The 57,671-nt window shown below is 44.5% G+C and carries 54 protein-coding genes, 1 tRNA gene and 1 riboswitch (1 of these 56 running past the window's edge); of the genes, 15 read left to right on the top strand and 40 right to left on the bottom strand.

Annotated elements, in window-relative coordinates:
* Positions 1–1,959, bottom strand: partial view of a methyl-accepting chemotaxis protein gene (locus ACE1OE_RS14775; RefSeq protein ID WP_449211511.1) — the 5' portion only. 84 nt of this gene lie to the left of the window's left edge; 1,959 of the gene's 2,043 nt are visible here — the first part of the coding sequence; the start codon lies at positions 1,957–1,959; its stop codon lies off the left edge, out of view.
* A 148-nt stretch (positions 1,960–2,107) separates the two neighbouring features.
* On the opposite strand from ACE1OE_RS14775, the gene ACE1OE_RS14770 reads away from it, so the two are divergent.
* Entirely contained in the window at positions 2,108–2,578 is a 471-nt protein-coding gene (locus ACE1OE_RS14770) for an NlpC/P60 family protein (RefSeq protein ID WP_372060276.1), read from the top strand.
* Between the two features lie 91 nt (positions 2,579–2,669).
* On the opposite strand, the gene ACE1OE_RS14765 is transcribed toward ACE1OE_RS14770, so the two are convergent.
* Positions 2,670–3,014 carry a DUF3802 family protein gene (locus ACE1OE_RS14765; RefSeq protein ID WP_102467870.1) on the bottom strand — a complete coding sequence of 115 codons (345 nt, stop codon included), beginning with the start codon at positions 3,012–3,014 and terminating at the stop codon, positions 2,670–2,672.
* 160 nt (positions 3,015–3,174) lie between these two features.
* Positions 3,175–3,726 carry a DUF1439 domain-containing protein gene (locus ACE1OE_RS14760; RefSeq protein WP_449211510.1) on the bottom strand — a complete coding sequence of 184 codons (552 nt, stop codon included), beginning with the start codon at positions 3,724–3,726 and terminating at the stop codon, positions 3,175–3,177.
* Positions 3,727–4,087: 361 nt separating this feature from the next.
* On the opposite strand from ACE1OE_RS14760, the gene ACE1OE_RS14755 reads away from it, so the two are divergent.
* Complete coding sequence (locus tag ACE1OE_RS14755) at positions 4,088–5,692, top strand: ABC-F family ATPase (protein ID WP_102467872.1); 1,605 nt, start codon at positions 4,088–4,090, stop codon at positions 5,690–5,692.
* Positions 5,693–5,782: 90 nt separating this feature from the next.
* On the opposite strand, the gene ACE1OE_RS14750 is transcribed toward ACE1OE_RS14755, so the two are convergent.
* Positions 5,783–6,703, bottom strand: a complete 921-nt coding sequence (locus ACE1OE_RS14750) for a homocysteine S-methyltransferase family protein (RefSeq protein ID WP_449211567.1) — start codon at positions 6,701–6,703, stop codon at positions 5,783–5,785.
* Positions 6,704–6,980: 277 nt separating this feature from the next.
* Between ACE1OE_RS14750 and ACE1OE_RS14745 the strand changes: the two genes are divergently transcribed.
* Positions 6,981–8,249 (top strand): O-acetylhomoserine aminocarboxypropyltransferase/cysteine synthase family protein, encoded by a 1,269-nt coding sequence (locus ACE1OE_RS14745; RefSeq protein ID WP_449211509.1) that lies wholly within the window; start codon positions 6,981–6,983, stop codon positions 8,247–8,249.
* A gap of 139 nt (positions 8,250–8,388) precedes the next feature.
* On the opposite strand, the gene ACE1OE_RS14740 is transcribed toward ACE1OE_RS14745, so the two are convergent.
* From ACE1OE_RS14740 to ACE1OE_RS14725, 4 genes are all read right to left on the bottom strand, one after another.
* Entirely contained in the window at positions 8,389–9,420 is a 1,032-nt protein-coding gene (locus ACE1OE_RS14740) for an ABC transporter ATP-binding protein (RefSeq protein WP_449211508.1), read from the bottom strand.
* A 17-nt stretch (positions 9,421–9,437) separates the two neighbouring features.
* A complete protein-coding gene (locus ACE1OE_RS14735) occupies positions 9,438–11,570 on the bottom strand; it encodes an ABC transporter permease (protein ID WP_449211507.1) in 2,133 nt (710 codons plus the stop codon).
* Between the two features lie 50 nt (positions 11,571–11,620).
* A complete protein-coding gene (locus ACE1OE_RS14730; protein ID WP_449211506.1) occupies positions 11,621–12,640 on the bottom strand; it encodes an ABC transporter substrate-binding protein in 1,020 nt (339 codons plus the stop codon).
* 211 nt (positions 12,641–12,851) lie between these two features.
* Positions 12,852–13,763: a phosphatidylinositol-specific phospholipase C/glycerophosphodiester phosphodiesterase family protein gene (locus ACE1OE_RS14725; protein ID WP_449211505.1), complete on the bottom strand. Its 912-nt coding sequence runs from the start codon at positions 13,761–13,763 to the stop codon at positions 12,852–12,854.
* A 449-nt stretch (positions 13,764–14,212) separates the two neighbouring features.
* Between ACE1OE_RS14725 and ACE1OE_RS14720 the strand changes: the two genes are divergently transcribed.
* Positions 14,213–15,079, top strand: a complete 867-nt coding sequence (locus ACE1OE_RS14720; RefSeq protein WP_102532406.1) for a fructosamine kinase family protein — start codon at positions 14,213–14,215, stop codon at positions 15,077–15,079.
* Between the two features lie 97 nt (positions 15,080–15,176).
* Here ACE1OE_RS14720 and ACE1OE_RS14715 read toward each other — a convergent pair whose 3' ends face one another.
* The 7 genes from ACE1OE_RS14715 to ACE1OE_RS14685 all read right to left on the bottom strand — a co-directional run bounded on the left by ACE1OE_RS14715 (position 15,177) and on the right by ACE1OE_RS14685 (position 20,001).
* Entirely contained in the window at positions 15,177–15,788 is a 612-nt protein-coding gene (locus tag ACE1OE_RS14715) for a LysE/ArgO family amino acid transporter (RefSeq protein ID WP_372060281.1), read from the bottom strand.
* A gap of 122 nt (positions 15,789–15,910) precedes the next feature.
* The gene (locus ACE1OE_RS14710; protein ID WP_102467876.1) at positions 15,911–16,102 is read right to left on the bottom strand and encodes a CPXCG motif-containing cysteine-rich protein; all 192 of its coding nucleotides are present in this window, start codon (positions 16,100–16,102) and stop codon (positions 15,911–15,913) included.
* A 135-nt stretch (positions 16,103–16,237) separates the two neighbouring features.
* The gene (locus ACE1OE_RS14705; RefSeq protein WP_449211504.1) at positions 16,238–16,693 is read right to left on the bottom strand and encodes a GNAT family N-acetyltransferase; all 456 of its coding nucleotides are present in this window, start codon (positions 16,691–16,693) and stop codon (positions 16,238–16,240) included.
* Between the two features lie 53 nt (positions 16,694–16,746).
* Positions 16,747–17,160: an alternative ribosome rescue aminoacyl-tRNA hydrolase ArfB gene (gene arfB / locus ACE1OE_RS14700; protein ID WP_102467878.1), complete on the bottom strand. Its 414-nt coding sequence runs from the start codon at positions 17,158–17,160 to the stop codon at positions 16,747–16,749.
* A gap of 102 nt (positions 17,161–17,262) precedes the next feature.
* A complete protein-coding gene (locus tag ACE1OE_RS14695; RefSeq protein ID WP_102467879.1) occupies positions 17,263–17,481 on the bottom strand; it encodes a VF530 family protein in 219 nt (72 codons plus the stop codon).
* Between the two features lie 456 nt (positions 17,482–17,937).
* A complete protein-coding gene (locus ACE1OE_RS14690) occupies positions 17,938–18,078 on the bottom strand; it encodes a hypothetical protein (protein ID WP_198593075.1) in 141 nt (46 codons plus the stop codon).
* Between the two features lie 258 nt (positions 18,079–18,336).
* Positions 18,337–20,001: a mechanosensitive ion channel domain-containing protein gene (locus ACE1OE_RS14685; protein WP_449211503.1), complete on the bottom strand. Its 1,665-nt coding sequence runs from the start codon at positions 19,999–20,001 to the stop codon at positions 18,337–18,339.
* 307 nt (positions 20,002–20,308) lie between these two features.
* Between ACE1OE_RS14685 and ACE1OE_RS14680 the strand changes: the two genes are divergently transcribed.
* Positions 20,309–20,560 carry a GlsB/YeaQ/YmgE family stress response membrane protein gene (locus ACE1OE_RS14680; RefSeq protein WP_449211502.1) on the top strand — a complete coding sequence of 84 codons (252 nt, stop codon included), beginning with the start codon at positions 20,309–20,311 and terminating at the stop codon, positions 20,558–20,560.
* Positions 20,561–20,756: 196 nt separating this feature from the next.
* Here ACE1OE_RS14680 and ACE1OE_RS14675 read toward each other — a convergent pair whose 3' ends face one another.
* The 9 genes from ACE1OE_RS14675 to nrfB form a co-directional block, all read right to left on the bottom strand.
* On the bottom strand, positions 20,757–21,173 hold the full coding sequence (locus ACE1OE_RS14675; RefSeq protein WP_102467882.1) for a GNAT family N-acetyltransferase: 417 nt from the start codon (positions 21,171–21,173) through the stop codon (positions 20,757–20,759).
* A gap of 4 nt (positions 21,174–21,177) precedes the next feature.
* On the bottom strand, positions 21,178–21,477 hold the full coding sequence (locus ACE1OE_RS14670) for an antibiotic biosynthesis monooxygenase family protein (protein ID WP_449211501.1): 300 nt from the start codon (positions 21,475–21,477) through the stop codon (positions 21,178–21,180).
* A gap of 56 nt (positions 21,478–21,533) precedes the next feature.
* Positions 21,534–22,058, bottom strand: a complete 525-nt coding sequence (locus tag ACE1OE_RS14665; RefSeq protein ID WP_449211500.1) for a GNAT family N-acetyltransferase — start codon at positions 22,056–22,058, stop codon at positions 21,534–21,536.
* A gap of 131 nt (positions 22,059–22,189) precedes the next feature.
* On the bottom strand, positions 22,190–22,657 hold the full coding sequence (locus ACE1OE_RS14660) for an ASCH domain-containing protein (protein ID WP_449211499.1): 468 nt from the start codon (positions 22,655–22,657) through the stop codon (positions 22,190–22,192).
* A 109-nt stretch (positions 22,658–22,766) separates the two neighbouring features.
* Complete coding sequence (locus ACE1OE_RS14655) at positions 22,767–23,228, bottom strand: cytochrome c-type biogenesis protein (protein ID WP_449211498.1); 462 nt, start codon at positions 23,226–23,228, stop codon at positions 22,767–22,769.
* A gap of 19 nt (positions 23,229–23,247) precedes the next feature.
* The gene (locus tag ACE1OE_RS14650) at positions 23,248–25,299 is read right to left on the bottom strand and encodes a heme lyase CcmF/NrfE family subunit (protein WP_449211497.1); all 2,052 of its coding nucleotides are present in this window, start codon (positions 25,297–25,299) and stop codon (positions 23,248–23,250) included.
* 245 nt (positions 25,300–25,544) lie between these two features.
* Entirely contained in the window at positions 25,545–26,501 is a 957-nt protein-coding gene (gene nrfD, locus ACE1OE_RS14645; RefSeq protein ID WP_449211496.1) for a cytochrome c nitrite reductase subunit NrfD, read from the bottom strand.
* Position 26,502: 1 nt separating this feature from the next.
* Positions 26,503–27,192 carry a cytochrome c nitrite reductase Fe-S protein gene (gene nrfC, locus ACE1OE_RS14640; RefSeq protein WP_102467888.1) on the bottom strand — a complete coding sequence of 230 codons (690 nt, stop codon included), beginning with the start codon at positions 27,190–27,192 and terminating at the stop codon, positions 26,503–26,505.
* Position 27,193: 1 nt separating this feature from the next.
* A complete protein-coding gene (gene nrfB / locus ACE1OE_RS14635) occupies positions 27,194–27,790 on the bottom strand; it encodes a cytochrome c nitrite reductase pentaheme subunit (RefSeq protein WP_102467889.1) in 597 nt (198 codons plus the stop codon).
* Between the two features lie 505 nt (positions 27,791–28,295).
* On the opposite strand from nrfB, the gene nrfA reads away from it, so the two are divergent.
* Both nrfA and ACE1OE_RS14625 read left to right on the top strand, forming a co-directional pair.
* Positions 28,296–29,711, top strand: a complete 1,416-nt coding sequence (gene nrfA / locus ACE1OE_RS14630; protein WP_102467890.1) for an ammonia-forming nitrite reductase cytochrome c552 subunit — start codon at positions 28,296–28,298, stop codon at positions 29,709–29,711.
* A gap of 253 nt (positions 29,712–29,964) precedes the next feature.
* Positions 29,965–30,396, top strand: a complete 432-nt coding sequence (locus ACE1OE_RS14625) for a hypothetical protein (protein WP_372060291.1) — start codon at positions 29,965–29,967, stop codon at positions 30,394–30,396.
* A 114-nt stretch (positions 30,397–30,510) separates the two neighbouring features.
* On the opposite strand, the gene ACE1OE_RS14620 is transcribed toward ACE1OE_RS14625, so the two are convergent.
* Positions 30,511–31,284, bottom strand: a complete 774-nt coding sequence (locus tag ACE1OE_RS14620) for a ferredoxin--NADP reductase (RefSeq protein WP_449211495.1) — start codon at positions 31,282–31,284, stop codon at positions 30,511–30,513.
* Positions 31,285–31,460: 176 nt separating this feature from the next.
* On the opposite strand from ACE1OE_RS14620, the gene ACE1OE_RS14615 reads away from it, so the two are divergent.
* Together ACE1OE_RS14615 and ACE1OE_RS14610 are read left to right on the top strand one after the other, a co-directional pair.
* On the top strand, positions 31,461–32,147 hold the full coding sequence (locus tag ACE1OE_RS14615) for a hypothetical protein (protein ID WP_102467893.1): 687 nt from the start codon (positions 31,461–31,463) through the stop codon (positions 32,145–32,147).
* The gene (locus ACE1OE_RS14610; RefSeq protein WP_449211494.1) at positions 32,147–33,202 is read left to right on the top strand and encodes a 3-oxoacyl-ACP synthase III family protein; all 1,056 of its coding nucleotides are present in this window, start codon (positions 32,147–32,149) and stop codon (positions 33,200–33,202) included. Before ACE1OE_RS14615 ends, ACE1OE_RS14610 begins: the two co-directional genes overlap by 1 nt.
* Before the next feature lie 140 nt (positions 33,203–33,342).
* On the opposite strand, the gene ACE1OE_RS14605 is transcribed toward ACE1OE_RS14610, so the two are convergent.
* The gene (locus ACE1OE_RS14605) at positions 33,343–34,032 is read right to left on the bottom strand and encodes a TPR domain-containing protein (RefSeq protein WP_449211493.1); all 690 of its coding nucleotides are present in this window, start codon (positions 34,030–34,032) and stop codon (positions 33,343–33,345) included.
* A 97-nt stretch (positions 34,033–34,129) separates the two neighbouring features.
* Positions 34,130–34,963 carry a posphoenolpyruvate synthetase regulatory kinase/phosphorylase PpsR gene (gene ppsR / locus ACE1OE_RS14600; RefSeq protein WP_372060296.1) on the bottom strand — a complete coding sequence of 278 codons (834 nt, stop codon included), beginning with the start codon at positions 34,961–34,963 and terminating at the stop codon, positions 34,130–34,132.
* A 157-nt stretch (positions 34,964–35,120) separates the two neighbouring features.
* On the opposite strand from ppsR, the gene ppsA reads away from it, so the two are divergent.
* On the top strand, positions 35,121–37,511 hold the full coding sequence (ppsA, locus tag ACE1OE_RS14595; protein ID WP_449211566.1) for a phosphoenolpyruvate synthase: 2,391 nt from the start codon (positions 35,121–35,123) through the stop codon (positions 37,509–37,511).
* 63 nt (positions 37,512–37,574) lie between these two features.
* Here ppsA and ACE1OE_RS14590 read toward each other — a convergent pair whose 3' ends face one another.
* From ACE1OE_RS14590 to ACE1OE_RS14575, 4 genes are all read right to left on the bottom strand, one after another.
* On the bottom strand, positions 37,575–37,931 hold the full coding sequence (locus ACE1OE_RS14590; protein ID WP_449211492.1) for a VOC family protein: 357 nt from the start codon (positions 37,929–37,931) through the stop codon (positions 37,575–37,577).
* A 110-nt stretch (positions 37,932–38,041) separates the two neighbouring features.
* A complete protein-coding gene (locus ACE1OE_RS14585) occupies positions 38,042–38,932 on the bottom strand; it encodes a DNA ligase (protein WP_449211491.1) in 891 nt (296 codons plus the stop codon).
* A gap of 233 nt (positions 38,933–39,165) precedes the next feature.
* Complete coding sequence (locus ACE1OE_RS14580) at positions 39,166–39,906, bottom strand: chromosome partitioning protein ParA (protein WP_102467899.1); 741 nt, start codon at positions 39,904–39,906, stop codon at positions 39,166–39,168.
* A 62-nt stretch (positions 39,907–39,968) separates the two neighbouring features.
* On the bottom strand, positions 39,969–40,127 hold the full coding sequence (locus ACE1OE_RS14575) for a hypothetical protein (RefSeq protein ID WP_372060297.1): 159 nt from the start codon (positions 40,125–40,127) through the stop codon (positions 39,969–39,971).
* Positions 40,128–40,513: 386 nt separating this feature from the next.
* Positions 40,514–40,613: riboswitch (glycine riboswitch) on the top strand.
* 117 nt (positions 40,614–40,730) lie between these two features.
* Here ACE1OE_RS14575 and ACE1OE_RS14570 point away from each other — a divergent pair.
* Positions 40,731–42,104 (top strand): alanine/glycine:cation symporter family protein, encoded by a 1,374-nt coding sequence (locus tag ACE1OE_RS14570; RefSeq protein ID WP_449211490.1) that lies wholly within the window; start codon positions 40,731–40,733, stop codon positions 42,102–42,104.
* A gap of 209 nt (positions 42,105–42,313) precedes the next feature.
* On the opposite strand, the gene ACE1OE_RS14565 is transcribed toward ACE1OE_RS14570, so the two are convergent.
* Entirely contained in the window at positions 42,314–43,813 is a 1,500-nt protein-coding gene (locus ACE1OE_RS14565; protein WP_449211489.1) for a bifunctional NUDIX hydrolase/phosphatase PAP2 family protein, read from the bottom strand.
* A 13-nt stretch (positions 43,814–43,826) separates the two neighbouring features.
* A complete protein-coding gene (locus tag ACE1OE_RS14560; protein ID WP_102467902.1) occupies positions 43,827–44,306 on the bottom strand; it encodes a GNAT family N-acetyltransferase in 480 nt (159 codons plus the stop codon).
* A gap of 288 nt (positions 44,307–44,594) precedes the next feature.
* Between ACE1OE_RS14560 and ACE1OE_RS14555 the strand changes: the two genes are divergently transcribed.
* The gene (locus tag ACE1OE_RS14555) at positions 44,595–45,023 is read left to right on the top strand and encodes a hypothetical protein (RefSeq protein ID WP_449211488.1); all 429 of its coding nucleotides are present in this window, start codon (positions 44,595–44,597) and stop codon (positions 45,021–45,023) included.
* Between the two features lie 71 nt (positions 45,024–45,094).
* On the opposite strand, the gene ACE1OE_RS14550 is transcribed toward ACE1OE_RS14555, so the two are convergent.
* From ACE1OE_RS14550 to ACE1OE_RS14525, 6 genes are all read right to left on the bottom strand, one after another.
* Positions 45,095–46,975: a propionyl-CoA synthetase gene (locus tag ACE1OE_RS14550; protein ID WP_449211487.1), complete on the bottom strand. Its 1,881-nt coding sequence runs from the start codon at positions 46,973–46,975 to the stop codon at positions 45,095–45,097.
* A 15-nt stretch (positions 46,976–46,990) separates the two neighbouring features.
* On the bottom strand, positions 46,991–48,193 hold the full coding sequence (prpF, locus tag ACE1OE_RS14545) for a 2-methylaconitate cis-trans isomerase PrpF (RefSeq protein ID WP_449211486.1): 1,203 nt from the start codon (positions 48,191–48,193) through the stop codon (positions 46,991–46,993).
* A 9-nt stretch (positions 48,194–48,202) separates the two neighbouring features.
* Positions 48,203–50,809 (bottom strand): Fe/S-dependent 2-methylisocitrate dehydratase AcnD, encoded by a 2,607-nt coding sequence (gene acnD, locus ACE1OE_RS14540; RefSeq protein WP_449211485.1) that lies wholly within the window; start codon positions 50,807–50,809, stop codon positions 48,203–48,205.
* Positions 50,810–50,874: 65 nt separating this feature from the next.
* Positions 50,875–52,035: a bifunctional 2-methylcitrate synthase/citrate synthase gene (gene prpC / locus ACE1OE_RS14535; protein ID WP_449211484.1), complete on the bottom strand. Its 1,161-nt coding sequence runs from the start codon at positions 52,033–52,035 to the stop codon at positions 50,875–50,877.
* Between the two features lie 111 nt (positions 52,036–52,146).
* Complete coding sequence (prpB, locus tag ACE1OE_RS14530) at positions 52,147–53,046, bottom strand: methylisocitrate lyase (RefSeq protein WP_372060306.1); 900 nt, start codon at positions 53,044–53,046, stop codon at positions 52,147–52,149.
* A gap of 13 nt (positions 53,047–53,059) precedes the next feature.
* The gene (locus ACE1OE_RS14525; RefSeq protein ID WP_449211483.1) at positions 53,060–53,755 is read right to left on the bottom strand and encodes a GntR family transcriptional regulator; all 696 of its coding nucleotides are present in this window, start codon (positions 53,753–53,755) and stop codon (positions 53,060–53,062) included.
* Between the two features lie 294 nt (positions 53,756–54,049).
* On the opposite strand from ACE1OE_RS14525, the gene ACE1OE_RS14520 reads away from it, so the two are divergent.
* The 3 genes from ACE1OE_RS14520 to ACE1OE_RS14510 all read left to right on the top strand — a co-directional run bounded on the left by ACE1OE_RS14520 (position 54,050) and on the right by ACE1OE_RS14510 (position 57,324).
* Positions 54,050–55,024 carry a tripartite tricarboxylate transporter substrate binding protein gene (locus tag ACE1OE_RS14520; RefSeq protein WP_102467909.1) on the top strand — a complete coding sequence of 325 codons (975 nt, stop codon included), beginning with the start codon at positions 54,050–54,052 and terminating at the stop codon, positions 55,022–55,024.
* Positions 55,025–55,290: 266 nt separating this feature from the next.
* Entirely contained in the window at positions 55,291–55,788 is a 498-nt protein-coding gene (locus ACE1OE_RS14515; RefSeq protein WP_449211482.1) for a tripartite tricarboxylate transporter TctB family protein, read from the top strand.
* A gap of 9 nt (positions 55,789–55,797) precedes the next feature.
* The gene (locus ACE1OE_RS14510; RefSeq protein ID WP_449211481.1) at positions 55,798–57,324 is read left to right on the top strand and encodes a tripartite tricarboxylate transporter permease; all 1,527 of its coding nucleotides are present in this window, start codon (positions 55,798–55,800) and stop codon (positions 57,322–57,324) included.
* Positions 57,325–57,548: 224 nt separating this feature from the next.
* Here the strand turns inward: ACE1OE_RS14510 and ACE1OE_RS14505 are convergent.
* A tRNA-Val gene (locus ACE1OE_RS14505) sits at positions 57,549–57,625 on the bottom strand.
* Between the last annotated feature and the right edge of the window lie 46 nt (positions 57,626–57,671).

The following is a 57,671-nucleotide window of genomic DNA, read 5'->3' as shown; positions in this document are numbered from 1 at the left end:
CATCGACTCTAATTGTAAGTTCGCGTTTTCAGCCTGCTCGCTGACATGCGAAATGGAACGCCCAACCTCGGCCGTCGCACGTTCTTGTTCCTCCGTCGCAACCGATACTTGTTCTACACGCTGGCGAATTAAGGCAACCGCACCTTCTATGTCCTCGAAAGAGGTTTTTACACGTTCGCTCGATATTAGCGCTTGATTCATTTCGTCACGAGACTCCACGACAGATTGGCGAGATTCTTGAGCGGCCTCTTCGAGCTCTGACATCATTTGTCGAATATTCGTCGTTTGGCTCGATGTGTCACTGGCAAGTTTTCTAACTTCGTCTGCTACCACCGCAAAACCACGCCCCATTTCACCCGCTCTCGCGGCCTCAATGGCTGCATTTAAAGCCAAAAGATTCGTGTTGTCGGCAATACCACTGATCAAATCCACCATTTTTTGAATCTGTTTCACTTTGTCGTCAAGCTCATTCATAGATTCGGCATTGCTGCTGAGCGTCGTCTCCAAAGAAAGCAAACGTTCTCGATTAGATTCCACCGCTTCTAGACCGATAGTGGCAAAGTTTTCAGCTTGCTGTGAATCAGTAAATGACGCGTTAGTCACCGACGATATTTCATTAATGGACGCTTCTAGTTGCGTCACTGTGGTCACCATACTTTCCAACGAGGTATTTTGCTCTCGCATGCTGTTGCGAGTTTCTTCGGCCGCGCCATGACTGATTTCCGCGGTTTGATACAGGGTTTCGCAGTTTCTTGTCACCATTTCAATCGAATCATGGGTTGAGTTGATTACCAGGTTTAGCTTATGAGCAATATCCTGCATCTCTGTTGGTCCAGTTAGCGAGACATTACTCGTCAAATCATGCTGTGTCAGTGTCTGTAATTGGCTCGTGATATTTTTAAGCGAACGATTCACCCAGCGACGCAGCATAAAGAAGAGTAAAACGATCGCTGCAATCAAAATCGCCGTCGCCACAAATAAACTGTAAATATTGAATTGAATCGTATCGGTCACTACCGCTTTACTGCTATCAATCAACGTTGATGCGGTTGTCGAAATATCCGTTAATAGGTTTGTCGTCTCGTCGGCAAGCACCGTCGCTCGCGATAGCTGCTCTTGTTGCTCTTCCACCAACTCTAAACGTTCCAAGATTTGACGCAGCACGCCATCAGACTTAAATCCTTCTTGAACCATACTAAATGGCGCCGTTAAGCTTGCGAACTCTTTGACGTCGGGTTGCCATTGAGAAAAATCATCAAAGGCCAAGTCGATACCCGCAATACGATTACGCATTTCACGATATTCATTTTTCGCTTTTTGTAGCTCGTCTTGCATCATCAATACAAGAAAAGTGCTTTCCATCGAACTCGCACTGGCAATAAATCGACTAGCGGCATCTGATGCCATCGGGTTGTCCTGAGCGAGAATCAAGCTGATACGGTTCATTTCTGGGCCAATAGAACTAAGGCCATATCTAAAACCCACTACGTCTTTATCTATTTGGCTCTTCATAATTAGAATTTGTGACTGTAGCGCTAATATCGATTGGGTAAGGGATTGCAGTTCAATTATTTTTTCACTTAATTGCTCACGTTGTTCAATAGTGACCGCATTATCTAACGTACCTGCAATATCAAAAAGGCTTCTGACTCTTCTGTCACTCTGCTGGGCTAAAACATTGATCCGTTGCTGTGTAATGTCGAGCTCATCCGTTGCCGTTAATTGCGTACCATAAGCCAGCAATTTAACTTGTTCCAATACGTCTTGCGTGAGCGATGCATTGTTCATTGATAACGGTAATGCTTTATCTGACAAATTGTCGAATTGCTGCTTAACTTGAGTAAGTCCGTTCGCACTAAGTAGGCTTAATCCAACAAAAAAGGAAGCGATGAGAGTAAAAATGACGCTGAGGGAACGTATAAGTGAGGTCGAGCCTTTCCTAGTTTTCGAGGGAGTCATGCAAAATCCGTTACATTATGTCATACAAACGATGCCCTCCCACAATCGATGAGTATTAGACAACCATTTGAATTGGTATAGAATTAATAGGAATACTAGTTATTCTCAATGACAGATTTATTACACTTTTATTGAATGAAGATGACAAATGAAAATTCATAAGCTATTGATATGTTGCAGTATAGTTGCCGCTTTATCGGCGTGTTCATCTTCTCCGGAACGCCCAACGCATACGCAACAGTCTTACAACTCCCCTAATAATGCCCCCTTTTTAGCCGAATATAAAAAGTGGCAAGGTGTGCCTTATCGATTGGGAGGGACCAACTATAGTGGCGTAGATTGTTCTGCGTTCGTACAAGCGGTCTATAAAGATGCGTACTCAGTAAGCCTACCTCGTACCACCGCTCAGCAAATCAATATCGGCAGTAAAGTCGGTTACAACGATGCGAAAAGCGGTGATTTGGTCTTTTTTAAGACCGGTTACAAAACGCGCCATGTCGGTATCTATTTAGGTGGGAATACGTTCATGCATGCATCAACGTCAAAGGGCGTCATCATGTCGCGATTGGATAACCCATATTGGGCCTCCACATTTTGGCATTTCCGCTCAGTCAACTAGCTTTTTATGAACCTATAAGCTAAACGTACTCATGAACACGTTAAACTAAAAAAGAGGCCAAATAGCCTCTTTTTTATGTCATTTTTCACCGCTAATCGTACTTTGCAACCGCCGTGTCAAACAGGTTTTTCACCAGCGCGATGTATTCTTCAAGAAAGAACACTTGTTCGTTAGTGGCATTTTTATTCCATACACCCGCTAAGACTTCTTCAAGGTCTTGGATGACCAAGTCGACTTCTTTTAACAGTTTAAATCGTACGCTTGAATGAAGCTCAGGGTTTTGTTCAAACAAAACAATAATATTGGATGCCACCATATCCGTTGCTACGTCTTCAATGGTTTCAGATCCAGTGTCCCCGACTTGCGAGGTAAACACGTCCAAATTCATAGCAAGGTGTTCTATCAATGCTTGATAGCCGTCTGTCTCTACAACCACGACTGATCTCCTAGACACTACTTAAAGGTTAGTATTAAACATACCAAAGAAGATTAATCTATGTAAGCATTTGATTTAGAAAACGAGTGTATTCTTTTCTAGCTTTGCTTTAACTCACATCTACCCTGCTATTCCTGCCTTGAAAACGTCCGTCTCAAAATCAGTTAAACAGCTCTATGACCAGTTTGTTGTCTTTTATCACTAAACTTGGCTCAGCGGACTTCAACAAGGCTTGCTTTACCTGAGAGGCGTCAAGCTTATAAACAGGATGCTGCGAAAGCGCATAGCCGATCATAGAAACAGCAGGATTAATGAGAGCCTTCATTTCAGGCGTCAGCAATTGGCTTTTCTCGTCGAAGCGCTCTAGGCGCAGTGCTTTCAGATAGACCTCCCCGGTGTCGGCTTGATACTCAGGAACGGCGCTAAATTCAATATCAAGATCTAATCCCACGCTTTTCGAGTTGAGCATCTGCACTTTCGCATTGGTATTTGCAAACACGGAAATCCGCTCAGCATCGGCTCGACCTATCTTAACGTCCAGATCTTCGATGGAGACCTGTGCGTACATCACATTTTCAATCCCTACCGATTGCTCGTACTGTACAGAGTCTTGTAGATAGTTGGTCATATCTTGTTCCGTGATGCTGTAACTTGCGCAGCCTGAAAGCATCACTGTACCGATTGTCATAGCAAGTTTTTTTATCGCTTCCATTTTTATGTACTCCAACTTATCTCGATCTGTTTCTGCTTAGCGTATTAATCACTATATGTTATTCAGTAGGTCAGTGCATGTCCGTTTTTGATACACCCCAATTCTCACTGCTTCCTTAGATATCAATCAATGAGAACTCGCATCAATTCCATAATTCCTCCCCCCTATAAGAATGTTCTCAATGGCTTTTAAAGTGTCGCGTTGTTTTACCCTAAATCTTCTTTTGTGACTTATCTCTCATGTCTGTTAATTGTCTAATAAATCTGTATAATTCGCCGCGTAATAATATGTACTTTCATTTCCGTTGATTTGCTGTCTCACAATAAGTAGATCGACAACTATAATACCTAGGAATACTTCTTTGATATCTACCGCTAATATCACCATGCAATTCGGCGCTGAGCCGTTATTTGAAAACATTTCAGCTAAGTTCGGTAACGGTAATCGTTACGGCTTGATTGGCGCCAATGGATGTGGCAAATCAACATTCATGAAGATTCTTAGCGGTGCATTAACTCCGAGCTCCGGAAATGTCTCGATTACTCCAGGGCTTAAGCTTGGTGTCCTAAGCCAAGACCAATTTGCCTTTGAACAGTACAACGTTATCGACGTTGTCATCATGGGCGATCGCAAGTTATGGGAAATAAAACAAGAACGCGACCGTATTTATTCACTTCCAGAAATGAGTGAAGAAGATGGCATGAAAGTGGCCGAGCTTGAAAGTGAATTCGCTGAAATGGATGGCTACACCGCAGAAAGCCGTGCCGGTGATATTCTCATCCAAGCGGGTATAGAAGAAGAGTTTCATTTCGGTTTGATGCAACAGGTTGCGCCCGGCTGGAAACTGCGTGTTCTTCTCGCTCAAGCATTGTTTGCAAACCCAGATATTTTGCTACTTGATGAACCAACCAACAACTTGGACATCAATACCATCAACTGGCTTGGCGAAGAGCTCAACCAGCGTAAGTGTACAATGATCATCATTTCGCATGACCGTCACTTCTTGAATTCTGTGTGTACACACATGGCTGATATCGATTATGGCGAGCTTCGCATTTACCCTGGTAACTACGAGTACTTCCTAGAGGCGTCTGGCCTGATTCGTGAGCAACTGCTTGCTGGAAATGCAAAGAAAGCAGAAGAAATCAAAGAACTACAAGATTTCGTTAACCGTTTTGGTGCAAACGCTTCAAAAGCAAAACAAGCAAGCTCTCGCGCCAAAAAAATGGACAAAATCAAGCTAGACGAAGTTAAGTCAACCAGTCGTATTAGCCCATCGATTGATTTTGGTGAAGGCAAGAAATTACATCGCCAAGCATTAGAATTGCAAGATCTCGGTCATTCTTTTGATGACGAGCTGCTATTCGAGAAAGGTAATCTACTACTAGAAGCCGGGACTCGCTTAGCGGTTATCGGTGAGAATGGTGTGGGTAAAACAACACTATTACGCTGCTTAGTTAATGAGCTTGAGCAAACAGCTGGCGTTGTTAAATGGTCTGAAAATGCATCTATCGGCTACTGCCCACAAGACAGCACCGCTGACTTTGATAATGACCTTAGTATCTTCGATTGGATCTCACAATGGCGCACCGTTAAGCATGATGACCTCATGGTCCGCGGTATTCTAGGCCGTTTATTGTTCACCGCTGACGACGCCAACAAAAAGGCGAAAAACTGCTCTGGTGGAGAAAAGAACCGCTTGTTGTTTGGTAAATTAATGATGCAAGACGTGAACGTTCTTGTTATGGATGAACCAACCAACCACATGGATATGGAAGCCATTGAGTCACTCAATAATGCGTTAAAGAAATACGAAGGTACATTGATTTTCGTTAGCCATGACCGTGAGTTTGTTTCTTCTCTTGCCACTTCCATCATTGATGTAAAAGACAAAAAATTGGTTCAGTTCCAAGGGACGTATAATGAGTACCTTGCACACCAAAAGAAAACACTGGCGCTAGGATAATCTAAAAGTAATTTAGCTTGCTTGCTGACACGAAAAAGGCAGGGATACCTCATGGTAATCTCTGCCTTTTTACTATCCAATATACTGACTCTACTCGGTTAAGCTGCCTTGCCATTGTGAAAGTGCTTTTATATGCTTTGGGCCTATCCCACAACAACCACCGATAATTGAAGCCCCCAATTCATGCCAGCGTTTGGCATAAATCAAGTAGTCATCAGGTGACAGTTCCCGCATGGATTGAAGTGTGCCATTGGCTTCATGCCCCGATACGATTGGCATGAAATTATTCGCGTAAACGCCAATCGCCATCTCATATGGGGCATTGCTATTCGCTATCTGGTTCGCAATGACTTGGTTTGCATCTTGTATCGCCTGCTCCATAACTTCAGGTACTGAGCAATTAAACATGATCCCTTGCACATTGTTTCTACAGGCCAACATGACCGCTTCAGTGACAGTGTCACCCGATCTTAAGCTCGCGACTGTCGTCGCAGTGTCATCCAAACTGAACGCATAGAATGTAGTCTTATCTGAAGTTTTCAAAATCGAATGTGTTATCTCAAACTCTTTCAGGCTTGAGATCGTCTCTACAATCCACATATCGACATAAGGGGCTTGCGCGTCAAACAAGGTTTGAATGATCGAGCGAGCTTTGTGCTCTTCGAACAAATCCGGACGATAACTCCCTAATGGCGGAGGAATAGCACCCGCAACTTGCACTCGTCCATTACCGGTAGACGTCGCAACTGAAGCCGCTATCTCTGCCGCTTGTCGCGCCAATATCGCCCCTTCTTTTTGATAGCGCGCCTCACCCAAGTGAAACGGCACGCAAGCATAGCTATTCGCTATAATAATCTGAGCACCTGCATCAATGAAATTTTGATGCGCTTTACGGACATAATCTGGTGACTCTATTAGCGCTTGAGCACTCCATAGAGGTTGTGAAAACGGAGCGCCTATTTCTTGAAGCTCTCGCCCCATTCCGCCATCCAATATTGTTAATGGTTTCATAATATCGCGATCTAAATTATTCATTGAACTCAGCCTTGAGAATATCAGACAGCGTAGCCTAGTGCCATTTCAGAATTTTCCTCTATTGTAATAACAGCAAAAGACGTGATCTCACCGGTTGACTCATTCATCGTATAAATTAAATAATGGAGACTATTGGTTAATATCATGCCCCCCTATACCACGACATAGGGTTGCTATCTAATGACTCGCTCGTACCCAATTGGCAGTATGATGTCAGGAGCGATAAAACATCACGACTATTCAAGGAAGAACGATGAAAGACGAAACCCTTTCGATTCATTTTGGTTATGAAACCGACCCAACGACAAAATCTGTTGCCACACCCATCTATCAAACCGTCGCCTATGAATTTGATAACGCGCAGCATGGTGCCGATCTGTTCAACCTGGAAGTACCGGGGAATATTTATACCCGCATCATGAATCCTACCAACGACGTTTTAGAAAAACGAATGGCTGCACTAGAAGGCGGAATTGCCGGATTAGCGGTCAGTGCAGGCAGCGCTGCGATTAATTATGCCGTGTTAACCTTGGCACAAATCGGCGATAATATTGTTGCTACCCCGCAATTGTACGGGGGATCGTACACCCTTTTTGCTCATATGTTGCCAAACCAAGGCATCGAAGTTCGCTTTGCTAAAGATGATAAACCGGAAAGCTTGGCGGAACTCATCGACGATAGAACAAAAGCTATCTTCTGCGAAAGCATTGGTAACCCTGCAGGTAATATCATCGATTTGGAGCGCGTTGCAGAATTAGCTCACGCGCAAGGTGTGCCCGTTATCGTCGATAATACCGTCGCGACGCCAGCGCTTTGTAAACCTATTGAATTTGGCGCCGACATTGTCGTTCACTCGCTGACTAAATACGTAGGTGGTCACGGAACAACGTTAGGTGGCATGATTGTCGATTCAGGCAAGTTCCCATGGTCAGAACATAAAGATCGCTTCCCTGTTTTCAATAAACCCGAACCCTCATATCACGATGTCGTTTATGCCGAAGCCTTTGGCGAAGCCGCCTTTATTGGGCGAGCTCGTACCGTTCCACTTCGTAACACCGGGTCTGCACTCTCCCCAATGAATGCGTTTATGCTCATTCAAGGGCTAGAAACCTTGTCTTTGAGAATGGAGCGTCACACTGAGAATGCGCTTAAGGTCGCACAATATCTATCAAATCATGACAAAGTCGCGTGGGTTAATTACGCAGGACTACCCGATTCTCCGCATCATGCACTTGCTGAAAAATACATGAAAGGGAAACCTTCGGCTATCCTCTCGTTTGGATTAAAAGATGGCTACGATGCCGGCGTGCGCTTTTATGATGCGCTTGCCATTTTCAAACGCTTAGTCAATATTGGCGATGCTAAGTCACTGGCGTGTCACCCAGCGTCTACCACCCATAGGCAACTCAACGAACAAGAGCAGAAGCAGGCGGGCGTTTCTCCAGAAATGATTCGTCTTTCTGTGGGTATTGAGCATATCGACGATATTATCGCGGATCTAGAACAAGCACTAAATACCTGACCTAAATATTGGCACTGTATGTCAAGACTATTGGCAATAAGTTGTAATCAATTGACTGTCTATACGTGATTTGGCTGAGGGAGACTCTTAAGGAAAGAGCCTCCCTCTTGTTCCTAACCATATTCACTGACGTTGGGGGTTACGCTTGTACTTGAATCAAATGCTGCGTATTTATATGGAGATAAACATCATTTGAGACCGCCACACGCTCATCATGTGACGGTTGAGTCACCAACAGTGGGCCGAATGAGGTTTCAATTTCGTATTCCATTTTACTACCTAGATAGGTCGCACTTAATACTCGCCCTTTAAGGTCGCCTCGCTGCCTACTTATCAAAATCAGTTCCGGACGAATCGAAACTACCGCATCCGTTTCATCATCCGCTTCAATTTCGACGCTCCAGTCACCAGCAAAAAACCGTCCTTGTCCAATTTTGCCTCTAATCAGATTAGCGTCGCCTATAAAATCGGCCACAAATCTTGAGTTGGGTTGGCGGTATAATTCTTCTGGGGTTCCAATTTGTTCAATTTTCCCATCTTTCATTACGACGACTTTATCCGAAACCGCGAGTGCCTCTTCTTGATCATGAGTGACGTACACAGCCGTAATGCCGAACGTCTGTTGCAACTCTCGTATTTCATTACGAACTTTTCTTCGTAATTTAGCGTCCACGTTAGAAAGCGGTTCATCAAACATAAGAACATCGGGTTGCTGCACAATCGCTCTTGCGACCGCAACTCGCTGTTGTTGCCCTCCAGAAAGTTCCGACGGATACCGCTGTGACAACCCATCCAAACCTATCAACGACAACACTTCATTAGCACGTACAGTCGCTTTTTTCTTACTCTCTCCGCGCGTAACTGGAGCATACACCACATTGTCCAATACCGTCATGTGAGGGAACAACGCGTAAGACTGGAATACCATTCCTACATTACGATCCGATGCTGACAGCTGACTCACATCTTTACCGTCGATGAAAATCGTTCCAGACGTCGGCAACTCAAGCCCTGCAACCAGTCTCAACGTGGTTGTTTTTCCACAACCAGATGGTCCAAGGAAAGTGACAAGTTCACCTCGATTAATGGTCAGATCAATACCACGTACTGCAGTAGAAGCACCAAACTTTTTTACTACATTGTTTAATTGAATTGCCACATTATTAGTCATTCTTATTCCTTCATTCATCACAAGCCGTTCGTCACTTCAACGAATTCTGTTTCACGTCGACAGCGTTGTTTTTTTGAACCAACACCGACAGTAATTAAAGCGATCACCAACATCATAATGAGCATTAGTACCGCGGAGTAAGTGATTGCCAACGCATATTCACCACTTTCTACCCGCCCCATAATGTAAGCGGTCGCCATATTGTGACGCGCACTAACAAGGAAAATAACGGCTGATACAGCAGTCATAGCCGTCACAAACGCATAGACAGTCGCAATAAAAACTGCAGGTCGAATGAGGGGTAAAACTACGCGACGTAAAGTCGTAAAACTGTTTGCTCCCATAGTTTGCGACGCTTCTTCCATCGATTTATCTATCTGGGATAACGCAGCAACGCCAGCTCGCATGCCAACGGGCATGTTTCTAAACGCAAAACAAATCACTAATATAACAAGCGTCCCAGTGATATCTATTGGAGGTACGTTAAAAGCCGCAACATAAGACACACCGACTACCGTTCCTGGAATCGCAAAACTTAGCATGGTAATAAGTTCAAATTGACGACGACCATAAAAGTTCTGTCTAGTCACTAACCATGCCGTCAAAATGCCAAGCACCGCAGTAATTGGAGCAGCCAAGCCGGAGACCCACAATGTCGTTTTTAAAGAATTCCAAGCGGAGCCATAAAATTCAAGACCATTACTAGTAATGTTAAAGGCAAATGCAGTAGAAAGGTGTGACATTGAGGGAGTTAAATCCCAGCGACCGATGTCTTTAACAAAGCCGCCAATTAACACAATCCCGTAAATCGCTAAAGTAAGTACAATAAAAGGCACGACAATAGTTAGCGAACTGCGTTGAAGACTTATTGGTAGCGGTACAATCGAACCAGCATCCGACTTTCCTGTTACCGTGACATAACTTTTGGACCCGAGCCAACGCTTTTGTAACCAAAAAGCAATAAGCGTTAGAGTCAATAAAATTAAAGAGAGTACCGCAGCATTTCCTAAATCATAGCGCGCACCTACCACCGCAAAGAATATCTTAGTCGACAGTACTTCATAATTGCCACCCAATACGATCGGGTTACCAAAATCAGACAAGCTTTCAATAAATGCCAACAAAAATGCGGCTGCAATACCAGGTTTTAACAAAGGTAACGTCACATGATAAAAGGTCTGCAATGGTTTAGCTCCCATAGTATGAGACGCCTCGTCTAACGTTGGATTAATAGACTGAAGCGCACCTTGAATCACTAAAAATGTAACAGGGGTAAAAGCAAGTACTTGTGCCATCAATATGCCAGGCAAACCGTAGAGCCACCGGGTCGGTGTCAAGTCAAACACATCGGCCGCTAAGCCCGTAATCAAACCGCTTCGTCCGAATAATACGATGATCGCAACACCAACAACAAAAGGTGGCGTTATAATAGGTAAGATCGCGAAACCGCGCAGTATGTTCTTATGTTTAAAATCAGAACGCACAAATAATAATGCCAGTGCTAAACCGAGCATCGTAGCCAATGTCGCCGCAAGCATTGCCAATATAAGAGAATTAATAACGACGCCACAGCGCCCTGTACTAACAATACAATTGAGTTGCCACAATTCTTGAGCTGTTACCTTTGGAAGTACATGCGCAATCCCCCACTCACCATTAGGTTGCACAAAAGCAGTCAAAATTAACTTGCTGATTGGAAAAAATACAAAAGCAATCAATAGAGCAGAAATAAACACAATTGCAGCACTGGAAAAGCGATCCCCTTTGCATAGACCACGTAATGAAAGTGCGTGTGACAAAAAACCTAAACAAGCAATTAAATACGTATATCCCCCCCAGCCCAATCCTGTTTGGCCTTCGGTCGACAAGGGGAATAAGTGTTGCAACGCATTAGAAGAGGTGCCGTCTAAGGGAATGAGAAACGCTTGAGCAACACTGAATGTTAACCCAGTTAAAAGTATAGCAATCACGCTAAGCTTTCCTGATTCACCACGAGGAAACACCATCATCGCCAATATTAGCGGAGTGAATATGCTTACCCATAACCAATCTAGACCACCAAGAGCGTTAACTAACGCACTGTCTAAACCAATTGAAGTGGGAAGGGCTGGCACTTTGTACCATGGTAAAAGCGTAACAGCTATGCTCATTAGAAAGAGCCAGCAAATGCTAGCTCTTTGAGAGTGATTAAGACGCGACATTACAATAGTGATCCAATTTCATCATCCCATCGTTTTAGAAGACGCGAACGCTCTTCAGATGACCCATATCGTTTAAAATCGTAATCAATAAGCTTTATGTCCTCGAGCCTTGGTGCCTCTTTAGGCGTCATTGCCATCTTGTTTGATGGGACTTGGTACGAATCAGCTTGAACCGCCAGACTTTGCGCTTCAGCAGTTAGCGCCCAGTCATACCAAACTTTTGCAGTTTCAGGGTTTGGCCCATTCTTAATGATGCTCATCGACCCAATCTCATACCCTGTTCCTTCGCACGGTGATACTGTAACAATGGGTGAGCCTTGTGTTGCTTGAGCAACCGCATCATGCATAAACACAATTCCAACTGCAGTTTCACCTGTTCCTGCCGCGCGGATAGGCGCACTTCCGGATTGAGTATATTGATTTATGTTTCCGTTCAATTTTTTCAAATAATCAAATGCTTCCTCTTCACCAAACAACTGAACCATTGTTGCCAGCATAGTGTAAGCCGTACCTGATGAATTTGGATTGGCTACTTGTATATCGTCAGCGAATTCCGATTTCAATAAATCAGACCAGCACTGAGGATAATCTTTGCGGACTAAATCACTATTGAAACCAAAACCTAATCCACCAGCATAGATGCCTACAGTGTGATAATTTGATGCTTCAGCTTGGCGTACAGACCAGTCTTGAAGTTCTTCAAGTTTGTTTGATTTATATTGGGCAGTAACACCTTCTTCAGCGGCTTGTAAATGAGGGTCACCTGTTCCTCCCCACCATATATCACCGCGTGGCTGACCACTTTCTGCGCGTATTTGAGCATACGTTTCACCAGAAGAACGTCGGGTCATCAAGACATTTATTCCTGTTTCTTTTTGAAATGAGTCCGCCATAACTCTACACCAGTTTTCATCAGACGAGCAGTAAACAACCAGCTCTTGCTCACTGGCCACAACGGTCTCAACAGGGATGAAAGCCGTCGTTGCTGCAAAACCCAAGGTCAATAATTTTGTTCTCATATCTTATTCTCTTAACTTATTCTCTTAAAAAACCGCAATATAATATAGGGAGTCACTAATCATTCTTAAATTAAATCAGCGTCAGATTAATTAGCGTACACACCACAAATTACCGTCATTTCTTTTGGTGATTTTTAAATGGCCAACTCACCAATCAATATAAAACAAAACGTACCCAACAATAAGTGAATATATACTTACCATTAAGTCATTACATCTTTTCCCATTCACCATGCTCTAACCAATCCACTGATGGAATAGCAGGTGTTGGGTCATTATCAAGTAACCAAGTATGAAGTTCGTTTTGTAAATCAGTATTGATAAAGTCGACATCACCTTCGACCAACCCTTGCCAAATATATGTATTAAATTCGACATCATCTATTTTTTCAGGTGTTGCCCAAAATCGAATTTTTTGATTATTAGCATGAGCAACATCTGTTATACGAATTAACTCATCAAGTGCACTTTGTGGCCACGGCCCTTCACCCTTGTAATTATCAAATTCAGGCTTATCAAAATAATTAAAGTTATTACTAATTAAGGGCATCAATGTCGAAGGGTATAGATCTTCATCAACATTGTTAATGCGACCATCAACAAACGAGTAACGCAAATCCATCGATTCCATTTCATCAATAGGTCGATTACCCGAAATGATTGCAGTAACAGGGCCTTGATAGACAGTACCGTTGTCGTAGCGTGTAAACACTTCAGGGTAGCGCTCCAATACTTTCTCTACTTCACGCCATGTATTTAGACCACCTGATTTTATATCAATCAAAAGGACGACTGAGTAATCCCAATTATCATAGAAAGTAGAACCCATAGATTCAACGTATTCTACTAATGGTTCGATGTACATGCCTTCAAACGTTTTATCTTTATTCAATTCCCAAAGATCGTGACCAATTAACACTTCATTACTAATCAATGGTTGATACCACACATCGGCTTCAAAACTACCAAACCCTTTTTTCATCGCGCCATAAAAAGGTTCATCCAAATGATAGTCATTATGAGAATGGGATCGTACCGTAAGTGCCTTGGTTACTTCTTCTGAGTCTTCACTCACTATGTTGCACGCTGACACAGTAATTGCCACTGCAATTAAACATGACATTCTAAATAAATCTCTCACTACCCAAACCCCATATGTACATTTAAAAATAAAAACTTCAAACCAATAATGAGGAGAATATATTTCATTCAGACTATAGTTAAGTTAAATAAATACGAACAGAAAACTAGACAAGATATATATCATTCAATTAATAATAATCCCTTGCAATATAAAAACCAAACATTCACAAACAACTTTTAATAATTTCAACCTTACACCAATACGTATTTAATACTACTCACAACCCTCGCTAAGGCTGTATAACAGTCGCGAATATTTAAAGTAAATCTTAGTCATATCGAGAGCCTATTCGATATCATATTCTTCAACTACATCGAACCTTCATCTGTTGCACAAGGTGCTTTAAATGACAACGCTGTGCCGATTATCACTGTATACCTCGTCAAGGTGTTCTAAAATACAAAGAGATTGATTAACGGGAGTGGCGTATGTGGCAAGCGATTTCAGACCAACTATCAGACACATTGATGTTCAAATTTAACATCAGAGAGCATGTAAAAATGGAAGGTGGCGACATCAACCAATGCTATATGGTGAGCGATGGTGAGCAGCGCTATTTTATCAAAACCAATCATAAAGACTTTCTACCTAAATTCGAATTAGAAGCAGAAAACCTGCACTCCCTTCGAGAAACCAACAGTGTTCAACTCCCAGAAGTCGTGTTAACAGGTAAAACTAAAGAATGTGCCTTCATCGTACTCAACTACATCCCGGTAAAACCGTTAGATGTGGCAGAAAATAGTTATCGCTTTGGGACCCAGCTTGCCAAATTGCATAAGTGGGGTGAACAAGCTGAGTTTGGTTTTGACCACGATAATTATATTGGTGAAATCGTACAACCAAATCAATGGCATAAAAAATGGTCTCGTTTTTTTTCCGAGCAACGCATTGGTTGGCAACTTCAACTCCTCAAAGAGAAAAAAATCAGCTTCACACACATCGGTAATTTTGTCGACTTAATCAATGAACAGCTCGCAGGTCATAACCCAAAACCCTCTTTATTGCATGGTGATTTATGGAACGGTAACGTTGCCAATACCGCGTTTGGTCCCCTTTGCTTTGACCCAGCCAGTTACTGGGGAGACAGAGAATGTGATCTGGCGATGACTGAGTTATTTGGCGGCTTCCGGCCGGAGTTCTATCAAGGCTACGAAAGTATTCTCGCAATTGAACCTATGTATGAATACCGGAAAAATATCTATAATTTGTACCATGTACTCAATCACTGTAATTTGTTTGGTGGGCAGCACTTAGAAGAAGCTGAAAAGTTAATCACCACGATTCAAGCATCATGATACCCATCATACTTCATTACGGTTTAAGCCCCTTGCAGTAAAATAACAGCGGCTTAACGTGGTGGATTGCAAATAGCTCCATGCATCGTGGAGCTATTCAACGCCAAACCAAACTCATTGCAATCACTAACATAATGCAGCCAACTACTGCTTCTAATACCTTCCACGATAATGACTTACTAAATAACGGTATGAGTAAACGAGCACCGTATCCAAGAGAGAAGAAGAATACAAACGATGCCATAACGGCACCAACACCAAACGACAATTGCGATGGCGCATATTGTGTTGAAATCGACCCAAGCAGTACGACAGTATCTAAATATACATGCGGGTTTAACCATGTCAAAGCAAGGCAAACCCCTAACGTTTTCCAGAGGCTAGACGTTGACTCACCTTCTGGAGTCAGTTGGTGCTCGGCAGTAAAGGCCGAGCGGAAGCTTTGCGCGCTGTATACAAACAAAAATATCGCGCCCGCATAACGTGCCACGACTTCGATCTGTGGATACGATTCAATCATCACTCCAAAACCGCCAACGCCAGCAGAAATAAGCAGTGCATCCGAAACGGCGCAAACCAAACACACCCAGAAAACGTGGTGCTTTTTCAAACCCTGCTTAAGAACAAACGCATTCTGAGCACCGATAGCCAAAATGAGCGAAATGCTCAGTGAAAAACCAGTGACGAGAACGTCAAAATCTAAACCCACGCTTTTAAATCCCTACAACGAAATTGGTGTCAAACATTTTACCCTGCCCCAAAGAAACAGAATAGCGCCACCTTCTCTCGACGAGGACGGCTATTGGCTTGTGGTTTATACTCCATTAATGACTAACATTCATCTTCATGTCGCACAGAAACAAATAATTCCTCATCGACTATCGTGATAGCAAATACAATGGGTCGACAACAGACATAGCAATCTTCTACGTAATCTTGTTCGCCATTTGAGCCATCGATAGAGGTCTCAAACGTTTCGCCACAATATGGACAGTCGACAAATTTAAATTCTACGGTTCCCAATATTAATTCCTCTTAAGCGCTATGTAATTAATAGCCTAGCTCAAAATCAACATTGTTTGTCGCGCTATGTAACGTGAGCCTTTAGATAGTAGATTTTAAATAATAAGTGCTGTGGATTTTAGATTCCTAGCGGCTTTAGATACGCTTGGTCATAAATACGCTATTTGGGTCAAGCGTATAATCAGCAAATGGCGAGCAATCTACAAAGCCAAAACCGCGATACAAACTTCTCGCAGGATGAAAAAAAGCCTCCGTTCCGGTTTCTAGGCTCAAATGCTTGAAACCTTGCGCCATAGAAAAATCAAGGACATGACGAACGAGTAGCTTAGCCACTCCTTTTCCACGCGCGGCACCCGTTGTGCGCATTGATTTGATTTCACCATGCTCGTGGTCGAGAACCTTGAGTGCCACACACCCTACCAAATCATCTTCAACCCATGCTGACCAAAAGATAATCTCTGGTCGCTGTAATCCTGTAATATCTAATGCATGGACACTTTCAGCTGGGGATGTCGCATGCATTTCGTCTAGATGCTCCTGCAAGAGCGCTTGAATCTGAGGGCCTTGCAAGTCGTCTTCAATAATTCTCATCAGTATTTCCTTATACTTGTTGATTCATCTTTTTTATTGATATTGGACTACCGTTAATCGGAAACCCTACCACGCAATGCTTTGGTATTGCCTTTGCGTTTCTTCGAGTCCATCCTACGTTTCTGTGAATTACGTGTAGGTTTAGTCGCGCGCCTCGTTTTTTGGACCACAGCAGACGATACAATCAACTGCTTGAGTCTTTCTAGGGCATCTTCTCTGTTCTGCTCTTGAGTTCTATAAGCTTGCGCTTTAATAATAATGACCCCATCTTTCGTTATCCGTGAATCTGAAAGTTTGAGCAGGCTTTCCTTGTAGAAATCGGGAAGTGTCGATCTCTTGATATCAAAGCGTAAGTGTATCGCAGAGCTTGTTTTATTTACTTTTTGACCACCCGCCCCCATCGATCGTATCGCGGTAAGTTCGATTTCCCATTCGGCTAGCTCTACGGTGTTGGAAATTTTAAGCATTCGTGGCTCTATTTGGAAATAACATGAAAATGATAATGTTGGCGGCGCCCCAACCAAAGAATAACTCTAACCGGGAGGAGCGAGACATTGGCTGAGTCTAGTTTAGCTGAAGGTTGACACATACAAGGCTTCTACCTTGTCTCTCGCCCATTGAGTTTTTCGTAAAAACTTCAGTGATGACTTAATCGATGGGTCATTGCTGAAGCAGTTAACGTTAATGTGATAATACAAATCATCCCAGCCATAGTGCTCGACTAAGCGCGTTAGAATTTTTTCTAATGTTAAGCCATGCAAAGGATTATTTTGTTGCTGATTACTCATGAAAAGAGTCCTAATAAAAAATCGAATAAACGGGAGTGACAGAGCATTATCGCAGTGATCTCGCAGTGAAATCACACACTAGAAGCCTGCGCTTGTTAGGCAACACTCACAATGTGACAAGCTTATTATGAATTGCAGATGGGATCAAAGCTAATGGCACACTTATTCGAATTTGACTTCGTTTTGGGTGAATGGTGTGCACTTGAAGTGAGGTGATGTAGAATGTCAAGTAAACGCTAATTAGAGTGACGACAAACTCATATGTCGTCCGAACGCATAGGAATATAACCTAAATGATATATTCACTCGAAAATTAAATAATCATAAGATTGATAATTAATATTAAAACACTCAACAGTGTCAGGTTAAAAAATATAAAAGGGGAGCTCGACACTCCCCAATATTAAGCAATAAAAAGGTAATAGAAAATTGAATTGCTAAATATTCTTTATTGCCTTATTCGCTACTTTCCACTCCTGTACAGAGCAGTTCTGCTGCTAGCACCCCTGTACTCAGGGTGATACCCGCTACCAGTAACACCGCTGCGTATTTACTCGCAAGTATACATAATCCAAGGGTATTGATTATTTTTTCCATATCGTACTCCTTTGAGACATCCACGTTAATTAATCTATGTTAATTTTAGTTCACCCATGAATTACAAATTGAGAGTTCAAGCGACAATTAGTGTATAGAGTCAATCTTTATGGTATAAAAAATGATAATTCCACAAATTTACAACTGCTTACAAAATAAGACTTTGGTATTATTAAAAATAAGATAAATAGAACAACATCATGGGTAACTTTACTCAGCAATATTCACTAAGTAAAGTTACCTGCCTACCGTGTTGTCTTACGATTCTTTTTTGTCAATCATATGCAGATGCACATCCTGTTGAGGGAACGGTATTGAGATGCCCTCTTTATCAAAACGAAGCTTCACCTCTTTCGTCACATCCCAGTACACGTCCCAGTAATCATCTGTCTTGACCCATGGTCGAACAACAAAATCAACTGACGATGTATTTAGCGTATGTACTTTAATCATTGGTTCAGGTGATTTGAGAACGCAAGGATGAGCCGTGACGATATCATTAAGAACAGACTCAGCTTTTAGCAGATCGTCACCATAGCCGATGCCAAAAACCATATCGACTCGACGAGTACGCTCATGTGTCACATTTTTAATGACATCCCCCCAAATCTTGCCATTAGGGACAATAATAATCTGGTTGTCAAAGGTGCGGATTGTCGTATTAACCAAGCTCATATGGCTTACCTTGCCATCAACGCCACCAGCAAAAACGAAGTCCCCTACATCAAACGGACGGTAAATGAGAAGCATCATCCCAGCCGCAAAATTAGACAATGTATCTTGGAGTGCAAAACCAATAATAACACCCGCAATACCAAAACCCGTCAGCACCGGTGCAAGGTTTAAGCCTACTTGCGACAGGCCTACCATGATACCGATGATCCAAATAATGTTGCCCGACATTGATACAAAGAAGTTTTGCATCAAATGGGACAATTTGAAGTTCTTTGTCACCACAGCTTTACTAACAAGCTTACGAACCAACTTCACTATCATCCTAGTGGCCATCAATATAAGGATGAAAATAAACACTTGGAACAATTGTTGTGGTGCATTATCAGCAAGCCATGTTAACCCTGCATTCCACCATTCACTTAATAGTGACAAAAACACCTTAACGTTCAAAATGTCTTGCGTAATACTACCGGTGACCTGAAATACCTGCCGTTTATATTCAGAGGTCTCAAGATCCATGTCGTCCCCGAGAACGATCAGCTCCTGTAAACTCGTGGTTTCAATAGATAAGCGCTGTTTAGTAATCAGTTGCGTCATTTGCAATGCCGCTTTTTCTGACTCTGGCGCAACCGCTATTTGCGTCGCCACAGTCTTAACTTGCTGGTCAAAATACTCGACCGAAGCGGAGATCAAACGCATACGTTTGGCTATACGTAGAGCGAGCGCTTGTTCTAAGTCGGAATTTGGCTCTTTTAATTTTTGCAACCAAGTCAAATTTTGCCAGCTACTGTCGTAAGTGGAATCTAAATAGTCTTGCAATTCTCGGTATGTGTTAAGAATCGACAGTTTTTCTTCATCTTTCGCCGAGTTAAACGACTCATTAGCTGATTTTATTTTGTCTTCAAGATACGTTTTCGCCCCTTGAGTGTACTGTTGTTGCAATATTACTTGTTCCAACAGTAAAGGCTTAGGAAGTACACCTTTTTCAACTGCGGTATTTATAAACTCACGCAATTCATTGTTTTTATTAAATAAACGAAATTGGATTGCATCTTTTTGATCACCGGTGGAATGTTTCAAAGAATCCGCGAGTTCTTGAATTTCTCGATTGACACGATCTAACGCTAGCTGCTCTTTGCTCTGCTCGCTCTCTGCCTCGACTGACGCATACGTTGGAACACAAAAACCGAATCCAATCAGAAACAACAATAAGGTTAATGGCGCTTTTACTATCCGTGACACATTCATTCCCTACTCCTTGATGGGTTTGATTACCGATTCCTTGGAAAAACTTCTAACTTCTAACTTCTAACTTCTAACTTCTAACTTCTAACTCATCATCCTAGATTTGATGATGGATGTTTAAAAGCAATTCGTTGATTAGCAGACCCATTCAATAATAGATCATATTTTCACTGGTATAGCATTGGAGTCGAAGAGAATTCGCCTGCACTTCACAAATAAATATCTGCTTATTTACTGAACGATAACGTTATTGGTCTATGATTAGCAAACGTAGTATTAACAATTGTTGTGGCATAGTAAGGGAATGGTTATGGGTATTTTTTCTTGGATTATCTTGGGGCTCATCGCAGGCGCACTAGCAAAATGGTTGATGCCGGGTAACGATGGCGGCGGTTGGTTAGCCACTATGGGGCTTGGTATTGCCGGTGCTTTTGTGGGTGGGTTTTTAGGGAGTTTCCTCGGCTTAGGCGGAGCAAATGGCATCAACATCGGGAGTATTGTGACCGCAACTTTAGGTGCATTTGTCTTGCTCTTTGTCTATAACCGATTCATTAAAAATTAAGCATTGATGACTATCAGGTCATGGCTTTTTAGTTTGTGGTAGCGCCGGGTATGCTCAGTCGACGAAAGCAGCGCGAACACCGTGTCGGTTTCTACCACTCGTTTGGTTTACTTCCCTCAACCTTAAAGTTCAGCTTATCTGTCTTAGATTCAATAGATCGAGTCGGTACTAACACGCTTAGTATGTTAGGCATCGATTAGATATTTAAATTGGCCGATGCATTAAAAGAGTACATCTTAATTTCCTTTCGATCTTCCCAACCCAGTGAGCGATAAAACTGTTGCGCATTTTCATTTTCTGCTGTTACAAAGAGGTGTGTTTTGCGGATACCAATGAGACCAAGGGCGGTTGTCGCCTGCTCGATAAGCCCCTTACCAATGCGCTTGCCACGGTGCTTATCTGCCACCGCAAGGTGCTGTATATAGCCGCGACGCCCATCCGTCCCAACGAGTACGGCACCAACCATTTGTCCACCCACGGTAGCCACGAAGCTTAAATTCGGGTTTTGATCGAGATAGTCAGTAATGCTTTCACGACTATCCGCTTCTCTCAGCTGCATATTTTCCGTTATGCCCCATAACGCAATAACCGCATCATAATCGGTTGTTTGCATTTCTCTATAACTCACCTTCACTTGAGTACCTCCTTTTTAACTCGACGACCTCAACGTTATAGTCGTGATACCACGTATCCTTACCTAGGCGTTGCGCTTCCTTATGCAATGGATCTTGATGCCATTTTTGTATGTCTTCTTGGTTATGCCAATATGAAATGGCAATTTCTTTATTCCCTTCCAATGACGTAACAAAATCAATGCAACGATATTTTGAAAACGCTAATGACCTCAGACGTACGGCCATTCTTTCATATTGTTCGTTAGGGTGCTTCATTGTTGCTCGAAATATAACCGCATACATAATCGTTAATCCATTTTAAAACCGGTCCCGACGGCCGCTCTTCACGCCGTTAACCGTCAACGCTCAAAAATCCGGTCATCATAAAGAACACCGTCGATGGCGTAAGCATTCGCTATTTGTTCAATGAAAGTAAACCCACATTTAGTCAACACTCGTTCAGACGCTTTATTACCCTCTGTAACGACAGCAGAAAAATAGAGTGGCCGGAGCGATTGTTTTTCCCATGACAACTGTGCCCATAACAATAACGCTTCGAGTGATTCCGTAGCAAAACCCTTACCTTGATGTTCAGGAACAAGTAAATACCCAACTTCCGCTCTACCTTCGTTGATGATAATACCCGTAATGCCTATTTTTTGTTTGGTGCTCTTATCAACAATAGTTAAACATAGCCAATGATGAGAGGTACAACACCACGGTGGCAAGCGTGACTGAAATCGTTGTTCAATCTCTTGATCGCTCGGAGTATCAAAGCACAATCGCGTCACATGAGGGTTTTTATGAAGCTGTTTAAAAAAATCTTCATCACTAACATTAATTTGGCGCATTTTCAGGCGACGACTTTCAAACTTAATAGACATCCTTAATCATTATTCCTCGTTTTTTATTCTTTATTAACTTGCGTGCTCTAAGTGAAGCATAATAAACGAAACGTGTCAGAGACCATCGAGCACTCAGAAACAGATAATCAACCATCGCCAGGCCATAAATATTAAACCGGATAGACTTTTTCAAACAGTTCGAGGACGAGATCATCTCGAGTTGTGAAGTGATGCCCTAGCTCAGAAGAATGGCGCTGAAAGAAGTCAATATGGGTACGTCGCCAAGAATCATACGTTCTATCTCCCTCACCTTCTTGATACGCAAACTCTTCCGTCACACTATCAAATGGGCAAATAAGGACATCGGTCAGCTTAATAATGCAGATAGGCATCTCGGCCCAGTTGAGAACCACCGCGACTCTTCCAATTTGGGGCAGAGGTTCGTGATCAATGTCGTAACCTATTTTTAAGCTGCAACTGGCCGTCTTGATTCCAGCGTTTATAAGCCTTGCACACTCGTTAGCGTTGTATTCATCAGCGCAAAAGTATTCTGCGACCACATCAGGGATCCTTGACCTCTCATGTTGAGATAAGGTAGTAAGATACTCATTCAAAAATGCGCTTTGCTGTGGCGTCATAATCCTTCATTCCCATTACGGTGTTAAGATTCGTCTATGGTACAGGGAACCACAATACATTAATTAACTATTGGCGCACTCCGTGTCGTCGGCACCATTTATCATTTCGTTATTTTGGCCTCAGCACACGATAAAACATCGAGACGATGAGTAACAACGCTACGACGATGGGCCCCCCCCACAGCACCATATTTTGCCTTGAAAGCGCCGGTTGATACAGAACGTGTTGCCCATATCGTTCCACCATATAGTCTTTTACTTCTTGGTCTGTTTTCCCTTGCTTAATCAATTCAAACACTCGCAGTCGAATGTCTTTAGCAACGGGTGAATTTGATTCAATCAAATTCTGATTTTGACACATCGGGCATCGAAGCGTCTTCGCTAATGCAATCGCATCTTTTTGCTGCTTGATAGAATCAAATTCAAATAATTCAACCGATTGTGAATTTTGCGCTACCGCACTAGGAGCAATGAAAACAAAACAAGATAAAATAGCCGTGAGGAATAGCCGTCTACTCATGTTTTCAGATAGCCGTAACCCAGCCGTACCGACGACTCTAAAATACAACACGATGCTCCTACTGACCCCGTTACGCAACATCATCCGCCTTCATGTTGGAAGAAACATATTTACCCGGTGATTCTGGTCGAGTTCTCGGCACAGATGGCGCATAACTAGCTTGACCTGTACGCTTACTAAATAGCACACCTGTAACGCCAAGCACCATAATCAATGCGCCCAACCAAATCCACCGAACGAAAGCTTTGAATTGTATGCGCACCGCATAGTGTGAAGCATCAATTTTTTCTCCAAGTGAAATATAAATATCACCGTGCCAAAAGGCCGTCATCGATGGCTCAGTCATATTCATCACTCGTATCGGATAATGTCGCTTTTCCGGAGTCGCAAGCCAAGTGTGCGCCGATTCATCTGATATTGAGTCCAATGTCTTAATTTCAATGATTGCACGCTCTGCACTAAATGACTGAGTTACATAGAGCTCCGTAGAAACATAACGAAGTTGATAATCGCCAAATTCTACTTGAGATTGGGGGCCTAACTTACGTGTCATCTCGTAGGAATATTCACTGTTCATCGCGGCACCAAAAGCCGTAACCGCCAGCCCGATATGCGCCATTGAGATATAAACACATCGTCTGATCATCTTAGAGGTGGATTGAGGGTTCAGACAAACTCTGTACAACCCGACCCCATGGCAGCCAATTACCCATGTCGCCCCCCAACACGTCCACACTGCCCACATCGACCAATCGGCACCCACATCTTGATTTCGCGTGACGTAATAACTCACAACCGTGGCTGATACTCCCAACGTTACCACACCTATCCATAGCGAAGTCCGCATCAATGAATAAGGAACCACAGCATTCCATTTAAGCAAAGCAGCGAAGCCAACCACGAATAATGCCACTATTGCCAGCGGGGCAATAAGTAAATTGAAGTAAGGTGCCCCAACAGAAATATTACCCAGTCCAGCGAACTCGTACACCATTGGATAAAACGTGCCAAATACCACGATGATCGTGGCTAACGTAAAGAGGTTTGCGCACACCAACAATAAAAAGCCCTTATTCAATATCCCTTTTAATGGTTGTGATTCAATACCATCAATCCGCTTAACAAGCATCAAGAAAGACAAAACAAAAACCAGGGTTAATATCGCTAACAACGTAAAGCCTTTACCTGGGTCCACCGCAAAGGCATGTACGGATGTTAGCACCCCAGATCGAACAATAAACGTACCGAGTATACTTAAACAAAACGTCACAAAAGCGAAAGAATAAGTCCAGATAAGTAACTGTTTCTTAGTTTTAGAGGCCAGTAAAGTGTGCATCAGAGCTGTCGCCGTGAGCCAAGGTAATAGGGAAGCATTCTCCACCGGATCCCAAAACCACCAGCCCCCCCAACCCAGCTCGTAATAGGCCCACCACGACCCAACCGCAATGCCGACGGACAGAAAGATCCATGCGATTAACGTGAATCTTTTTGCGATGATGACCCATGTCATGGTCATGTCGTTTGCGAGTAATGAACCAACAGCAAGTGCCAACACCGAAGCAAACCCCACATAGCCCACATAAAGCAGCGGAGGGTGAATAATCAAACCAATATCTTGTAGCATCGGATTTAAATCACGGCCTTCTAGTGGCAATACTTGATTAAATTCAAACGGATTAGACGCCAGCAAGGTAAACCATGAAAAAATAGCCACGAACGCTTGCATGATCCATGTGGCGTGGATGAGATATCGATCTGATTGACACGATAATGAACGGGATAAACTCCATCCCCAAAGCGAAAGCGTCACTACCCAAAAAAGCATCGACCCTTCATGGCCACCCCATGTCGCGGCAATTTTAAAAGGCAGTGGTAGCTGGCTATTCGAGTTATGGGCAATGTAGCTTAGTGAAAAATCGTTAAGCGCAAATCCATAAGCCAGAATAGCCATCGATACAAAAGCAAAGAGTAAGGCGAGAACACTGGTTATACGAAGTGTGCGTGATATCTTGCCTACATGTTGTTCTGCATTAGCTAAGGTCGCGGTAAACCCCAAGCCCGCACCTAACGAACTCGTCATGGCCGCGCAAATTAACGTGAACAACCCAACATAGCCGATCATAAAGCCTCGGTAGAAACAGTAAGCACAATTGAGAAATAGTTTTTGATTTCAATGCTCTTGTAGGTGCTGATAATAGACTCCTCCATCTACTCACTTTCGATATTAAACATAGGCGTAGATACATTTATGCCGGACGGAAAGTGACGATGCCGCACGGAAAGCAACGATGCCGTCATTCCTTTTTCGTTATGAATGACGGCATTACGCCACGTTAGAACCGTAGCGGAGCAAAAACGTTAGTCAACCTAAACAATCGTCATTTGACCGGCGTACAACACGAAGGTTCTCAGCATCAATACCCCTAATAAACTTAACGTTGTCACGACAAGAATAAAACCGTGATTGTGCTTCACCTTATCAGAGCTAAAGAAGTTCATCGCTAATGGCAATAACATGCCGAAACCAATCACGCCATACCAGAACCAATTGGACCAAAAGCCACCGCCGATAGCGTTCCAAGCCGCCGCTTCATTCTGACCACCACTAAAGATTAAGCCTGTAAAGAAAGTAATGATCACAAATAGCTCAAACAAAACGACTGGACGTTCGAATCGATGTACCCACTTCACGCTTGGGCTATGCGCATCCTCTTTAAAGACTAAGATCCCAAACAGTAAACTTGCCGCCGCACCCGATGATAAACTAGAAAATAAGAACAAAATCGGCAGCACCGGATTGTTTAACATTGGATAGGTCTTTAACGCGGATAATAAAAAACCGGTATACGCGGCAAGAGCAATCGCCAACACACCCAAAAACACCTCGAGTCCATTCTCAATTTTTTCCAATTTAATCAGAATAGTTTCAACAAAGTCGAACTTACTGCCTAAAACGTCCATGATTGGCTTGCGGAAAATCATCCCTATCCACACAAACAAAACAACCATATAAACTTGGAACAAAATCACCCCCATCGACATCACGGAGGTCGGATTAAAGTAAATCATGATTTTCCAAAACTCGAGCGGTTTAGTGAGGTGGAAGACCAAGATCAACAATCCAACAATAATGCCAAATGGAGCTAACCATGCCATCGCTTTTAATATGCCGTTATCTGCCGGGTTACCTTCGATAACATGACGCTTCAAATACAGCGCAATCATTACCGCCCCTGCCGACATCCCTGCTAAAAACAGATAGATAGCAATGATCCAATCCCATACTAACGAGTCAAAATGAAATGCAGTTTCCCAAATACTCATGCTACACCTCCCCCTTATGGAACGGTACTTTGTACAGCTTAGGCTTCGTGCCTAAATGCGCTTTATCTCGATAAACGGCATTAATCGTGATGGCTTGGCTAATATTACTCTGCGGATCATTAAGGTCACCGAAAACCAACGCTTTGGTTGGGCAACTCTCGACACAAGCAGGTTGTTTCCCGGCCGCTAGGTTGGTATCTCGACAGAAATTACATTTATCTGCAGAGTGATCTTCTGGATGGAAGAAACGCACTTGATACGGACAAGCCGCGAGACAGTACCCACAACCTACACATTTTTCTTTGTGGACATCGACAATACCGGTTTCTTCATCTTTGTAAGCAGCGCCTGTTGGGCAAACGTAGACGCAAGGTGGGTTTTCACAATGCTGACAAGAAGTTCGAGTAAAACGGTATTCAACATCTGGGTACTCACCCATAGGCTCGGAGCGATTTATCTCGAGTCGAGACACGCCCTCGGGCACATTGTTCACTTCTCGACACGCTTCCGTACACGCCGTACAACCGATGCAAGCATTTTCATCGTGTAGCATACCGTAACGTTTGACTGATTCCGTATTTTCGGCTGACGCATTCGAATTAGTGCTGGTTAATACCGATGTCGTTGCAACGCCTGTGGTAAAGATAACCGCACCAGAACCGGCTAAAAAATTTCGTCTAGAACAACTCATATCATTTGCCCTCCTCTTCACGCAATTCGTTGAAGTCTTTATGGCAATCGACACACATCTTAATTGTCGTTTTGTGGTCATAAGACAAGGCTTTTGCTTTTTCCGCGTGAACAGAATGACAATTGCTGCACGTCAGGTTTTTAGCATGAACATCGTGAGTCCAATTGGCTTTACGTAATTCTGGAGGTTGGTGGCAGTCGGTACAGAGTTGGTTAGCCTTCAGTATTGCAACAGAGTTAAGCTGCGTTTTGTCGCTGCCGGCTTGGGATTGGGCTTCATGATACTGAATGACGGTTGAAGCACCATCACGATGATCAGGTCCAATGTTGCTATGACACTGGGTACAGTTTACCTCTTTACCTAGTGCCGCCATTGCGTCTTCACCATGCGACCCTGCAAGAGTTTGTTTTGAGTCTTTATGACATTGGACACATTTGTAATCCTTGTCACGAATCAACTCTACCTTATACCGCTGTTGCGCAGCGCCCTCTTGTGGGAATGCAGCGTCGTCGGCAAAGGCATTGAGTGAAAAACCATAAAAAGAAAATGCTAGAAGGGCTTGAAGCATTATCGTTATGGTCAATTTAACATTGCCCATCGTATCCTTTCCTTAAACCATTTCTACCAATCAGTTAGCTGGCAGTTAGGTCGATAATTAATACTTCTTCTCGAGCGAACTCGACAAAATGCTATCAATTCTTATTCAGGAGGAGCCACAACGCTTCACATATTGATCTTATTCCTTCATGGCTGGTTTGCCTACTACCCCTTGATGAATTAGTGAGCAAAGTCACTATATTCTGTGTGTGAATTTTCACATAAACCCCTGTTTTATAATGATAATTAATATCAACAAAACAGGCAGAGCATAACCCTTTAGGGGTAGATCCATTTGGGTATGATCAAGATCACTGTCGTAAATTGATCTAAAACAGTAAAGGGCCGACATGTAAAAATTTATGTCGATTTGTGACGTATCATTACTTAGTCACCCGCTTATGCCTATAGAGAGCGTTATTTAGCATTAGCACAAGACATCTCCAGTTCTTATTAACGGAAAGCCCCACAACGCATTTCAACTATTAGAATACGGAGATTACACTGTGAACAAGCATTGGATTATTAGTTCCGTTGCATCGCTGGCAATACTCGGTGCCGCTAGCGCACCCGCCTTTGCTGCAACAAAGGATGGATTGGCTGATCCTCGAAACCAAACCTATGAAGAAAACCACCCTGATCAATACAAGACCTGGAAACAGACCAGCGAAAGTGATGGGATAGAAGATGCACTTAAGCAAGACCCTAACATGGTCATTCTGTGGGCCGGGTATGGCTTTGCAAAGGACTACAATAAAGCCCGTGGTCACTTCTTTGCCATCGATGATGTCACCCAAACATTGCGTACTGGTGGACCTACCGACCCGAAGTCCGGGCCTATGCCGATGGCATGCTGGAGCTGTAAAAGCCCAGATGTTGCCCGTGTAATCGAAGAGCGAGGCGAAGACGGCTATTTTGAAGGTAAATGGGCTCGCCTTGGTGGTGAAATTTCCAACCCGATCGGTTGTGCCGATTGTCATGACACTCGTAGCGAAAAATTCAAAAATGGTGAACCCGAACTCGCACTGACTCGGCCTTACGTCGAACGAGCATTTGAAGCCATTGGCAAAAAATTTGAAGACCAATCTCGCCTTGACCAACAAGCGTCGGTTTGTGCCCAATGCCACGTCGAGTACTACTTCACTGGACCCAACAAAAGTGTCAAATTCCCCTGGGACCGTGGCACCAGAGTTGGTGAAATGGAGCAATACTATGACGACATCGAATTTAAAGATTGGCAGCATGCTGTCTCTAAAGCGCCGATGTTAAAAGCGCAGCACCCTGGTTTTGAAACATGGCGTGAAGGCATACATGGTAAAAACGGCGTCGTTTGTGTTGACTGCCATATGCCGAAGGTAACCAAAGAAGATGGGACGGTTTACACCGACCACAAAGTCGGCAACCCGTTTGATCGCTTTGAAGACACCTGTGCAAATTGTCATACGCAGAGCAAAGATCAACTGCAAGGCATTGTTTCATCCCGTAAAGCACAAGTACTCAACATGAAGCTCACCGCAGAGAAGCAAATTGTTGCCGCGCACTTCGAAGCGGGCGCCGCATGGGATGCCGGTGCAACTGAAGAAGAAATGAAGCCTATCTTAATGGACATTCGTCATGCTCAATGGCGCTGGGACTATGCTATTGCATCACATGGCGTCCATATGCACGCACCAGAGGTGGCTTTAGAAGTGCTTGGCACGTCAGTGGGTAAGGCTGCAGACGCTCGAGCCAAACTCATCCGCCTACTCGCGAAAAAAGGCATTACAGACCCAGTTGAAATTCCAGATATTTCAACCAAAGAAAAAGCACAGGCCGCATTGGGTATGGATATGGATAAAATGAACGCAGAGAAACAACACTTCCTAGAAACTGTCGTACCACAATGGGAAGCAGAGAAAGAAGCAAGAGAATCAAAATACTGATTATCCGTGTTTTAACGATTCAACGTCAAAAACCGGTGCGTGGGGGTAACGTTTAAAATCAATACCTCCATGTTCACCGAGAGACACTTGCGTGACCTATGCGATTGTTTGCCGAAGCCCTAACCAAAAGTTAGGGCTTTTTACTGCTTTCTACTATAACCTTTTGTTAATAACCCCTTAACCTATTGCTGCTATCTCTATGTTGTATCAATCTATAATGTCAGCATGCCGCAAAGTTCAATAGAAGGTCATTATGAAATTACGTTTGCTCACTTGTTTATGTTTTCTTAGCTCACCTATCCTTGCCGGTACCTACAACAGTGTATCCGTCGGTACCACAAGCGAAGGTGGTTTTGGGGTTGGGCTTTATCATGATCGTAACCTGAGCTTCGGCTTCTATTCCAACCTTGCTGGGGGCACAGGACCAAACAATGATGACTTTGCGCTAAATGTCGGCGTCGTTAAATCGTTAAGTGAAAACATTGTCGGTTACGTCGGAGCTGGCGTCGCCAATCGAAGTATTGAAAAGCTCGATGACGTCCCTTTCAAAGAGTATGAGTCAGACTTACGATTCAACGGCAATATCGGTCTTTTGTTTAAAACTAGTGTCACCGGTTTTACTGCCGACGTTGGTTACAACACAGGATTAGAATCTGCATTCTTTGGGATTGGATACACGTATTAACGTTCATTGCAAAAGTCATTTTGTGCTGCAAGTTCTTCGTGGTGGGCAACTTTCCACCCACCGAATCAAACCCTCCTTCCACCTGCCTAGCAATGTAACTCCGTACAGGAGCGACTACCAATAGTTCTCACTAGCAAACTGCCCCGGCTTTTTACGCAGGTGCTTAGAGAGCCCTAGGTCAACCAACGTCTGACTGGTATCTTTAACCATCTGAGGGTTTCCACATAGGTAAACAAAGCTTCGAGCCGGATCGAGTTTTTCACCCAGCGTTTGTTGTATCACCCCGCTTATCAATAACTCTGGTATACGCCCGCGCAGACTGTCATCCTGCGATTCCCTAGACACGACGGAAAGGTAACTAAAAGCATCCCCCAATCGTTCACTACACGCTGCAATTTGATCCGGGTAAACCAATTCACTCGCGGTGCGCACGGCATGTATTAGATTGACCTTATCGAACCGTTCGCCAATTGAGTCATCCTCTATCATTGATAAAAATGGACCAACAGCGGTACCCGTTGCTAGCATCCACAGTTCACGCGCTGTATCCGGGATTTCATCCAATGTCATAAAACCTGAAGCTTGCTTACCCACGTAGACCGCGTCGCCCACGCTCAGCGCATTTAGCTTTGGCGATAGCAGCCCTGAATCATCAGCGACAATCAGAAACTCTAGATGTTGATACCCATAGGCGTGCTGAGGATGGTTAACCATCGAGTAAGCACGCCTCGCCCATTCACCATTGTCGTTAATTAGACCGAGCTTTGTAAACTGACCTGCGACATAAGGCGTGATTGGTGCAGAGATCTCTAAACTAAACAATTTATCCGTCCAGTTTTTTTTTGCTAATACGCGTCCTTCTATAAGGCCATTCGGTACATCTTGCATTCGATACCTCTTTTGAAAATGACACAAACTATATCTATATTAGGTCGTTATTGGAGATTACTTAAACTACAATTTAAAAATATCTTGTGTACTTAATTGATATAGTTGTGAAAGAATCATCACGTTTTCCGGTCTATGTATAATACGAGTTATTGAAGGAACAGTGACCAAACATTATGAAGCCATGTTTTCCAGCTCTCCCCCATACTGCAGAAAGTCAAAGCCCAGTGAAGCAATGGCTCGAAACGCATTGTGCGCAGCCCATTGTCTTCAGCGATGCCCAACACGTAGCCCTTGCGCGATTACTCCCATTACTAATCTGCGGCGAGCAATCTTCCCAATGGGTTTTCCATAACGAGGTACAACGTCAACGTGAATCTAACCCAGTACTTGAGGCTGCACAGGATTTCGAATCGATTGTTGCCGATGAACAATATCATGAGGAAGCACTAGAGTGGGTTCGCAACTCTCTCAGTGAACCCGCTGATATTGTTCAAATAAAACGACGTAGCCAACGTTTTTTTGCTTCATTAGGAGTCAAGCAAAGCTTCGATATACATTTTGCGCAGATCGCCTGTCTCGATGCGTTGGTATGTCGACTCATGTTAGCGATAGAGAAAGGCAGCTTTGATACTCGCCACCCGTTTGTGCTGTTATGTCGCGCAATAAAACAAGATGAGGCCAAGCATGTCACCTTATCGAAAAGGCATGCCATTACGCTCGGTTTTGACAGTACACAATGGCGAGATTTTCAACTTAACATTTCCAAACGCTTGTACGAATTACTTGCCACAGAGCGAGCAGCTTTCGACACCATTGGTGTAAACCTCGACGACATTTTCAATGCTAAGGATGAACATTAATGACCACGACTTTCTTACCCGGCCAAGTCAAACTCCTTGCCGCAGGTCACGCGTTTCCAGACCAACAGTTAGACAACGATCAGCTGCTTACGGCATTGGAGAAACTATCTGGTCGACGTTATGCAAAAATTGCCGCTCGAATTGCACCTTTTTTAGGCATTAAACAACGTCATTTTTGTCGCAGTATTCACGATCACGTCAGCAACCCTAATCCGAGCAATTCAGACTTAGTCGTCGAAGTCATGCACCGATTAATGATTCAATCTCAAACCTCACTCAGTGATTTAGACTACCTAATTGGTCACACTACCACCCCTGACACTCAACTGCCGCCAAGCATTGCTTGGGTCACCGAGAAGCTTAAATTTCATGGACCATTCATGGAATTAAGACAAGCTTGTACTGGGTTTGCAAGTGCACTGCAAATCGCGATACCTCGCATTGCCCTGCTTGGAAAGCCAGTGGCGCTCGTTGGAAGTGAAACGGGCTCCGTATACTTTGATTATAGAGAAGAGTTCTTAGACCAATCCCAGCTGGTCAACTACATGCAAATGGGCGATGGTGCTGGCGGAGTCATACTCGGCGCTGATGACGGCTCGCAAAGCGGTATTATCTCCCACTGCTATATGGGACAAATAGGCTCGGGAATGGAACCCGGTCTTTCGCTCGATGGCGGGTCGTTATCCGTGCACACACAAGAAAGTGTCGCTCGATTCCATCACAATGCCACCAATGTCCGCCAGAGTGGTGAAGCATTATTCAATGCCAGCATAGGGGCACTTCAAGCACAAGGGCATCATATTCATGACTTTGATTACATTATTCCCCATCAAGCTAACGGTAACATTGACGTTCAATTGAGCGAAGCCTTAGGTATAGAAAAACATAAGATCATCAACGATGCCAAAATATGGGGTAACCTTGGTTCCGCTGCGATATGGGCCAGCTTTGCGAAACTGGTCAACAGCGGCAACCTTCAACCTGGTGATAGGGTCGTGGTTTTGGGCGCGGAAGCCACAAAGTACATGTACGGCGGTTTTATCTACCAACATTAACATCTGACAAGCGAACGTACTTGCACTCGCTTGTCACAACATCGAATTCATCATTTTTCACAGTTGAATGTTAAGTGTTAATCGTGATCTATAACGAGTTGTCGTCTAAAAAACATAAAGCTAACCCGATTGTTATTCCATTAGAGCAACGCTTTAGCCTGGTTGATTTTTTCGATTAATACGGCGCGTTTCACCCCCTGACGATTCGAATCTAGGATGATCGTCCACTGCGTAATCGCGTCCTCATAACGCGAATTAAGGAAATGGTCCGATGCGATTAATAACAGCGCCGTATCATTTTGAGGATCCATTTCTAGGGCTTTATTCAGCAACACCATAACCTCAGGCGTCATTGACTGCGATGCTGCATAATATTTAGCGGACGCAATCGCGGCATACTGACCGGCGTATGGGTTATGCGACAAACGGATGGAATAATCGAAACAGGTAATCGCCGATGCAAACTCTCGCGTCTGCATATACATCTGACCCAGTGAAAACCAATTTTTACCATTGTTAGGATCTTCCGTTAATGCTTCTTGCAGCTCAGCCATCACCATTTCACCATTTTTAAATGGTGGCAATGTCGGTGCTTCCGGCTGTTCTGTTATTAGTTGCTTCCATACAACCAATGAGACGCCGCAGACCAGTGATGCAAGGACAAGCGCTCGCATCAATGCTTGCCTTTGATTGAGACCCCAATTTTTTTCATCCGTGTGTTTATTATTAGCGTCGCTCTTATTAGCGTCATGTTTACTAGGCGCAAAACCCAAATAAGACACCGCAACGATCAGTAAAAAACAAATGAATACAAATAGTGGAAATAACATACACAAAGCCACAGAGTGAAGAAGTCACTCAGTATACCGCCTCAATACCTTGAGCACGTTAACAACCTATCGAGAATGTGATGACCTATGCTGATCTTTAGAATAAACGTCTCTTCAACCCTGCTCGCTCTAACACTCGCGTTGAAATTTCCTCTACTGACAATGACGAGGTATTAATATACGGAATCGCTTCCCTACGAAACAACGCCTCAACGCTCGCCAGTTCTTGCAAACATTGCTCTGTACTCGCGTAGTCACTGCCTGCCAAACGATTTTCACGGATTTCAGTCAACCGTTCAGGGTCAATCGTTAATCCAAACAACTTATGACGATGAATTTCAAACTCAGGCAACAAACGTAGCCGTTTTATATCGTCATCAATAAAGGGATAGTTCACCACACGCAGACCAAATTGCATCGCCATATAAAGACTTGTTGGGGTTTTACCACTTCTTGATACGCCCAATAAAATGATATCGGCTTGTTCAATGTTCTTCAACGACACTCCGTCATCATGCGCCAACGTATATTCGATGGCGGCAATACGATCAAAGTATTTATCAGAATCTTTAGCAACGCTATGTGAACGCTGTAATTTGGGTGTTGGTTCCATTTTCAGGTCACCTTGCACCTGCGCCACCATGCTTTCCAAGACATCATAACTGTGCGCACACGCCGCGAGTAATTTAGTCCGAATTTGAGGAAGAACAATAGAAAAAAACACGAGGGGTTTAACGCCGTGACGTTCATAAGATTGATTAATTTCTCTAATGAGTTCATCTACCTTATGTTCGCTTTCCACAAACGGAAACGTTTTTTCTCTAGCCGTAATGGCAAATTGCCCCAAAACCACATGTCCCAATGTCTCACAAGTAATCGCTGTTCCGTCAGAAACGTAGAATACGTCACGACTTTGGCCTAAATTCTTCATTTTATAGTTAAGTTATCAGATTATTTTAAGTAGGATGCGTTACATAATATCGATAACAAACCCTAGCATTCAATAACGTCCCCCCACAGTTTTGAAAAATAATGTTAACTATTTTCCAACTGAATACGTAATCGTTTGCTTATTACCCTACGCTGCAATGTTTCTGGAGAAAGACATGCAAAAAAATACCCTCTGGTTCGATGGCCTATCGATGGAAGATGTCGACAAAGTCGGCGGAAAAAATGCTTCATTAGGTGAAATGGTGTCAAACCTTTCTAATGCTGGTGTTTCTGTCCCAAACGGCTTTGCCACCACGTCCCACGCGTTCAATCAGTTCCTAGATTTTGAAAGTCTTGATGAGCGCATCCACGGTTTATTAGATGAACTAGATGTTGACGATGTTGACGCTCTGCGAAAGACAGGTGCAATGATTCGTCAATGGGTGCTCGATGCCCCGTTCCCTGCCAATCTTGAACAAGATATTCGTACTAATTATTCTGAATTGATCAATGACAACCCGGCTTTATCCGTCGCCGTGCGTTCTTCGGCTACGGCAGAAGATCTGCCCGACGCGTCTTTTGCAGGCCAGCAAGAAACCTTTTTGAACGTGCACGGTATTGACGCTGTGCTGGAAGCGACTAAACACGTTTATGCCTCGTTGTTTAATGACCGCGCTATCTCTTATCGTGTACACCAAGGGTTTGACCACCGCGGTATCTCACTCTCGGCAGGCATCCAGCGCATGGTTCGTTCGGACAAAGCCTCTTCTGGTGTTATGTTTACGCTAGACACCGAGACGGGCTTTGACCAAGTCGTATTTATCACGTCGGCTTGGGGATTGGGTGAGATGGTCGTACAAGGTGCCGTCAACCCTGACGAATTCTATGTCCACAAGCCACTGCTTGAAACAGGCCAAGCCCCTATCGTTAAAAAAACGTTTGGGTCTAAACTGATCAAAATGATTTACTCTTCCAATCAGGAAATTGGTAAGCAAGTCGATATCGTTGACACAACAGAGCAAGAACAAAACCAATTCTCATTAACCGATGATGAGATTAAAGAGCTCGCAAAACAAGCGATGATCATTGAAAAACACTATCAACGTCCGATGGACATTGAATGGGCCAAAGATGGTTTTGACGGCAAGCTGTATATCGTACAAGCTCGCCCAGAAACAGTATGCTCACAAAACGAGAAAAACGTTATTGAGCGCTTCCAACTTAACAGCAAGGCTAAAGTGTTGGTAGAAGGTCGCTCAATTGGCCAACGCATCGGCAGCGGTCCTGTTCGCTTAGTGGATTCTCTAGATCAAATGTCATTGGTGCAAGAAGGCGACGTGCTTGTCACTGACATGACGGACCCAGATTGGGAGCCAGTGATGAAAAAAGCATCGGCAATCGTGACTAATCGCGGTGGCCGAACTTGTCATGCCGCGATTATTGCTCGTGAACTTGGTATTCCTGCGATTGTAGGCTGTGGCGATGCCACATCTTCTTTATCAGACAGCTCTATTGTGACCGTCTCATGTTCAGAAGGGGAAACGGGTTACGTTTATGAAGGCGAGCTGGATTTTGAAATCCGACGCTCTGCGGTTGATGAGCTGCCAATGTTACCGACCAAGGTCATGATGAATGTGGGTAATCCAGATCGAGCGTTTGATTTTGCACAGCTTCCTAATGAAGGTGTAGGGTTGGCTCGATTAGAGTTCATCATCAACAAGATGATAGGTATTCACCCCAAAGCACTGCTTAACTTTGATGCACAAACTGAAGCGCTACAAGCCGACATCACTCAACGTATACGCGGTTATCGAGACCCCATCGATTTTTATGTCAGTAAGCTCACCGAAGGCATCGCAACGATCGCGGCAGCTTTTTGGCCAAAACGTGTCATCGTGCGAATGTCTGATTTTAAATCAAATGAGTACAGCAACCTAGTTGGTGGCGCAAGTTTTGAACCGCACGAAGAAAACCCAATGTTGGGCTTCCGTGGTGCGTCTCGATATATTTCACCGGCATTTGAAGATTGTTTTGAGCTTGAAACTCAGGCAATTAAACGCGTCCGCAACGAAATGGGACTGAAAAATGTTGAGATAATGATTCCTTTCGTACGTACGCCAAGTGAGGCCGCATCTGTCATCGACCTACTGGCAAAGTTTGACCTTCGTCGTGGTGAAGAAGGCCTCAAAGTCATTATGATGTGCGAGCTTCCATCCAATGCAGTATTGGCCGATGAGTTCTTAAAGTATTTTGATGGGTTCTCAATCGGCTCCAATGACATGACGCAACTTACCTTGGGGCTAGATCGTGATTCCGGTGATGTCGCTCACCTATTTGATGAGCGCAACCCAGCGGTCAAGGCCATGCTCAAGATGTCGATTGATGCGGCCACCAAAGCTGGCAAATATGTTGGTATCTGTGGTCAAGGACCATCGGATCACGATGACCTCGCGTTATGGCTCATGCAGCAAGGGATCAGCTCTGTATCATTGAATCCCGATACCGTTATTGATACATGGGTTAAGTTAGGTAAAGTCGCAGATAAATAGCGCGGCTCGCTGTAATTAGACTTATTAACGCTTTAGGCGTTGGCGTTACCAGCCAACGCCTTTTTATTTCGACTCCGACCACACTGCGAATTCATTACCACTAGGTTCTAGAAAATGAAAGCGACAACCGCCGGGGAAATCAAAAATTTCACGAATAACTTTGCCGTTATGAGCGATGACTTTTTGATACGTTTCTTGGATATTACTGCTGTAAAACACTAGTAGAGCACCGCCCTGCGCGGATACTGAACTCAAATCTGCTTGGTAGAACCCACCATTTAACCCTTGGCTGGAGAACGCACTATACTCATCGCCATAGTCTTGAAACTCCCAACCAAACACTGCAGTAAAAAATGATTTGCTCGCGCTCAAATCACACGCCGCAAATTCAACATAGTCTAACTTTTCATGCTTACTCATTATGTGTCTCCTCAGTTGCCGTCTTTCGTTGACTGCGTGCCAACGCTAAGGTTCTGCTGGTCATGGATAGAGTATAGAGGTCACCTAAGAAAATACCGTCGAGCGGATCGCTATTCGGGCAACCGAATTCTCTGGTAGCGAGCAAATCTAGGAATGCCGTTTTCTGTCCAACCATTATGTTTGAACGTCACGATATCACCGAGTTTAGGTGGGTCATTTCTTTCTCTATCACTAAATCCCGTCCCAATATAAAACTGGGTCCCACCCTTCAACTCCACTAAAACCGCCCCCATCTTTCCCTTGTACTTTCCTTTCCCCGCCTTATATCCCACGACTGTCGCTTCCGAGTCTTGATTGGTCTTCATTTTTAACAAAGAAGTATTACGACCAGCCAGATATATGCTCATTCGCGATTTCAACATCAAACCCTCACCTCCAGCACGGGATACCGTTTCTAAAAGGTGCTGCAAGGATTCATGCGATTCAATGTCGGTCTGCTCTACACATTTAACATGTTTCACAGACAAGTTTTGACACAATGAAGTAAGAAACTGATAACGCTCTTCAAACGCCCCAATATGATCCGGGGAGTCAAATAACATGAAGTGTATTTGGCGCCATGCCTCGTGGTTAGGTTCGGCGTCTAAGACCGTGCGTTGTACCAATGCAAACTGCCCTCGCCCGGCCCAAAGTTCCCCTTCAACGGGGAAGTTCGGTAAATCCGCGATAAACCAATCAGGCGCATGAAGCTCTCGACCTGAGCGCGAGATTAATTGCTGACCGGTCCAGATTGCACGAATCCCGTCGAGTTTTTCGCTAACAAAATAATCTTGGACATTGATAGTGTGATGATAATTGATTGCGTTGACGACAGCAGGCGCTTTGCCATTATGTGTCGTCAGGTTGGTAGTACTTTCGGACAACACACTGGTCGATAGCATGGCAAGTGAAAGCGCACTAGCCGGAAAGGATAATGGATAACGATAATTAGGCAGGAACAAAGCAAACATCCTATAAGACAGACTAGTTTGCCAATTTACATGCGCGATTCGGATCAAGCATTAACATGGCCAAAGAAACTCGACCCATTACGAAGGAAGTCATTATCGCGTTTATTATCAGTTACATAAACGATGTAACTGGGTCAATAACACTACTATTTCACAGCGCCAGACGAGGTTCATTTGTTATCAGCATGGGGCTAAAATCAAATGAACCTATACTAAAACGTGCGTTATTGGATACCAAGCTCTTGCTTAAGAGTCGCAATATGGTTGAGATCCATATTGTGTACTTTGAGCATTTGGTCGATTTGGCTTAATCTTGAATTTACTTTGTCATTACGATCGCAAGAATCAGATTTTGCGTCCCATGATGTGCCCTCTAAAAACAAATCACAGTCTTTTTTCAACGACTTACTCTCAGGTAAAAGCTTAGACTTTTCCTGTTCTAACACGGCAACTTCTGTTTTCAACTCACTTTCACGTTTGAATAACTCTTGAGATTGTTCAAACATTGAACTTTGAATATCGGTTTTTCTCACAAGTTTGGTGTTCTTTTCTTCCTGAACCACAATCGCTTGCTTCTGGTTCGCTACCTGTCCCTGCAGCGCTTTATTATCTTTTTCTAGCTTAGCAACCTTGTCATTCAGTTGCTCCAGCTCAACTTGATGCGCCTCGACTTTGGATTCGACTGCCTTACGTAGCTTTAATTGCGCGTCTGAATCGGCTTGGGCAAGTTGGTCCTTAAGCGCTACATCATGTTTTTGAGTCACCTGGAGTGAATTTTGATAGCGAGTATCAAGCTCTTTATAGCGCTGCTGCCAATCGTTTTGGGTGATAGTTGCACCAATCAGTCCCCCAGCGGCTAAGCCTAGTGCAGCAGCAATACCAATGTACAAACGGGCACGTTTGTCTTTTTGTTCAATAACAACTACTTCTTCATCGTGTTGTTGATTTTCAGTTTTATTTTCCATACGGGCCCCTTGTAAAGCGTGTACATACATTTTCTATTTGAGAGGAATATTTCGCGTACCGCTTAACGAATCAGTTCAGTGACCACGAGCGTGGCGACATAAACGGCAAAACCTGACAACAAGGTGACAATGACACCTTTTTGTACTTTTTCATTCGTTCGATACCTAAAAAGTATAAATGCCAACGCAATTAAAAATACAATAGCGATTAAACGAGTCATAACAGCTCCTTTAGCCACAAGGCTAAAAAGTACACAAAATAGCGTATTTCCAAAGGGTTACCTTGACTGTACGCTACTCTAACTTAATACAATTTGCGTTAAGTCAGAAACTTGTTCAAATATAACAAATGGCGGACCAGAGCACTCGATTTACCGAAATAAAATTGTAAATTTATTCATGACTTATCTATTTAACTGCGCTACGATTGCTCCCGCAGATTATCTAACATTAGATAATTGTTCCGATGAAGACAGCAGGAGAGAGGTTATTAACTAAATTACTACATTTAGTTAACCAAACCCACCGAAGAAGTAAATCTTTCAGGTGCTTTATTCTGAGAAATCAGACTTCGATTTAATCGAAGTATAAAGTGAGGACTGTTGTTGGAGGAACCTCTGGAGAGAACCGTTAAATCGGTCGCCGAAGGAGCAAGCTCGACGCATACGTTGAGTGAAACTCTCAGGCAAAAGGACAGAGGAGAGAATAACAACATTGAACAACTCACCGTTTTCATGAGTGGTAATGTACGTTGGATGCTTGCGTCTAATGGATTACTGCCGTTTCTCTCTTCTCCTTAAATTATGTTTTATTAAGGGGAAATCATGAACAATCTACAATCTACACTTCAAACCATCGACAATTTTGTCTGGGGCCCGCCACTTTTAATTCTGCTTGTGGGCACGGGTATCTATTTCACACTGAAACTTGGCTTACTGCAATTTAGATATTTGCCAACCGCACTCCGTCTCGTCTTTTCAAAAGATAAATCCACTAATGGCGATATTTCTAGCTTTGCAGCACTTTGTACTGCTCTCTCAGCGACCATCGGCACCGGTAATATTGTTGGGGTAGCCACCGCAATTAAACTTGGCGGACCTGGTGCGCTATTTTGGATGTGGCTTGCCGCTGTGTTTGGAATGGCGACTAAATATGCGGAATGTCTGCTGGCGGTCAAATATAGAAAGGTCGATGACAAGGGCCAAATGCTGGGTGGCCCTATGTACTACCTTCGCGATGGCGTCGGCTCTCGCGTGCTCGCGACAATGTTTGCCGTTTTCGCGTTAGGCGTCGCGTGTTTCGGTATTGGTACATTTCCACAGGTGAATGCCATCCTTGATGCCAGCGAGATTTCATACGGTATTTCGCGTGAGATCTCAGCAACGGTACTGACATTGCTCGTCGCCTTTGTGACGTTAGGTGGTATCAAATCCATCGCGAAAGTCGCGGGCAAAGTGGTCCCTGCCATGGCTGTTTTCTATGTTATTGCCTGCATGAGTGTCATCATCATGAATGCTGATCAGTTGCTGGCGGCCGTGACGCTCGTGGTAACTTCTGCATTTACCGGCACCGCAGCAACAGGGGGGTTTGTTGGCGCGAGCATCATGCTTGCGATTCAATCGGGCATCGCACGTGGGGTGTTTTCCAACGAGAGTGGATTAGGAAGCGCCCCTATGGCCGCCGCCGCTGCGCAAACGGATAGCTGTGTGCGTCAGGGCTTAATATCAATGACCGGTACCTTCATCGACACCATCATTATTTGTACGATGACCGGGTTAGCGTTGATTCTAACGGGTGCATGGCAAAGTGATTTTGCTGGCGCAGCGATGACAACCCACGCCTTCGCGGTGGGTTTAAACAGTGACACGTTAGGCCCATTATTAGTGTCTACTGGCCTAATCTTCTTTGCATTCACCACCATCCTGGGTTGGAACTATTATGGTGAACGCTGCGTGGTTTACTTAATGGGCACCAAAGCCGTACTACCCTATAAAATTATCTTCGTCGGCTTGGTTGCCTCAGGGGCATTCTTGCATCTCGACATGATTTGGATAATTGCTGATATTGTGAATGGTTTGATGGCTATCCCTAACCTAATTGGCTTAGTTCTTCTTAGACATGTCGTCATTGAAGAGACCAAATTGTATTTTTCTCAACAACGCGATGGTAAGCAATCGATGCAACAAGCTTCACTGTAACCATGCTCCTAAACAGTGGTCACTTAGGAACACCGTTTAAATGCACAAGGCCACTCGTGGTGGCAAGTTGTGATGTGATTGCTGATAGTTCATCCGTTAATTTCTAGGCGGGACTGACAAATAAAAAAGGGCATCGTCATGGAAGCGATGCCCTTTCAAATCACTTGAATATCTTTATGTCACATTCTGGAATAAGTCATTTTAGGATGTTAACGACGAAGACGAAACACCAACATAACAAGCGCGGGAACGGCTACCATAATTGGCAATACTGCCGTATGTAGTAATAAAGAACCGATGCTACTGTACGAAATCTGAGCTTCAACTGAAAAGTAACCTAAAAGCAGAACAAGAGTAATGCTAAGTGAACACAATAATTCTTTCAGACACATCACCGATCGAGGCGCACAAAACTGGCTCGCAATGGAAAAAAGTAACATACCCAACGTCAAAGCAAGCCAACTTAGAAACATAGGGTACGGCCAAATCATTGATATCGTCCCCGCCACTGCTGTCATAATGAGCCAAAGGGTTACTTTGGTAAACGTATAATCTTCACTCACTGCAATACTTAAATAGTGACGAATAAAATGCCAGGACACCAACGCCCCTAGTATTGCTCCAGCTAGCATATCCGATAAGAACGAGGCACCACTTATAAACTGGTAAAAAGCGAGCAATGCCATCAGTGCTATCGCCACAATAGTAAACACTCTCACAAGTCTTTGTTTTATCTGAGTTATCACAATACTTGAGATACATACCCAATTTGCCAAATACAAATCAGGAAAACTGAAACCACTACGCTCAGTAAAGTTAATCGACGGTATGTAGGCATGAGGAACAGGAAAGGCAAACCCTTGTTTGACCACTAAGATAAACAAAGAGGTCGCTGTGACAGCAAACACCAATTGCGCAGTGAAATACCGTCCCCACAACCAAATAAATAATGGCAGAAACGACACAAGCAACAACGGTTGAGTGAGAACTTGAAGAATTCTACCACCAGCAATAATAATATCTCTAAGCCAGATTGGCGCATCAATAACGGCTTCTTGTGCACTTAGCAACCACCCCAACTCGATCTGATGTAACTTAGGCGCAGCGCTAATAAGGTTATCAACATATTGCACAGGCTGATGCGACGCATTGTAAAGTACCGCTACGACTTGTGGCCATTGCTTTGGGTAACGGTAGTCTGATGGAGTAATCGCATTAGGCGCAACAAACCGAGCACTACGAACTTCGACTCCGTAATGAGGGGCAAAATATATTGGTAGCTCCACCCCAATGCCTGTGTTGTTTTCTTTGTAAGCAATAACATCAGACTCGGCATCGCAGTCGTAAAAAACAGCCGTGCGAGTTCGTAACAGTTCAGAGCCAACGTTGACGACGAGCCCCGCCTCTTCCCATGTTTCACGCTGCGCGGCATGGCGCGGGTTTTCATTGTTGTCAATCGTTCCACCAGGTAGAGAGAGCTTCCCTGTCACGATTTCACTGACCAAAAGAATACGGTCATTATTGCGGACGATACAAAGCGCCCCTCTCACACTCGACGGCAAAGGCTCGTCCGAAAGAGAAACTAAAGGCATCGAAATAGCGTCACCTTGCGTGGTCGTTGATAGAGACTCAACGTTGGCAACCGCAAAGCTGATATGTAAAAGTGTAAGCGAAAGTCCAAGGACTAGATGGCTCAAAAATTGAGTCACAAAACTACCTAAATTATATTTTTTTTCTAAGACAATGAATGTGCGAAGAAAATCCCACATTTTTATACAAATTGAGTGCAGGCTGATTAAAGTCCCATACTTCTACCATGAGTTGCTTAACGCCGAGTTCTTTCAGGCGTTGCTCTACACTGCACAACAACGCTTTGCCAAGACCGATATTTCGATATTTAGGCTCGGTATAAAGCTCATCCACGTTACCAACGAATATAGGCTTGCTAATCGGTGAGGTAAGCTCACAAAATTGTGCGCTGACAAAACCAATGATGTCATCACCAAGCTCCGCGACCAAGACTAAACAATCCGGGGAATCCAAATAACGAGCAATACTTTTCTCTTCTTGAACTTCATCTGCCGTTTTAAAGTCTTCGGGCACAGCATTATGATGATGCTCATGCAGGGCATGCATCAGTTCATTGAGCGTTTCTATATCCGCTAGCTTTGCTGCGCGTATTTTATAGCTGGATGATGTCATAGCGTTATGAATGTAATACAGAGTGAAGGAAGCGACCAAAAATGTGCGCACAGTGTGAGGGTTTTGTCAGGTATGTGCAAATGAAATTCTAATCGTGATCTCACTGAGGCGTGATTTGGGGAGGATATCACATTAGTAACAAATCACGACAACGTTGACAGCTATACTAATGGTACCTGTCTTATTGATACCAGCGTCCGTTGTTCAGTTCCCCTGTGTAACAATGCAGCCTCACTTAGCGGCCCCTGCTTGACGTTAATCCGCCAGCAGTGCACGAAGGAGTTGTTTATGAATCGGTTATCTTCCTCCAAAGCACTAATTTTATCTAAAAAACAAATACTTTCTTGGTATTTTCGCATACTGTTATCGACTGCTCTGATCTCTGGGCTATCTTTCACTAATCGGTTAAACGCTAAACCCAACACCTCCTCTGACCAAACAGCATTCATCCCGATAAAGTGTCTGCTTAAGGGAAGTACTGATCATTTTTGGTTTTATCAAACGCAACTCATTTATCAAAGTGACCAATTCGCTCTATTTCAAAACTTCAAAGGGCGGGTTGTAACGCAGATTGATCTCACAAACGGTCAGTTTAGCCGCACCACTTACATTGGTGCCCCCTTCACAGCAAAACACCAAATACTATTTGGTCGCTGTCAGGAACCGGCTCACGTACTCAAACTATGGGCAGTGAGCACGATCCCTTTTGATCAGTAAATAGAAATTGAATTCGTTAACTATTGCGTAAACGAGCGTTTGTATCAGTTAACGTTTAACAGCCTTGCCTGTTAATTGCTATGCAACGCATCCTCAATTTCATTTAGACTTGCGGGATCATCAATGGTCGATGGAACGACGTAAGCCTCACCATCTGCAATTTGACGAATGACACGACGAAGGATTTTTCCTGAGCGGGTTTTCGGTAATCGTTCAACCACCAACGCATGCTTAAAACACGCTACGGCACCAATTTCCTGCCTAACTTTGCCAATCAGTTCACCTTGCAGCGCTAGGCTATCAATTTTCACCCCATCTTTGAGTACCACCAGGCCAAGTGGTAACTGCCCTTTTAATTCGTCATGAACACCTACGACTGCACACTCCGCAACGGCAGGGTGCCCACCAACTATCTCTTCCATCTCTCCAGTAGACAACCTATGACCGGCCACATTGATGACATCATCCACTCGCCCCATGATAAAGAGATAACCATCATCATCAAGATAGCCCCCATCACCTGAAACGTAATAGCCTTCAAACTGGCTCAAATAACCGGACTCAAATCGGTCATGGTTTCGCCAGATCGTGGTGAGACAACTCGGTGGCAATGGCCTTTTCAAAGACACAAAACCTTGCTTACCGGCTGGTAAAGCCTCGCCTAACTCATTTAATATCTCAACCGTAAACCCTGGACTTGGGAGTGTTGATGAACCCGCTTTCACTGGCATGGCCTCTAAACCAATCGGGTTACTGGCAATTGCCCACCCTGTCTCAGTTTGCCACCAATGATCGATCACCGGCTTTTTCGTATGCGTCGTCACCCACTCTAAGGTTGGCGGATCTAATCGTTCGCCCGCCATAAAAATACTGGTGAGATTCGTTAAATTGTATTTCTCTAGCTCTAGCCCGTCCGGGTCCTCTTTTTTTATCGCCCGAAAAGCGGTCGGGGCAGAGAACAGTACATCAACATGGTACTCATCACAGACGCGCCAAAATGCACCCGGATCAGGCGTGCGTACGGGTTTACCTTCGAACAAGATGGTCGTACAGCCATGTATAAGGGGGGCATAAACAATATACGAGTGGCCAACTACCCACCCGACATCTGATGCTGCCCAAAACACGCCGTCAGTGGGCATGTCATAAATTGCGCTCATCGAATATTTCATGGCTACCGCATGTCCACCGTTATCACGCACCACGCCTTTTGGTTTGCCTGTTGTACCTGACGTGTAAAGAATATAAAGCGGATCCGTTGCCAGCACAGGCACACAATCATGAGGTCGTGCTTCTTGATACGCCACATTCCAGTCAACGTCTCTTGCTTGAGTGAGTTCTGCCACACACTCAGGCCGTTGCCATATCACAACACGATCAGGTTTCCATCGACTGTCCATTATGGCTTTGTCGACTAAGGGTTTATAAGGTAGGACTTTGTTCACTTCAACACCGCAGGATGCAGTGAGAACGACTTTAGGTTCAGCGTCTTCTAATCGCACCGCTAATTCATTGGGCGCAAAGCCACCAAAAACGACCGAATGAATGGCGCCGATACGTGCACAGGCAAGCATTGCAATCGCCGCTTCAGGGATCATCGGCATATAAATGACAACGCGGTCTCCTTTTTCAACGCCCTGTTCTGCCAGCATTCCCGCAGTTTTCGCAACGCGCTCTCTCATTTGAAAATAGGTAAAACGCTGCTTAGATTGAGTGACGGGGGAATCGTAAATGAGCGCCGTTTTTTCGCCACGCCCCTGTTCACAATGGTAATCAAGTGCCAACCAACACGTGTTCATAACGCCATCAGCGAACCAACGTTCAATACCGTTGTCATCATAACTGAGAGTCGTTTGGGGAGGCGTAAACCAATCGATTAACGCGGCTTGAGCTTGCCAAAAAACTTCTGGCGTTTCTTGTGCACTTTGATACGCTTTTAAATATTGAGACATTCCTTTTCTCCCTGATTATTCGTTAGCGTCAACGATGTAGGCAGGGACACGAACCCAACCTTCCATTAAAATACGGGCACTACGGCTCATGACAGCTTTCTCCACTATCCAGTGCGCCTCTTTTACTTCAGACTTCGCTCCAACGGTTAATGTGCCAGACGGGTGACCAAAAGTGACGGATTCTCTCACCTCTCCACCTACGGCTCTGTTCACAATAGTACCGGGGACACTTGCAGCAGAAGCAATGGCAACGGCCGCCGTCCCCATCATGGCATGATGCAACTTGCCCATCGAAAGCGCTCTCACCAAGACATCAATATCGTTTGCTTTAACACGCTTCCCGCTCGATGCCAGGTAATCTTTCGGCGTGCCAACAAACGCAATCTTTGGAGTGTGCTGCCTATGTTCAGCCTCTTGTAGGTCGTCAATTAAGCCCATTGCTAATGCACCATAGGCTCGAATGGTTTCAAATTTATTCAAGGCAGACGTATCACTATTGATGTCTGATTGTGTTTCAGTACCCAGGTATCCTAACGCTTCGGCGTCCATGAAAATGGTGGGAATACCGGCACTGATCATGGTGGTTTTAAATTGTCCAACGCCCGGTACGTCTAATTTATCAACGACATTACCGGTCGGGAACATCGAGGTGGCATCATCACTAGGATGATGAAATTCGACCTTTATTTCCGCCGCTGGATTCGTTACGCCATCAAGTTCAAAATCGCCATGTTCCACTACTTGTCCATTTTTAATCGGGACATAAGCAACAATCGTTTTTTGAATGTTGGCTTGCCAGATTTGTATTGCCACCCATCCATCATGAACAAGCCGCTCTTCGTCAATTAAGCCCGCATGGATGGCGAATGGCCCCACGGCAGCCGACAGATTTCCGCAATTGCCACTCCAATCCACAAACGCAGTTTCAATACCAACCTGACCAAACCAGTAGTCGACATCGTGATCTTGATGGCGGCTTTTTGCGACTAATACGGTTTTGCTGGTACTCGAGGTTGCCCCACCCATACCATCAATTTGTTTGCCATACGGGTCAGGGCTACCAATCACTCGCATCAACACCTTGTCGCGAATAGTACCGGCTTGCTGGGCCTCTTTCGGCAAATCTGCGACGTTAAAAAAAACGCCTTTGCTTGTTCCACCACGCATGTAGGTGGCGGGAATCCGTAACGACGGGGCTTGTGATGTTATCGACTGCATATCGCCTCCTTAATTAGCTAAAAAGTCTTGCGCGAAGCGTTGTAAAACCCCACCGGCATGATAAACATTGACCTCATCTTCAGTGTCTAATCGGCACGTCACCGGTACATCCACACGCTCACCGTTAGTGCGTGTGATGATCAATGCAACATCGCCGCCCGCATCAATATTACCAGCAACATCGTATTGCTCAGAACCATTCAGGTTTAACGTCTTACGGTTAGTGCCCGATTTAAACTGCAGCGGAAGCACCCCCATCCCGACAAGGTTTGTTCTATGAATACGCTCAAACCCTTCCGCGACAATCACTTCAACACCCGCCAGCCTCACTCCTTTCGCCGCCCAGTCACGTGATGACCCTTGCCCGTAATCCGCTCCGGCCACAATGATCAAAGGTTGCTTACGCGCCATGTAGGTTTCAATGGCTTCCCACATGCGCGTGATTCGTCCCTCTGGCTCTATTCGAGTCAGTGATCCCTGCTTCGGTTCACCGCCCTCTAATACCATTTCGTTGAACAACTTCGGATTGGCAAAGGTCGCACGTTGCGCGGTTAGATGGTCACCACGGTGTGTTGCATAGGAATTGAAGTCTTCTTCTGGAACCCCCATCGATGTGAGGTATTCGCCCGCCGCACTAGACGCTAGGATGGCGTTAGAAGGTGACAAGTGATCGGTGGTTATATTGTCACCCAATACCGCCAGTGCGCGCATACCGTGCAAGGAACGTTTTCCTGCCAATGCTCCTTGCCAATAAGGAGGACGGCGGATATACGTACTTTGTGGTCGCCATTGATAAAGCGGTTCACTTTGTACATGGCTGTCTTCTAACTTGAACATCTGAATGTAGACTTGCTTGAATTGCTCAGGTCTCACGTGTTGATTCACTACGGCATCAATCTCTTCGTCAGTCGGCCAAATGTCATGCAAGTAAATAGGCTGTCCCTGATTATCGTACCCTAGCGCATCTCTCTCTATATCAACGCGCATCGTACCTGCTAACGCATAGGCGACCACTAAAGGTGGCGATGCCAAAAATGCTTGTTTCGCATGCGGGTGAATACGCCCATCAAAGTTACGATTCCCCGATAGAACCGCTGTGGTATAAAGGTCTCGCTCAATGATTTCTTGTTGGATTGTTGGATCAAGCGCGCCGCTCATACCATTGCATGTGGTACATGCATAGCCCACAATGCCAAAACCAAGCTGCTCTAGCTCAGGCAATAACCCCGACTCTTCCAAATACAACTTAGCAACCTTGGAACCCGGCGCAAAGGAGGTTTTCACCCACGGCTTTCGTTCCAACCCTAAGGCATTGGCTTTCTGTGCAATGAGCCCTGCGGCAACGACATTTCTTGGGTTACTGGTATTGGTGCAAGAGGTAATTGCGGCAATAATGACAGCACCGTCAGGCATGACGGTTTCATCCGCGTCATGGCGTCGCTCATTCGGTTGATTGGTACGAGCAAAACCATGCAGAGCAAGCTCTGACGTAGGCAAGCGTCGATGTGGATTTGACGGGCCAGCGAGGTTTCTTTCAACGCTAGACAAGTCAAATTCGAGTTCTCGCTCATAATGAACTTGAGTGAGATCATCGGCCCACAGCCCAGCTTGCTTGGCATAGTTTTCCACTAAGGCAACCTGTTCGGGTTCGCGGCCAGTTAACGTTAAATAACGGATGGTTTGTTCGTCGATATAAAACATCCCTGCCGATGCACCATACTCAGGTGTCATATTGGATAGTGTAGCGCGATCACCTATCGTCAAATCTTTTGCGCCTTCGCCAAAGAATTCTAAATAACACGATACCACTCCAGCGTGGCGTAAGAACTCCGTCATTGCCAAGACAATATCGGTGGCAGTAATACCAGGTTGCCGAGTGCCCACCAGCCTCACACCAACAATATCAGGCATACGCATCATCGAAGGACGCCCTAACATTACTGTCTCAGCCTCTAGCCCCCCTACGCCAATGGCGATAACACCAAGCGCGTCAACATGAGGGGTATGACTATCGGTACCAACACAGGTATCAGGAAATGCCACACCGTCCTTTAATTGAACAACAGGCGACATTTTCTCTAGGTTAATTTGGTGCATAATCCCATTACCCGCGGGGATAACATTAATGTTTTCAAATGCCGTCTTGCACCATTCGATAAAATGGAATCGGTCTTCATTTCGACGGTCTTCAATGGCTCTATTTTGAACGAACGCATCAGGTTCGAAACCGGCATGTTCGACCGCGAGTGAATGATCAACAATAAGTTGTGTTTCCACCACAGGATTAACCTTGGCAGGGTCTCCGCCTTGCTCGGCAATCGCATCTCGCAATCCAGCCAAATCGACTAAAGCCGTTTGGCCCAAGATATCGTGGCAGACGACTCTGGCAGGGTACCAGGGGAAATCTACATCTTGTTTGCGCTCAATAATTTGCTTAAGCGCTCTTGTCAATTGCTCTGGTGGACAACGGCGGACTAAGTTCTCCGCAAACACACGCGCACTGTACGGCAGCGTCTGATAACTATCAGGCTGGATATCGTCAATGGCCTGTCGTACGTCAAAGTAATCGACATTAGAGTTGGGGAGCGGCTTCCTATAAGAGGTGTTTATCATCATGATTACTCATTGCTGTGCATTCCGTGTAACCGGCGCATTTATGGACTATTGGCTCGTGTTGTTGGCTAGGCTTGAACTGATTCGCGCGCCTCATGTTTATCCCGCAGCTCAATAGGTACCCACGGCATACTTTCTGGTCCTTCATAATCAGCGCTTGGTCGAATGATGCGGTTATTCGCGCGTTGCTCAAAGACGTGAGCCGCCCAGCCGGTCAGCCTGCTCATGACAAAAATAGGCGTGAATAATTTGGTGGGAATATCCATAAAATGATACGCCGATGCATGAAAGAAGTCGGCATTACAAAACAAGCCTTTCTCGCGCTTCATTACCATTTCTACTCGTTCAGACACATCGTATAAATGTGTATCGCCCACTGATTCAGACAAGGTTTTCGACCATGATTTAATGAGCGCATTTCGCGGGTCGCTTTCACGATAAATCGCGTGACCAAAGCCCATGATTTTGGCTTTATCTGTCAGCATTTTCATGATGTTATCTTCAGCTTCGGTCGCACTTTTCCAGTCTTGAATCATATCCATTGCCGCTTCATTAGCACCGCCGTGCAGCGGACCGCGCAGAGTACCAATAGCTGCCGTCACACAAGAATGAATATCCGATAACGTTGACGCGCAAACTCTCGCGGCAAAGGTTGAGGCATTGAATTCATGCTCGGCATATAAAATCAGTGAGCAGTGCATCACTTTTTTATGAAGTTCCGACGGTGTTTGCCCTGTTAGCATTTTGAGGAAGTAACCACCAATGCTGTCTTCAGAGCAATCGTCGGTATTAATCCGTACCCCGTCATGGCTGAAGCGATACCAATAGCAAATAATGGCCGGAAATAGGGCCAGCATTCGCTCCGTTGCCTGTTGTTGAGTAGAAAAGTCATGCTCTTGCTCTAAGTTGCCCAGCATTGAACATCCTGTTCTCATCACATCCATAGGGTGCGCGCTCGCGGGTATCAACTCCAACGCTTGCTTGAGAGGCTCAGGAAGACCACGCAGTGAGGTCAACGTCGACTTATAAGCGTCCAATTCCTGTTGCGTTGGCAAATGGCCTTGTAGTAACAAGTAAGCGACTTCTTCAAATTGAGCATGCTGAGCCAGATCAGTAATGTCGTAGCCACGGTAGGTCAACCCCGCGCCTGACTTCCCCACGGTACATAATGACGTCACCCCTGCGCTCTGGCCTCTAAGCCCGGCTCCACCGATAGTTGAATTTGGCATGTTGAACTCCTTTTCGACTTTCCACGTTTATTGCCCTTTGCGGGTCTATGTGGAAGTGTTTCACATAATAATTGGATTAATTTTTCAAGATGTGCCGATGCTAATAAATCGTTACACCGACGGATCGTTAAATAATTGGTCTAACTTATCTTCGTATTGATGATAATTGAGGTGCTCATAAAGCTCGGCGCGGGTTTGCATATTCGGAATCAGCGCCTCCTGATTGCCCTGTGCCAACAAATGTTGATAAACATTTTCCGCCGCTTGATTCATTGCTCTAAAGGCCGACAACGGATACAGCACCATATCTACGCCAGCATTGGCTAACTCATGACAACCAAATAAAGGCGTTTGACCAAACTCAGTGATGTTCGCCAAGATAGGAATGTCTCTGTTTGTCGCCTCTGATAGCGCGGCTTTAAACTGTGTGTATTGTTCCAACGTGGTCATGGCTTCTGGGAAGATCATATCCGCTCCTGCTTCAACACAAGCAATTGCACGCTCAATGGCGCTATCCATTCCCTCAACCGCCAAGGCATCCGTGCGAGCCATAATCACAAAGCTTTGTTGTGTTTTGGCATCCACCGCCGCTTTTATTCGGTCTTGCATCTCTTGCATGGAAACAATGGCTTTGTTTGGTCGATGACCGCAACGTTTTTGTGCGACCTGATCTTCAATATGCACGGCCGCCGCGCCTGCTTTTTCCATCGCCTTTATGGTACGGGCAATATTAAAAGCGCCACCAAACCCTGTATCAATATCAACTAAAAGTGGCAGGTCACAGGCGTTAGTAATACGCTCAACATCCACCAGCACATCATTGAGTGTCGTAATACCCAAGTCGGGTAACCCATATGATGCGTTAGCAATGCCGCCACCAGATAAATACACCGCTTGGTGTCCAACATTTTTTGCCATCATGGCGCAATACGGGTTCACCGTACCGACAATCTGCAATGGCTGGTTATTAGTGACGGCGTCACGAAATAATTGTCCTGGAGATGTAGACATGTCATGTTGCTCCCTATTCGTCGTTGTCATTTAAATGCTGTTGTATTAATGCTTTGCTTCGAGAGATATGGCGTCGCATTAATAACTCAGCCAACTCTTCATCTCGATTTTTAATCGCATCAAGGATAAATAAATGTTCTTTCAATGCCGATTCAGGGCGAGAATGTGTTCTCGGCGATTGATATCGGTACATGCGCAGCAAGTGGTACAACTCATTGCACAGCAAATTAATAAGTTGGTTATTCTGGCTTGCTTTAATAATTTGATAATGAAAATCAAAATCACCATGTTGATGAAAATATGAAGCGCCATCCACCTCATCGATATGTTCAGAATGCTGATCAAGCAGCAGTTCGAGTTGCTCGACTTCTGACATCGTTATGTGCCGCGCCGCGAGCCTTGCGGCCATACCTTCAAGAGCCTCTCGTACAGAATAAAGCTCCATGAGCTTAGTTTGTGATAGGGTAATCACCCGCGCACCAACATGAGGAATCCGCTCAATAAGCCCAAGTCCTTCTAACCTCATTATCGCTTCTCTTAATGGGCCTCTGCTCACCGAAAAGCGCTTTGCTAGCTCCGGCTCAGATATTTTCATTCCCGATGGAATGTCACCATTCACAATATTTTCGATTAACAACTCAGTTAAATTTTCTGACTTTGTTACTTCTTTTATGACGGTGTCATCTTGACTTGCAACCTTCATATCCATCCATTTCTCACTCAACCGCTTATCCACATTGTCGACAATAACTTTTATAGGGTGAAATTTAAGCACTCTTTCGATCAAATATCAACCACATTGTCGACAATGTAGACTAATGTCTAATACTTCTCGCCCTACGTGAACAGTATGAACAAAATCAAATCTATGCTCTTTATTCTCAATATCGTCTCTATATTGAGCTGCCATTAACAATTCAATAACCTTTAAGCAACCCATAGACGTCACCAGCAACCGTGAAAAAGCTGGCAGACTACGATAGTCAACATAAGGAACGTGAACATGTTTAAGGCATTTAAACCTGCAGTAGCAGCTTCAATTATCTCCGCTACCCTATCTTTCGGCGCATACTCCGCCGATGTCGATAAGATTCATTTCTTGATCCCTGGTGGCGCAGGCGGTGGCTGGGATATGACCGCTCGAGGAACGGGCGATGTGTTAGTCAAAGCCGACATTGTCGACAATGTGTCTTTTCAAAACTTATCTGGTGGTGGGGGCGGTAAAGCAATCGCTCATCTCATTGAAACGGCCCAGCGCCAAGAAGATACCTTGATGGTAAATTCTACCCCCATCGTCGTGCGCTCTTTGACCGGAGTATTTCCACAGTCTTTTCGAGATCTCACTCCTGTTGCCGCGACTATTGCTGACTATGGCGCGATAGTGGCATCGGCTGACTCTCCCTACAATACTTGGGAAGATGTCGTTGCTGACTTTAAAGAAAATCCAAAAAAAGTAAAAATTGCCGGTGGTTCAGCACGAGGCAGTATGGATCATTTAGTGGTCGCGGCGGCATTCAAAGGAGAAGGGTTTAACCCTAAGAAGGTTCGCTATATTGCTTATGATGCGGGCGGAAAAGCGATGGCGGCATTGCTGTCCGGTGAAACGCAACTTCTTTCCACTGGCCTAGGTGAAGTATTAGAAATGTCTAAGTCTGGGCAAGTAAAAGTACTCGCTGTAACCGCACCAAAGCGCTTAGAAGCAGCGCCAGACATTCCAACCTTAACCGAATATGGCAATGAAACTGTGTTTGCTAACTGGCGTGGATTCTTTGCCGCTCCCGGTATCAGCGAAGAAAAAGTCAATGAATGGAATGCGGCGTTAAGCAAGATGTACGACACCGAGCAATGGGCGGTTGTCCGCGACCGAAATGGCTGGATTGATAACTATAAAGCCGATAAAGACTTTTATAAGTTCCTAGAGGATCAAGAAACACAAATGGGTGCCTTAATGACCGAACTCGGGTTCCTAAACAAATAGCGACCTTGGCACATTTGGCGATGAGATGACATCTCTTCGCCCGCTTCTTTGCCGGCTATAAGACACAATAACGAACCCTTCAGTTCATTTTGTGACTCGCTGTACTCCTTTGTTTAATTGGGTATCACTGACGCTAATCTTACTCACTGACACTCAGTTCATGAGATTACGTCAACTACCCACTTGGGTCGAGCACCTATCGCCCCCTTATGGTCGGCTTTTTTCTTTGTTCAATTTTTATCGCTAAATAGTTGTTGGAGTCCGTTATGCCAGCTTTCACCTCTAGTACGTTTACCAAACAGAATCTCCTGTGCCGTGACCGCGTGGGTGCGATGATTTTTCTTATTTTTTGCCTTGGTTATGGATACCAAGGATCGTTAATCCCAATGTTCCCTGGCGACGAATATGAACCTTTCACCGCCCGCACGCTTCCGACCATTCTTGCCTTTATTGGCGTCGGCCTATCTTTGTTATTGTTGGTCACGGGGCAACCCAATCATAAAAATGCAGACAACAAAAACCTGAACTGGTCGTTGCTATCGGGATTCATCATTTTGATGGCGCTGTATGGTGTCGGGCTCACCTATCTTGGTTTTGTACTGGCTACCGGCTTCTTTCTTATGTTCGGTTTTTATTTACTTGGTGAACGACGCAAAAAAATCCTGTTCGGCGCTTCGTTTCCTTTTGTAATCGCTTTTTATCTTATGCTCACTCAGGGTTTAGACATCTACCTTGAACCCGGCATTATTTTTACTCTTTGGTAGGACACCATTATGTTAGACGGAATTTTACAAGGCTTGTCCACGGCCATTATGCCGATGAATATCATGATGGTGATCGTTGGTTGTTTTGTTGGTACTTTCATTGGAATGCTACCAGGTCTTGGCCCAATCTCAGCAATTGCATTGATGATCCCTATTACTTACGGGTTAGACCCATCATCAGGTTTGATTCTGATGGCTGGCGTGTACTATGGCGCGGTATTTGGAGGGTCAACCTCTTCAATTTTAATTAATGCGCCGGGTTGTTCTTCCACCGTTGTTACCGCATTTGATGGCTATCCTATGGCACGTAAAGGCCAGGCAGGTAAAGCCTTAGCTTTAGCGGCCTATTCATCATTTACCGGCGGTACACTTTCCGCAATCATGTTGCTGTTCGCCGCACCAGCGTTAGCAAAAGTCTCGTTGAGCTTTCAGTCTTCTGATTACTTTGCTCTTATGCTGGTCGGCCTATCTGCTGTGGCTGCTTTTGCTGGTAAAGGGCAAGTCATTAAAGCATGGATGATGACGATACTGGGTTTAATGATCTCAACCGTTGGTATTGATAAAGGCGTTGGTGTTGAACGCTTTACATTTGGCCTGACCGATCTTATGGACGGCTTTAGTTTCTTATTACTCGCGATGGCTACGTTTGCCTTGGGTGAAACCCTAATGGGCGTATTGAAACCAGAAAAAGACACTCGCGGAGAAGAAAAGAGCCTAATGAGTGACATTGGTAGTATGAAGGTGACTAAGGAAGAGTTTAAGGAAGTCGCTCCCGTGTCTATTCGCTCCTCCATATTGGGTTTTTTCACTGGCGTCTTACCTGGCGCTGGCGCAACCATTGCTGCGTTTTTATCCTATGGGATGGAACGAAACCTGGCTCCTAAAGAAAAACGAGACGAGTTTGGTAAGGGCAGTATCCGTGGTTTAGTCGCTCCTGAGTCCGCGAACAACGCCGCATCAAGTGGCTCATTTGTTCCTTTGTTGACGCTGGGTATCCCCGGTTCAGGCACTACCGCGATTATGCTAGGCGCATTGATTGCTTACGGAATACAGCCTGGTCCTCGCTTATTCGTCGAGCATCCCGATGTCTTTTGGTCTGTGATCATTTCCATGTACTTTGGTAATGTCGTATTGGTAATTTTAAATCTACCTTTGATTCCGTACATCTCAAAACTGCTTGCCGTACCAAGGACTGTACTACTACCAATGATTATCTTTTTCTCTATCACTGGTGTTTACCTTGTCTCATTCAATACTATGGACGTGTTTATCATGATCTTAGTCGCGATGGCGGCAATTGCTCTCAGGTTAGCGGACTTCCCTCTTGCACCTCTGCTGCTCGGCTTTATCTTAGGCGGCCTAATGGAAGAAAACTTACGCCGCGCACTGTTGATTGCCGACGGCGAGCTAAGCTTCCTGTGGGAGCGTCCAATTACGCTAACCTTTACTTCGATTGCTGTTGCCGTGTTGATTGGACCCGTCATCATTTCGCTTATCAAGAAATACTTCTATCAACCGAAAAAGGTAGTGTCTTAAACAGAATAACGCCTTCCCTATAAGGGAAGGCGTTATCGATAACTAAGCTACTTGGGTAACACGTGGCTAAGTCTTTTAGGATTAATTTGTTGTTACGCGACCACTAAAACCAACATTGTTTTCACAGCAAATCTCGCCATTATTCAGTATGCTTGGTCGTCTATATAACGCTAAATTTTAAATACAAAAAAGCCCACATATAGTGGGCTTTTTTGTATTTAATTTGGTGCCCGCTACTGGACTCGAACCAGTGACACCTTGCATGTCATGCAAGTACTCTAACCAACTGAGCTCAGCGGGCGTTGTCCTCCAAGGCTGCCTCACTATGCACATCTGGAAAGAAGGAA

It is taken from the genome of Vibrio sp. E150_011 (assembly GCF_053544015.1).
Note: the sequence above shows the minus strand (reverse complement) of the source record. Positions and strands in the feature narration are given on the sequence as shown.

Excerpts from the sequence above, each read along its gene's own strand:
- ACE1OE_RS14760 (WP_449211510.1), bottom strand. The coding sequence starts at position 3,726 with ATGGAAGCGATAAAAAAACTTGCTATGACAATCGGTACAGTGATGCTT.
- ACE1OE_RS14720 (WP_102532406.1), top strand. The coding sequence starts at position 14,213 with ATGTGGCAAGCGATTTCAGACCAACTATCAGACACATTGATGTTCAAA.
- ACE1OE_RS14560 (WP_102467902.1), bottom strand. The coding sequence starts at position 44,306 with ATGACATCATCCAGCTATAAAATACGCGCAGCAAAGCTAGCGGATATA.
- ACE1OE_RS14730 (WP_449211506.1), bottom strand. The coding sequence starts at position 12,640 with ATGAGAACAAAATTATTGACCTTGGGTTTTGCAGCAACGACGGCTTTC.
- ACE1OE_RS14770 (WP_372060276.1), top strand. The coding sequence starts at position 2,108 with ATGAAAATTCATAAGCTATTGATATGTTGCAGTATAGTTGCCGCTTTA.
- ACE1OE_RS14690 (WP_198593075.1), bottom strand. The coding sequence starts at position 18,078 with ATGGAAAAAATAATCAATACCCTTGGATTATGTATACTTGCGAGTAAA.
- ACE1OE_RS14695 (WP_102467879.1), bottom strand. The coding sequence starts at position 17,481 with ATGAGTAATCAGCAACAAAATAATCCTTTGCATGGCTTAACATTAGAA.
- ACE1OE_RS14650 (WP_449211497.1), bottom strand. The coding sequence starts at position 25,299 with ATGATCGGCTATGTTGGGTTGTTCACGTTAATTTGCGCGGCCATGACG.
- ACE1OE_RS14660 (WP_449211499.1), bottom strand. The coding sequence starts at position 22,657 with ATGACGCCACAGCAAAGCGCATTTTTGAATGAGTATCTTACTACCTTA.
- ACE1OE_RS14615 (WP_102467893.1), top strand. The coding sequence starts at position 31,461 with ATGAAGCCATGTTTTCCAGCTCTCCCCCATACTGCAGAAAGTCAAAGC.
- ACE1OE_RS14515 (WP_449211482.1), top strand. The coding sequence starts at position 55,291 with ATGCCAGCTTTCACCTCTAGTACGTTTACCAAACAGAATCTCCTGTGC.
- ACE1OE_RS14555 (WP_449211488.1), top strand. The coding sequence starts at position 44,595 with ATGAATCGGTTATCTTCCTCCAAAGCACTAATTTTATCTAAAAAACAA.
- ACE1OE_RS14740 (WP_449211508.1), bottom strand. The coding sequence starts at position 9,420 with ATGACTAATAATGTGGCAATTCAATTAAACAATGTAGTAAAAAAGTTT.
- ACE1OE_RS14625 (WP_372060291.1), top strand. The coding sequence starts at position 29,965 with ATGAAATTACGTTTGCTCACTTGTTTATGTTTTCTTAGCTCACCTATC.
- prpC (WP_449211484.1), bottom strand. The coding sequence starts at position 52,035 with ATGCCAAATTCAACTATCGGTGGAGCCGGGCTTAGAGGCCAGAGCGCA.
- ACE1OE_RS14575 (WP_372060297.1), bottom strand. The coding sequence starts at position 40,127 with ATGACTCGTTTAATCGCTATTGTATTTTTAATTGCGTTGGCATTTATA.
- ACE1OE_RS14520 (WP_102467909.1), top strand. The coding sequence starts at position 54,050 with ATGTTTAAGGCATTTAAACCTGCAGTAGCAGCTTCAATTATCTCCGCT.
- nrfB (WP_102467889.1), bottom strand. The coding sequence starts at position 27,790 with ATGGGCAATGTTAAATTGACCATAACGATAATGCTTCAAGCCCTTCTA.
- ppsR (WP_372060296.1), bottom strand. The coding sequence starts at position 34,963 with ATGAAGAATTTAGGCCAAAGTCGTGACGTATTCTACGTTTCTGACGGA.
- nrfC (WP_102467888.1), bottom strand. The coding sequence starts at position 27,192 with ATGAGTTGTTCTAGACGAAATTTTTTAGCCGGTTCTGGTGCGGTTATC.
- nrfD (WP_449211496.1), bottom strand. The coding sequence starts at position 26,501 with ATGAGTATTTGGGAAACTGCATTTCATTTTGACTCGTTAGTATGGGAT.
- ACE1OE_RS14670 (WP_449211501.1), bottom strand. The coding sequence starts at position 21,477 with ATGTATGCGGTTATATTTCGAGCAACAATGAAGCACCCTAACGAACAA.
- ACE1OE_RS14610 (WP_449211494.1), top strand. The coding sequence starts at position 32,147 with ATGACCACGACTTTCTTACCCGGCCAAGTCAAACTCCTTGCCGCAGGT.
- ACE1OE_RS14580 (WP_102467899.1), bottom strand. The coding sequence starts at position 39,906 with ATGGAAAATAAAACTGAAAATCAACAACACGATGAAGAAGTAGTTGTT.
- ACE1OE_RS14725 (WP_449211505.1), bottom strand. The coding sequence starts at position 13,763 with ATGTCATGTTTAATTGCAGTGGCAATTACTGTGTCAGCGTGCAACATA.
- ACE1OE_RS14665 (WP_449211500.1), bottom strand. The coding sequence starts at position 22,058 with ATGTCTATTAAGTTTGAAAGTCGTCGCCTGAAAATGCGCCAAATTAAT.
- ACE1OE_RS14735 (WP_449211507.1), bottom strand. The coding sequence starts at position 11,570 with ATGAGCATAGCTGTTACGCTTTTACCATGGTACAAAGTGCCAGCCCTT.
- ACE1OE_RS14590 (WP_449211492.1), bottom strand. The coding sequence starts at position 37,931 with ATGAGTAAGCATGAAAAGTTAGACTATGTTGAATTTGCGGCGTGTGAT.
- ACE1OE_RS14550 (WP_449211487.1), bottom strand. The coding sequence starts at position 46,975 with ATGTCTCAATATTTAAAAGCGTATCAAAGTGCACAAGAAACGCCAGAA.
- prpB (WP_372060306.1), bottom strand. The coding sequence starts at position 53,046 with ATGTCTACATCTCCAGGACAATTATTTCGTGACGCCGTCACTAATAAC.
- acnD (WP_449211485.1), bottom strand. The coding sequence starts at position 50,809 with ATGATGATAAACACCTCTTATAGGAAGCCGCTCCCCAACTCTAATGTC.
- arfB (WP_102467878.1), bottom strand. The coding sequence starts at position 17,160 with ATGCTTAAAATTTCCAACACCGTAGAGCTAGCCGAATGGGAAATCGAA.
- ACE1OE_RS14685 (WP_449211503.1), bottom strand. The coding sequence starts at position 20,001 with ATGAATGTGTCACGGATAGTAAAAGCGCCATTAACCTTATTGTTGTTT.
- ACE1OE_RS14510 (WP_449211481.1), top strand. The coding sequence starts at position 55,798 with ATGTTAGACGGAATTTTACAAGGCTTGTCCACGGCCATTATGCCGATG.
- ACE1OE_RS14570 (WP_449211490.1), top strand. The coding sequence starts at position 40,731 with ATGAACAATCTACAATCTACACTTCAAACCATCGACAATTTTGTCTGG.
- ACE1OE_RS14705 (WP_449211504.1), bottom strand. The coding sequence starts at position 16,693 with ATGAGAATTATTGAAGACGACTTGCAAGGCCCTCAGATTCAAGCGCTC.
- ACE1OE_RS14620 (WP_449211495.1), bottom strand. The coding sequence starts at position 31,284 with ATGCAAGATGTACCGAATGGCCTTATAGAAGGACGCGTATTAGCAAAA.
- ACE1OE_RS14525 (WP_449211483.1), bottom strand. The coding sequence starts at position 53,755 with ATGGATATGAAGGTTGCAAGTCAAGATGACACCGTCATAAAAGAAGTA.
- prpF (WP_449211486.1), bottom strand. The coding sequence starts at position 48,193 with ATGCAGTCGATAACATCACAAGCCCCGTCGTTACGGATTCCCGCCACC.
- ACE1OE_RS14605 (WP_449211493.1), bottom strand. The coding sequence starts at position 34,032 with ATGTTATTTCCACTATTTGTATTCATTTGTTTTTTACTGATCGTTGCG.
- ppsA (WP_449211566.1), top strand. The coding sequence starts at position 35,121 with ATGTTTCTGGAGAAAGACATGCAAAAAAATACCCTCTGGTTCGATGGC.
- ACE1OE_RS14680 (WP_449211502.1), top strand. The coding sequence starts at position 20,309 with ATGGGTATTTTTTCTTGGATTATCTTGGGGCTCATCGCAGGCGCACTA.
- ACE1OE_RS14745 (WP_449211509.1), top strand. The coding sequence starts at position 6,981 with ATGAAAGACGAAACCCTTTCGATTCATTTTGGTTATGAAACCGACCCA.
- ACE1OE_RS14675 (WP_102467882.1), bottom strand. The coding sequence starts at position 21,173 with ATGCAAACAACCGATTATGATGCGGTTATTGCGTTATGGGGCATAACG.
- ACE1OE_RS14750 (WP_449211567.1), bottom strand. The coding sequence starts at position 6,703 with ATGAAACCATTAACAATATTGGATGGCGGAATGGGGCGAGAGCTTCAA.